Consider the following 40,415-nt stretch of genomic DNA (forward strand, 5'->3'; position numbering starts at 1 on the left):
GAGTTTGAATTCAGCAGTAAATGAGCGACGTAATCTTGTCATTGAACACCTCAAGTCATGGTGGCGACTGTACCACCTAAAATGGTGTCCGGGATGATTAGACCACTACAGGTGAATATCATCTCCATACAGAGCCTCAACTTTTATATACATGAGATAGGTGAATATAAGATGCAGATAAGAACAGCCTGCAGACATGAACTGGATATCATCTATCTTATGGGCTTCGATGTTTGGGGTGAGGGTCTGTCCCGAGATGAATATCTTGCTGGTTGTCAAAGCAGCAAGAAATACCAGTCCGGTGTTTGGTATGTATTGGTTGTCGATGAAAAGCCGGTCTCTTCCCTTATCGTCTATAGCGACCTATTTGGCCTCGGCCAGGGTTGTTTTGGTATCGGCTCCCTGGCAACGGATCCCGCGATGAGAGGAAAGGGGTTTGGCTCCCAGCTGCTGCGCGGCGTGACAGAAATGCTCCTGAACGCTCCAAATACTGTCGCTACTTTTCTGCATGCGGATATCGGTCATCACTACTACGAGAGGCTGGGGTATAGGCGCATTCCGGGGGGTGATTGCATGTATTTCTCTCATAGGCGGCCGCGCTATGTTGGTGAACCGCCGACCTACTTTTAATCCACCTCCAGCCACCATCCATAATGGCTGCCACCCGATGGCTAACGACTTTTCTCCACCTTTCCCCTCGCTTGCTTCTCCTCTCAACCTCCCCATGACCGCCATTTACGTGCGTTGGCTCACATCTAGAAGCCTCTTCGTACCTCACAAATTTACAGGAATGCAGCTCCCCTCGCTCAGGTGAGGACTAGCTCAATGGATGATAAATATCGGCAGAAATATCTTTAATCGATTGATTTTTAACTATAAAAATTCATTCATCGATTCAGTTTAGACCTATTTAATCAGCTGGTCTGCTGTGAGATCGGGGTCACACTCAAGTCTATAGCGCACAAAAATCCAGTATTTCGCAGTTTTGTCCCATAGGGGGAATGGCGTGCCCCCACCATAATAGGAGGGTCAAATTTGTCTGCATGTCCCGGGGTAGAACCTATCGTGGTCAACTAAACCCGGGAAGCGATGCCAACAGGCTCCATCAAGGGAGTAGGGAGAACGCCATGATCACCACCCTTATCAACGAGCAGCTGATCGCGCTCGATTTAAAGGCCACGGGCAAGGAGGAGGTCTTCACCGAGATGACCCGCCTGCTCGCGGCGCAAGGCAAGGTCAGCGACGAGCAGCAGTTCATCAAGGACCTGTGGGCCCGCGAAGAGCTGGACAATACCGGCTTTGAAGAGGGCGTCGCCCTGCCCCACGCCAAGAGTGCGGCAGTGAGCACCCCGGCGGTGGCCATCGGCATCAGCCGCGCCGGTATCGAGTACGGCGCCGAGGATGGCAAGCCCTCCCGGCTGTTTTTTATGATTGCCTCCCCGGCCGGTGGCGCCAACCACCATATCGAGGTGCTGGCCGAGCTCTCCGCGAAGCTGATTGAAGAGGGCTTTATCGATGCCCTGCTGGCCGCCAAGACGCCTACCGATGCGCTGGCCCTGCTGCTCGAGAAGAAAGAAGAGCAAGCCGCCCCTGTTGCCGACAAAGGCTTCATCATCGGCGTCACCGGCTGCCCGGCCGGTATAGCCCACACCTATCTGGCGGCGGAATCCCTGGAGCGCGCCGCCAAGGAGCTGGGCTTTGAGGTGAAGGTAGAGACCAACGGCTCCATCGGCGTCAAGAACAGCCCGACTGCGGCCGAGATCGCTCGTGCCAGCGCCATCGTGGTAGCCTGCGACAAGCAGGTGGACATGGCCCGCTTCAATGGCAAGCCGCTCATCAAGACCGGTGTCAAGGCCCCCATCAAGGATGGCAAGGGCCTCATCGAGCAGGCGCTGAAGGCCCCCGCCTATGTGGCGGACAAGGATGAGCGCAAGAGCGAGGAAAAGAGCTCAGGCGGCAGCTCGGATCTCTACCGTTATCTGATGAACGGCGTCTCCCACATGATCCCGTTTGTGGTCACGGGGGGCCTCTTGATCGCCCTGGCTCTGGCCATCGGCGGCGATCCGACCCCGAGCGGCATGCAGATCCCGGCAGGGAGCATGTGGAACCAGATCCTCAACGTGGGCGTGGCCGCTTTCACCCTGATGATCCCCATACTCGCCGGCTACATCGCCTACGCCATAGGTGATCGCCCCGCGCTGGCACCGGGCTTTATCGGCGGCTGGATCGCCAACAACGGCAGCTTCTACGGCGCCGATGCCGGGACCGGCTTTATCGGTGCCATCATTGCAGGCCTGCTGGTCGGTTATCTGGTGCGCTGGATTGCGACCCGCCACTACCACAAGATGGTGCAGCCGCTGGTGCCTATCCTGATCGCGCCTATCGTTGGCTCGCTCTTTATCGCCGCCGTCTTCATCTTCATCATCGGCGCCCCCATCGCCGACATGATGACGGGTCTGAACGCCATGCTGCTCTCCATGAGCGGCGGCAGCCTGGTGCTGCTGGGCATAGTGCTCGGGGGCATGGCCGGCTTTGACATGGGCGGCCCGGTCAACAAGGTGGCCTTCCTGTTCTCGGTGGGCATGATTGCCTCCGGCCAGACCCAGTTCATGGGCGCCATGGCCTGCGCCATCCCGGCGGCGCCCCTTGGCATGTCGCTGGCCACCGTGCTCGGTCGCAAGCTCGGCATCTTCGACGCCTCCGAAATCGAGGCGGGCAAGGCCGCCGGTGCCATGGGTCTGGTGGGGATCTCCGAGGGGGCGATTCCGTTCGCCGCCCGGGATCCGCTGGCGGTCATCCCCGCCAACGTGCTGGGCAGCATGACCGCCGCCGTGATGGCCTTCCTGTTTGGCATCACCAACAGCGTCGCCCACGGCGGCCCCATCGTGGCCCTGCTGGGTGCGGTCAACAAGCCGCTGCTGGCGCTGCTCTGCATGATTTGCGGCGCCATCGTCACCGGCGTGGTGGCGGTCGCCCTGAAAAAGCTGCGAGTCAAGAAGAGTGACGAGGTGACGCTGGCCAAGGCCGCCTGATCCCTTGTTTACCCCACGCACTTGAGATGACAGCAGGCCACCCCCGGGTGGCCTGCTTGTTTGTGCGCGCCCCCTTGCCACCGGTTTGCGAGCCTGATGGCTCCCCCCCCCTGCGGCGCCGCGCCACTCCGGGCGCGCGGGCCCGTGAGCCGACTCTGTGATCCCCTTCACGCTTCAGGGCCACAAGCCGCCAAACTAGGAAATTTTCCTACGTGTCCTAGGGATGGCTCTCACGCCATCTACAGCACGCCTCTTTACAGTCGACCTACCTGATGTAGTTACCCGACCCCAGCGCAGGTGCCAGGGCCGGGCATGGGTTCAATCGACAGGGGAGCGCTCTGCAGTTCGCCCTCTTCCTGTCGCCCTTCCCGTGGCGTGACCTCCCATAACAGATTGAACGAGTTCAATACACAAATGAGGAACGCGGCGGGAATAGCGTCTATCTCGCAGAGGATGAACGAAGATGTTTAAACTGCTCGAACAGGTCCGGATCCCCACCCTGGACCTGCCGGTCGAAGCCCGGCGCAAGCTCTGGTTCAAGCCATTCATGCAATCTTATCTGGTTGTATTCATTGGCTATCTGACCATGTATCTGATCCGCAAGAACTTCAACATCGCCCAGAACGACATGATCCAGGAGTACGGTCTCTCCATGACCGAGCTCGGCATGATAGGCCTTGGCTTCTCCATCACCTACGGGGTGGGCAAGACGGTCGTCTCCTACTATGCCGACGGCAAGAACACCAAGCAGTTCCTGCCGCTGATGCTGATCCTCTCCGCCCTCTGCATGCTGGGCTTCAGTGCCAGCATGGGGGGTACGGGGTTCAGCCTCTACTTCATGATCTTCTTCTATGCCCTGAGCGGCTTCTTCCAGAGCTGCGGCGGCTCCTGCAGCTACTCCACCATCACCAAGTGGACCCCCCGCAACAAGCGCGGCACCTACCTCGGCATGTGGAACCTCTCCCACAACGTGGGCGGCGCCGGTGCGGCCGGTGTGGCGCTGTTTGGTGCCAACTACCTGTTCGATGGCAACGTGCTCGGCATGTTCATCTTCCCCTCCATCATTGCGCTCATTGTCGGCTTTATCGGCCTGCGTTTTGGCAGCGACTCGCCGGAGGCCTATGGTCTGGGCAAGGTGGAAGAGCTGTTTGACGAAGTCGCCAGCGAAGAGGACATCGCCACCGAAGAGCAGAAACTGACCAAGTGGCAGATCTTCGTGAAGTACGTGCTGATGAACAAGGTGATCTGGCTGCTCTGCTTCGCCAACATCTTCCTCTACGTGGTGCGCATCGGCATCGACCAGTGGTCCACCGTCTACGCCCACCAGGAGCTCGGCTTCTCCAAGGAAGTCGCCATCCAGGGCTTTACCTTCTTCGAAGTGGGCGCCCTGGTCGGCACCCTGATGTGGGGCTACCTCTCGGATCTGGCGAACGGTCGCCGCGGTCTGGTGGCCTGCGTGGCACTGGCGCTCATCATCGCCACCCTGGGGCTCTACCAGCATGCCACCACCCAGTTCATGTTCCTGGGCTCCCTGTTCCTGCTGGGCTTCCTGGTGTTCGGTCCGCAATTGCTGATCGGCGTGGCCGCCGTGGGGTTCGTGCCCAAGCAGGGCATCAGCGTGGCTGATGGCGTCAAGGGCACCTTTGCCTACCTCATCGGTGACAGCTTCGCCAAGCTGGGTCTGGGCATGATAGCCGACGGCACCCCCATCTTCGGCCTGACCGGCTGGACCGGCACCTTCGCGGCGCTGGACATGGCCGCCGCCGCCTGTCTGGTGCTGATGGCCTGCGTGGCCGTGGCCGAGGAGCGCAAGATCCGCCGCATCAAACGGGAACTGCGCGCCGCCGAGCTGGCTACCCAGTCCGCCTGATGGCCATCATCCGCTTTATATCCTGATATGCATTCGGCTCGCCCTCTGGCGGGCCGTTTTTTTACCCGCACAACCCCACACTCAAACGGGGCCATGCCTTGTGCAAAGCGGCACCAGAGCGCCGCCAAGATCCCACTTTCACCCCGCACCTTTGGCAAAGGTCCGCGCTTGGCGCTATCTTGTGGCCCCATCCCCACTTGTCTCGAGAACCCATGAAGATCCTCGCCGTCACCGCCTGCCCTACCGGCATCGCCACACCTACATGGCCGCCGAGGCGCTGCAAAGTGCCGCCGACAAGCTGGGACTGAAGATCAAGGTGGAGACCCAGGGCGCCATGGGGCTGGAGAACGTGCTGACCGCCCGGGACATCGCCGGCGCGGATCTGGTGCTGATCGCCTCCGACATCGAGATAGAGCAGAAGGAGCGCTTCCTCGGCTGCAATGTGCGCCAGGTATCCCTGGAGTCCGTGCTGCTGGACGCCGCCGCCGTGCTCAAAGCCATCACCCCCGGCGCCTGAATGCTCCGCCGCGAGCTCACCTTCTGTTGCCACTTGGGCTTGACCATCACCCAGGCCAAGCAGCTCTGTCGACTGGCCGGGCTGTTCAAGTCCCAGATCCTCTTCATCAACATCAGCCGTCGCCAGCGGGCGGAGGCGACCAGCCAGCTTGCTCTGCTTACCCTGGCCACCCGGCCCGGGGATCTCTGCCAGTTGCTGATCGAAGGGCTGGATGCCGAGCTCGCCCACATGGCCTTCACCTGCTGGTGCGTGGAGCTGGGTCAGCCACTGGGGCGTCCCGCTACCTCGGCCCGGGCCGAGCAACGTCTGGCCACCGCCCTGCCCGACTATGGGTTTTCCCTCGCCCAGCTCGGCCACAGCTCGGCGCCCCTCGACAAGGCGCTGGCGTTGCAGGTGCTGGTGGATCTGCTGCCAGCGGAGCGGGTGCGCGACAGAGCCTCGCTGGAGCAAGCCATAGCGGATCGGGAGCGACTCGCCGCCACCATCATACGGCCGGGCCTCGCCATGCCCCATGTGATCTGCCCCGCCATCGCCAGGCCAAGCCTCTCGCTGCTTAGCTGCGATGATCCCCTCCCCTGGGGATCGGCGCTCGGGCCTGTGCAGACCATCATCTTGCTGGCCATCCCGGCCGGGCTCGCCCCCGAGCAGCTGCGCCCCCTCACCCGACTGGCTCGCGCCCTGATGGACGAGGTGGTCAGCACGGCGCTCTTGCACGCAAGCTCGGCCCCCGCCCGCCAGGCCATCGTCATCGACAGCCTGCTGAGCTGAATCTCCCAACCCCTCTCCCTGCGAAGGGGGAGGCAGGGAGGGGATCTGCCGCACTCTTTCCCTCTATGCCCCGATGCCCCATGGCGAGCGCCTCCGTGATACACTCCTGCATCCCCTGTTTTTGGTATGCACGCGATGAAACCTGCCCGTCCCCGCCTCTCCCTTTCCGGCCGCACCAGTGCCGCTGGCCGCCCCGCACAGGATGAGGCTCACAAGCCCGGCCTTGCACGCTCACGGGCCGGCACCCGGCAGGCGGGCGACGCCAGAGTGGCGGGGCAAAAACCAGAGGTGGCACCGGCAGATCGCAGACTCTTGCTGCTGAACAAGCCCTACATGGTGCTGTGCCAGTTCACCGACGAGGCGGGGCGCGAGACCCTCAAGGACTACATCAGGGAGCCCGGCATCTATGCCACGGGCAGGCTGGATCGCGACAGCGAGGGGCTCTTGCTGCTCACCAACGACGGCAAGCTGCAGGCGCGCCTCACCCAACCGGGGGAGAAGACCCCCAAGACCTACTGGGTACAGGTGGAGGGCATTCCAAGCGAGGAGAAGCTGGCGAGTCTGCGCGCCGGGGTGGAACTCAACGACGGCATGACGCTGCCCGCCGGGGCGCGGATTATGGCTGAGCCCGATGTGTGGCCGCGCAATCCGCCCATACGGATGCGCAAGGAGATCCCCACCAGCTGGCTGGAGATCAAAATTGTGGAGGGGCGCAACCGTCAGGTGCGGCGCATGACGGCCCATATCGGCCATCCCACATTGCGCCTCATTCGCTACGCCATCGGCGACTGGACGCTCGATGGGCTCGCCCCCGGGCAGAGCCAAAGCCTGCCCGCCCCCGAGCTGGCACAGGCCAGGCGCCAGTCGTCATCACACCGAACCAGTGGCAACGCAGCCAAACCGGCAAGCAAGGCGCCGAGCCTGGGGAACCAGTCCCAGCGAAACGATAAACCGCGCGGCACGGGCAAGCCCGAATCACCCACGGCGGGGGAGAACAAGCCCCGCAGCAGCGGCCGGGGCACGGCCCGCAGACCCGCCCGTCACCCCAGCGACAAGGAGTCATCATGATCGATCACCCGCCCCTGCCCGCCCGTTTGACGGTGGCCGCCCTGGTGCACTGGCAGGGCCGTTTCCTGCTGGTGGAAGAGGAGATCAAGGGGCAGCGCCGCTTCAACCAGCCCGCCGGCCACGTGGAGCCAGGGGAGAACCTGATTGAGGCGGCCTGCCGCGAGCTCAAAGAGGAGACGGGGCTGACCGCAACCCCCAGCGCCTGGCTCGGGGTCTATCTGTTCAAACCGGCGGACAGCGAGGCCACCTTCGTGCGCACCGCCGTCATCTTCGACCTTGAAAAGGCGCCCGGTCAGCACCATCCAGAGGATCCCGACGGCGATGTGCTGGCCTGCCACTGGCTCACCCTGGAAGAGATAGCCGAGTGCAAGCCCGCCCTGCGCAGCCCATTGGTGTGGCAGTGCATCCAGGACTACCTGGCCGGCACCCGCCTGCCGCTGTCGGCGCTCAAGGCCTTTATCTGAGGCCATTTGAAGCCGTTTTTTGCCCATCTTGGCAAACAACGGAAAAACGATTTCCCGCCGCCGGGCTCCCGAGGGGAACGACAGCAGGGAGATGTGACCGGGGGCGCAAAACTCTGGTAGAATACGCCCCGTTTAAACGAACTGGTAACTTCGACTAATGACAGACAACAGCCAAATCAAGGTGATCGTCGGCATGTCCGGCGGCGTGGATTCTTCCGTCTCGGCCTACCTGCTCCAGCAGCAGGGTTATCAGGTCGAAGGCTTGTTCATGAAGAACTGGGAAGAAGACGACACGGACGAGTATTGCTCCGCCTCCCAGGATTTGGCTGATGCCAAGGCCGTCTGTGACAAGCTGGGCATGAAGCTGCACACCATCAACTTCGCCGCCGAGTACTGGGACAACGTGTTCGAGCACTTCCTGGAAGAGTACAAGGCTGGGCGCACGCCGAACCCGGATATCCTGTGCAACAAGGAGATCAAGTTCAAGGCGTTCCTCGAATTTGCCGCCGAGGAGCTGGGTGCCACCTACATCGCCACCGGCCACTATGTGCGCCGTGACGACAGCACAGGCCGCCCGCGCCTGCTGCGCGGTCTGGACACCAACAAGGATCAGAGCTACTTCCTCTACACCCTGAGCGAAGCCCAGGTGGGTCAGAGCCTGTTCCCGGTCGGGGATCTGGAAAAACCCGAGGTGCGCCGCATCGCCGAGCAGCTCGACCTCATCACCGCCAAGAAGAAGGACTCCACCGGTATCTGCTTCATCGGCGAGCGCAAGTTCAAGGACTTCCTGGCCAAGTTCCTGCCCGCCCAGCCCGGCCCCATCGAAACCGTGGATGGCAAGGTGATAGGCGAGCACCAGGGGCTGATGTATCACACCCTGGGCCAACGCAAGGGGCTCGGCATCGGCGGCATGAAGGATGCGACCGAAGAAGCCTGGTACGTGGTGGACAAGGAGGTGGAGCGCAATACCCTGGTGGTGGCGCAAGGGGAACATCCCCGCCTCTACTCCGATGGCCTGATCGCGAGCCAGCTGCACTGGGTGGATCGCACCCCGATCCGGGCGCCGCGTCGCTGCACCGTCAAGACCCGCTACCGCCAGCAGGACATCCCCTGTCTCATCCAGCCCATCGACGATGAGACCATACGGGTCATCTTCGACGAGAAACAGGCTGCGGTGACCCCGGGCCAGTCCGCCGTCTTCTATGACGGGGAAGTGTGTCTGGGCGGCGGCATCATAGAACAGCGTTTCAGCCATCCGGTTTGAATCCTTAACAGAAGGCAGCAGACGTGAGCGACAAATTCCAAGACAGAACAATGGCTTTCGCCGGCATCTGCCAGGCGGCCTATCTGGTGCAGAAAGTGGCCCGTGACGGCAACTGCGACGAGGCCTCCCTGCGCGAGAGCCTGCAAAGCGTCCTGGTGACCAATCCCAAGCAGCCGCTGGAAGTGTTCGGCAGCCACCTCGCCATCCGCGACGGTTACCGCGCCCTAGTGGAGCAGCTGGGGGCCGACGGCAGCCAGAAGAACGCCGAGCTGACCCGCTACGTGGTGAGCCTGATTGCGCTGGAGCGCAAGCTGGCCAAGCGCAAGGACATTCTCAACATGCTGGGGGAGCGGATCGGACAGATCGGCCGCCAGCAACAGCATTTCGATCTGCTCGACGAGCAGATCCTGGCCAACATGGCGAGCATCTACAGCGATCTCATCAGCCCCATCGGGCCGCGCATCCAGGTGGCGGGCACCCCGCTGTTCCTGCAGCAGCCCCTGGTGCAGCACAAGGTGCGCGCCCTGCTGCTGGCCGGCATCCGCGCCGCCGTGCTGTGGCGCCAGCTTGGCGGCAGCCGTACCCAGATCATCTTCGCCCGCAAGAAGATGGTGGAACTGGCCAAACGTTTCTAAGAATCGGCTCGAGCTTCGTAGTGAGAGGTCGGAAGCAAGGTGAAGAGCAGCACAGGTACCGGAGTTTATGTCGATAAATGAGGATGCCGAGCAGCACATGAGCCTTGATAACGGCCTCGCAACAGGAGCGCGAGTTGATGAGAATCCCCCACACCAATCATCAGGAGTTCACCCCATGGAGCTGTCCGCGCTGACTGCTGTTTCCCCGATTGACGGTCGTTATGGCGACAAGGCCGATGCCCTGCGTCCCATCTTCTCCGAATTCGGTCTGCTGCGTTTTCGCGTCGAAGTCGAGGTGCGCTGGTTGCAAAAACTGGCCAGCCACGCCGGGATCCCGGAAGTCCCTGCCCTGAGTGCGGCCGCCAACGCCGTGCTGGACGGCATAGTCCTGAACTTCAACGAAGCGGACGCCGCGCGCATCAAGCAGATCGAGCGCACCACCAACCATGATGTGAAAGCGGTGGAGTACTTCCTGAAAGAGAAAGTGGAAGTGAACCCCGAGCTGGCTGCCGTCAGCGAGTTCATCCACTTCGCCTGCACCTCGGAAGACATCAACAACAACTCCCACGGTCTGATGCTGAAAACCGCCCGCGACGAGGTCATCAAGCCTTATTGCGAGAAGCTGATTTCCGAGCTCAAGCGCCTGGCCCATGAGTACCGCGACATGCCGCTGCTGTCACGCACCCACGGCCAGCCGGCGACCCCGAGTACCATGGGCAAGGAGATGGCCAACGTCGCCTATCGCCTGGAGCGCCAGTACAAACAGATCATGGCGGTGGAGATCCTCGGCAAAATCAACGGCGCCGTGGGCAACTACAACGCCCACGTGAGCGCTTACCCTGAAGTGGACTGGCACCAGTTCTCCGAGGAGTTCGTCACTTCGCTGGGCCTTTCCTGGAACCCCTACACCACCCAGATTGAACCCCACGACTACATCGCCGAGCTGTTCGACGCCATGGCCCGCTTCAACACCATCCTGATCGACTTCGACCGCGACGTGTGGGGCTACATCTCCCTGGGTCACTTCAAGCAGCGCACCGTGGCCGGTGAAATCGGCTCCTCCACCATGCCGCACAAGGTCAACCCCATCGACTTCGAGAACTCCGAAGGCAATCTGGGTCTGGCCAACGCCGTGTTCCAGCACCTGGCGAGCAAGCTGCCCATCTCCCGCTGGCAGCGTGATCTGACCGACTCGACCGTGCTGCGCAACCTGGGTGTGGCCGTGGGTTACTCCCTGATTGCCTATCAGGCGACCCTCAAGGGCATCTCCAAGCTGGAGGCGAACGCGGACGCCATGGCCGCCGATCTGGACGCCAACTGGGAAGTGCTGGCCGAGCCCATCCAGACCGTGATGCGCCGCTACGGCATCGAGAAGCCCTACGAGAAGCTCAAAGAGCTGACCCGTGGCCGCCGCGTGGATGCCGAAGGGATGCGTACCTTTATCGACACTCTGGAACTGCCCGAGGCCGTCAAGGTCGAACTGAAGAAGCTGACCCCGGCCAACTACCTCGGTCAGGCCCAGCGTCTGGTCGATCTGCTGAAGTAAGCCGGCAGGATGAATGCGGGGCCCTGGGCACGACAGCCACAGGGCCCCTGTTATTTTTGACCGCCACCTGTTTTGCCATAGAGGCCTTGCCCAAGGCCGGCGCCCCCCTTGGGCAAGACCTCTCTAACTTTGTCTGACCTTTTGACGAGAAGACCTATGTACGAACTCAATCTGGATATCGCTCACTTCCTCGAGCATTACTGGCAGAAACGCCCCCTCCTCATCAAGGGCGGCTTCACCGACTTTCAGGATCCCATCAGCCCGGACGAGCTGGCTGGGCTGGCCATGGAGGACGTCATCGAATCCCGCCTGGTGACCCGCTTCGACGGCAAATGGGAAGCCGCTCACGGCCCCTTCGAGTCTTACGATCACCTGGGGGAAGAGAACTGGACCGTGCTGGTGCAGGCCTGCAACCACTGGGCCCCCGAGGTGCACGAGCTGGCGTTGCCGTTCCAGTTCATCCCGGGCTGGCGCTTTGACGATGTGATGGTGAGCTTCTCCACCCCCCATGGCGGGGTCGGCCCCCACATCGACAACTACGACGTCTTCATCACCCAGGGCCAGGGCAAGCGTCACTGGCGTGTCGGCGATGCCAAGCCCTTGAACGAATTTGCCGCCCACGCCGCCCTGCTGCACTGCGAGCCGTTCGAGGCGATCATCGACGCCATCATGGAGCCGGGCGACATCCTCTACATCCCGCCCGGATTCCCCCACGAGGGCTACGCCATCGAGCCTTCCCTGAACTTCTCCGTGGGCTTCCGCGCGCCGGATGCAAAAGCGCTTATCTCTTCGTTTGCCGATCACCTGATCGACAACGATCTGCGCACCGAGCGTTATGGCGACCCGGATCTCAAGCCCCGCGCCCGTCACGGCGAGATCCAGCCCCATGAGCTGCACCGCCTACGCGAGCTGATGCAGCAGGCCCTCGATGACGAGACCCTGTTCAAGGAGTGGTTCGGCACTATGATTTCCGAGGCCAAGCACGACCTGGACGTGAGCCCCATGGAGCCAGACTACAGCGCCGAAGAGATTGCCGATCTGCTGACCCAGGGCGAGCCCGCCATCAAGGTGCCGGGTCTGCGCTCGGTCTGGTTCAGCGGCGAGAGCCGTACCTGCTACATCGATGGCGAGGCCTGGACCCTGCCAAGCGAGGATGCGGCCGCCATTTCGCTCTTGTGCGACAAGGACATCATCACCCAGGCTGACATGGTGGAACTCGCCGATCAGGCCGGCTTCCTGCAACTGCTGACCCGTCTGGTCAACCGCGGTTACTGGTTCTTCGGCTAAGCCTGTGCAACAGGCGCGTCGCCTGCCCGGGCGACGCGCCTGGTCGCGACCCGATGCCAGCCCCGCGCAGTGGCCGCCCAGTGACTACACTGGGTGACGGCCAGAGGGGAAAGGGGCCCTGCCCCCCTCGCCGGAGGCCTCCCTCTTGTTTGTCATTTAACAACATGGGATGGCAACGACGAGCAGGCCAGGAATGGGAACCAAATGGCCTCACTCGCGGAAAATCAATTATTTTAGCCCCTAAAATCAGCTGTGAGCGAAAACGTTATCTTGTGAATTGAGGCGCTTTTAGCTCAAAACGTTGTTTCTGGATCATAAAAAGTATCCAAAAACTGGTGTATATTGCACGGCGGAAACTCCTTAACCATGAAGACTGACATGAAAAAGACCAAAATCGTCTGCACCATCGGTCCCAAGACCGAATCCAAAGAAATGCTCGGCAAGATGCTCGACGCCGGCATGAACGTCATGCGCCTGAACTTCTCTCACGGTGATTACGAAGAGCACGGCACCCGTATCCGCAACCTGCGTGAAGTGATGGCCGAGACCGGCAAGCACGCAGCCATCCTGCTGGATACCAAGGGTCCGGAAATCCGTACCATGAAGCTGGAAGGTGGCAACGATGTCTCTCTGGTTGCCGGCCAGACCTTCACCTTCACCACCGACCAGACCGTGGTTGGCAACAAAGACAAGGTCGCCGTGACCTACGCCGGCTTTGCCAACGACCTGCGCGTCGGCAACCGCATCCTGGTGGATGACGGCCTGATCGGTCTGGACGTCATCGAAATCACCGAACGTGAAGTCATCTGCAAGGTGCTGAACAACGGTGATCTGGGCGAGAACAAGGGCGTCAACCTGCCGGGCGTCTCCATCAAGCTGCCGGCCCTGGCCGAGAAAGACAAGCGTGACCTGATCTTCGGTTGCGAGCAGGGCGTGGACTTCGTTGCCGCCTCCTTCATCCGCAAGAAAGAAGACGTGCTGGAAATCCGTGAGCACCTGAAGGCCCACGGTGGCGAGGCCATCCAGATCATCTCCAAGATCGAAAACCAGGAAGGCCTGGACAACTTCGACGACATCCTGGCTGTCTCCGACGGCATCATGGTTGCTCGTGGCGACATGGGTGTGGAAATTCCGGTTGAAGAAGTGATCTTCGCCCAGAAGATGATCATCACCAAGTGCAACAAGGCACGTAAAGTGGTCATCACCGCCACCCAGATGCTGGATTCCATGATCAAGAACCCACGTCCGACCCGCGCCGAAGCCGGTGACGTGGCGAACGCCATCCTGGATGGTACCGACGCCGTCATGCTGTCTGGCGAATCCGCCAAGGGCAAGTACCCGCTGGAAGCCGTGACCATCATGGCCACCATCTGCGAGCGTACCGACGCCGTGATGCCGTCCAACCTGTCTGCTGCCAACGACAGCAACAAGCTGCGCATCACCGAAGCCGTATGTAAAGGCGCGGTCGAGACCTCCGAGAAGCTGGACGCTCCGCTGATCGTGGTTGCCACCGAAGGCGGCAAGTCTGCCAAGGCCATTCGCAAGTACTTCCCGAAAGCCTGGATCCTGGCCATCACCACCAACAAGAAAACCGCTGCCCAGCTGGTCCTGACCAAGGGTGTGGTTGCTCACGTGGTTGACAGCATCGCCTCTACCGACGATTTCTATCGCATCGGCAAAGACGCTGCGCTGCAAAGCGGCATGGGTCTGAAGGGTGACGTGGTCGTCATGGTTTCCGGTGCCCTGGTACCGAGCGGTACCACCAACACCGCCTCCGTTCACGTACTGTAATCAGTCTTGAACCATTGAAAGCGGCGCCTTTGGGCGCCGTTTTTTTTATCTCTCCCCCCTGCTTCGCCTCTCAAGCCGGTGCTAGAATCCACGCGGATTTTCCCCCAGTGGAAAACCACCCGAATCTCGCATAATCACCCGGACGTTTTATGCCCTCAATACAGTTCAGAAGAGCCTCGGCCACCCTGTTGCCGCTGCTCTGTTTACTCATCAGCCTCTGTGCCCCGCAAGCCGTGGCGCAAGACCTGCCCCAGCGCACCACAGTACAGCGGTCGCTCGATGCCCTCGGCAAGTCCGAGACCCTCACCGTCAGCCAGCAGGCGGACCAGAGATTTCTGACCGACACCCTGGCCCTGCTCGACAACATCGAAAAAGAGCAAGCCAAGGCCAAGACGCTGGCACAGCGGGTACGCACCCTGCCCGGTGAATTGAAAGAGATCAGTGCCAAGCTCGATGCCCTGGCCCTGGACAAGGGTCCGGAGCAACTCAAGAGCGAATACGCCACCATGAGCCTGGCAGAGCTGGACAACCGCCAGCCCGAGATCATGGCCAACATGCAGGAGGCCCAGGAGGCCCTCGGCACCATCGGCAGCCAGATCACCAACCTGCAGACCCTGCCGGAGCGGGCCCAGGCCAACATGAGCCGCGCCTATCAACGCAGTCAGGAGATCCGCACTCGCCTGAACTCGGGGGACGGGGTGAGCAGCGCCGAGAAGATGAAGCTCAATACCGAGCTGGCCTTGCTGGACCTGCAACTGGCCAACCTGCAAAAGGAGCTGGACAACCGCACCAGCATGCAGGATCTGGCGGTCAAGCAACGGGACTACCAGAGCGCGCGCCTCGCCCACGAGGAACAGAAGCTGCAGGCCCTGCAGGAGCAGAGCAGTGCCAAGCGCCTCGGCGATACCGAGAAGACCGCCGAGCAGACCGGCGAACTGGTGGCCACCGAAGACAACCCGCTGGTGCAAAAAGAGCAGGAGATCAACCACCAGCTCAGCCAACAGCTCATCAGCGCCACCACCAACCTCAACTCCCTCGCCCAGAAGAACCTGCAGGCCAAGAGCTGGCTGGAGCGTGGCACCCAGACCGAGCGCAACCTCAATGAACAGGTGCAGATGCTCAAGGGCAACCTGCTGCTGTCACGCATCCTCTACCAGCTCTACCAGCAACTGGAGGCCGCCCCCTCCACCCTGGTGAAAAACCTGGAGGAGCAGATCGCAGACCTGCACCTGGCCCAGTTCGAACTGAGCCAGCAGCGGGATCAGCTGTTCCAGAAGACCCAGTACCTTGACAACCTGATCGCCAGCAGCAGAGAGACGGTCAGCGAGGAGGACAAGGCGAGCCTGGCCAAGCTGATCGACACCCGTATCAGCCTGCTCGACCAGCTCAACCGCCAGATGGATGCCCAGCTGACCAACGCCATCAGCCTGCAGCTGACCCAGCAGCAGCTGACGCGCATCTATGCCTCCATCGAATTCACCCTGCAACAGCACATCTTCTGGGTCAGCAGCAACAAGCCCATCGATGGCAAGTGGTTCATCAACTGGCCGAGCCATGCCTACAAACAGGTCTCCGATCTGGTGCTCAAGCCGGACTGGCAAGGTTGGGGCGACATGCTGCTGGCGGTCTCTCTGCTCGCCTTGCCGCTGCTGCTGGTCGGCGGTCTGCTGCTGTGGAAGCGCCCGACCCTGGTCAAGCGCCAGCAGAAGATCACCAAGGATCTCGGCCGTTTCCGCCAGGACAGTCAGTGGCACACCCCGCGCGCCCTGCTCTACACCGTATTGCAGCGCCTGCCGGGTACCCTCTTCATCCTGGCCGCCGGCCTGCTGCTCGCCTATTGCGGCCTGCTCAGTCCCAAGCTCATCTTCCAGATCACCCTGAACCTGGCACTCGGCTACCTGGTGTTCAGCGTCTACCTATCGGTGATGCGACCCGGTGGCATCGGCGAGAGCCACTTCCGCATCCCGCGGGACGAGCTGCAAGCCAAGCGCAACAGCATGCGTTACCTCTGGCTGCCCCTGCTGCCCCTCATCATGCTGTCGACCAAGGCGGTGGTTGAACCCTCATCGCTGGGTAACGATGTAATTGGCCAGGCGCTGACCATGCTGCTGCTGGGTCTGACCGCCTACCTGGTGTTGCCCATCTCCCGCGCCCGCATCAAGGGCGAGGCCAGCATGCTGCAGACCCTGACGGCGGTCGCCCTGGCACTGGCGCCGGTGGCCCTGATGGTGCTGGCGGCGCTCGGTTATTACTACACGGCCCTGAAGCTGACCGGCCGCCTCATCGAGTCCTTCTACCTCATCATCATCTGGAGCCTGGTCTATCGCACCGCCCTGCGAGGTCTGGAGCTGGCGGCCCGCCGTCTGGCCTATCGCCGCGCCGTCGCCAAGCGCGAGCACAAGTCCTCGGAAGATGCGGAAGGGGGCGAGGCCATCGAAGAGCAGCCCATGGATCTGGAGGAAGTCAGCCAGCAGTCCCTGCGCCTGACCCGGATCATGCTGTTGGTGGTGTTCGGCGTCGCCTTCTACTGGCTCTGGTCCGATCTGGTGGCGGTCTTCACCTACCTCGACAGCGTGGTGCTGTGGCACAAGAGCGAGGGGACAGGGGCCAATGCCGTGCTCTATCCCATCAGCCTGAGCGACGTGCTGACCGGCCTGTTCCTGTTCGGGGCGGCCCTGTCACTGGCCCGCAACCTGCCCGGTCTGCTGGAGGTGCTGGTGCTCTCCAAGCTGCGTCTGGCCCAGGGTACCGCCTACGCCTTCACCACCATGCTCAACTATGTGCTGATCGGGATGGGCTCGCTCACGGCGTTGGCCATGCTGGGAGTCCAATGGGAGAAGCTGCAGTGGCTGGCCGCAGGCCTCTCGGTCGGTATCGGCTTCGGCATGCAACAGATCGTCTCCAACTTCATCTCGGGCATCATCATCCTGTTCGAGCGCCCGGTACGGATCGGGGATACGGTCACCATCGGCACCATCTCGGGCACGGTCAACAAGATCCGGATCCGCTCGACCACCCTCACCGACTTCGACCGCAAGGAGGTGATCATCCCGAACCAGCAGTTGATGATAGAGCGACTGATCAACTGGTCCCTGAGCGATACCGTCACCCGGGTCATCGCCCGGGTCGGGGTGGCCTATGGTTCCGATCTGGAGCTGACCCGCACCCTGCTGATGCAGGCGGCCATGGAGAACAGCCGGGTGTTGAAGGAGCCGGCGCCCATCGTCTACTTCCTCACCTTCGGCCCCAGCACCCTGGATCACGAGCTGCGCTTCTTCGTGAGTGAACTCGGGGATCGCAACCCGGCCATCGACGAGCTGAACCGCCGCATCGACGTACTGTTCCGCGAGCATGGCATCGAGATCGCGTTCAACCAGATGGATGTCTACATCAAGAACATGCAGGGGGACGAGCAGAAGGTGGAATCCCGCCCGGCCCTGCCGCCAGCGGGGAACCACCCCGTCTGATCCCGCCCGCTTGCACAGGCCCCGTCATGGGGCCTGATTTTTTTCTACCCTTCCCACACCTTGAAAGCGGGGTCAGTCCCCCAATATAGGGAAGACAACGGACTGTCAGCCACGAGGAACTCAATGGACTATCTCTACGCCGTGGTGCTCTTTGCCATCTCGGCCTCGGTCACCCCGGGGCCGAACAACATCATGGTGATGAGCGCCGGTGCCAACTTCGGGATACGCAAGAGCCTGCCGCTGCTCATGGGGATCTGCGTCGGCTTCACCCTGATGCTGTTGCTGGTCGGGCTGGGTTTCGGCCAGCTGTTTACCCTCTTTCCCGGTTTGCATTTCGCCATCAAGTGCATTGGCACCCTCTATCTGCTCTACCTAGCCTGGCTGATTGCCCGCTCTGCGGGCGAGGTGACGGGAGACGCCTCTGCCCGCCCCCTGGGGTTTCTCAAGGGCGCCCTGTTCCAGTGGGTCAATGCCAAGGCCTGGGTGGTCGCCACCGGCGCCATCGCCGCCTTCACCAGCGCGGGAGCCGACTTCCACCAGCAGAACCTGACCATAGCCCTGACCTTCTTCATCGTCTCTTTCCCCTGCGTCGGGCTCTGGCTCCTGTGCGGCACCCTGCTGAAACGCTGGCTGACCAACGCCCTCGCCCGCCGCCGATTCAATTACGCCATGGCGACCCTGCTGGCCCTCTCCGTGGTGCCCGTCATCCAGGAGATCCTGAGCAGGCCCTGACGCCGCGTACATGAGTCCATCAAGAAACACAGGCCCCGAAGTGGGGCCTGTGTTGTTAGGTGACAGCTATCACCCAGCGCGCATAAAGGGCGTTTAGCTGCAGGCACCGATCAGCTTCCAGGGGTCCCCTGCGCTCGGCACATTGCCACTGTTCCACCACTTGGCCTCATAGATGTTGCCGTTGTAGGTCACCTTGTTGCCCGTGGTGTACACAGACCCGGTGGCCCAGCTTGCCGGGCAACTGCTGCCCTGCTCGAAGCTGGCCGACAGGCTATGGGCACCATTCACGGCGGTGAAGGTGTAGCTACCAGCCACAGCCTGCGCCACACCATCGACGGTGAGGGATTTCACCTTGTAACCGGTATCGGGCAACAGGGTGACGGTGAAGCTGGTTCCCCCCTTGGCCTTCAACACACCGTTCACCGGCACCGGTGACAGAGTGCCGCCGACCCCAACGTTCACGCTGATGTCGAAGAAGACGGGAATGTCGATGGTAGCTTCGCTGTAGCTGCCGCTAAAACCGGCGAAGTTGGTCGCACTGAGGGTATTCACCGCCGTGTTCTTCAGCACTATCTGCTTGGCATCCCCCTTGGCATAGGGTTCAACCAGGCTGATGACCACGTCGCTCCCCTCCTGGCTCAGCTTGATGCCAGAGAAAGGTACCGGCTGGTTGCTCGGGGTGGTGATGACCGTCTTGGCCGGATCGAAGTGACTGACGACCAGCGTCATGTTCCAGCCCCAGTTCAGCGAGCTAAGCGGCACTATATAGCCGAGGCGATCGTAGCTGCCGGTGACATTGGTGAACATCTCGGGCCTGATATCCTGGAGGGTCAACCCCACCAGCTCATAGGAGGAGTAGATGCCGCCATCCTCCGCCTGCGGGCCTATCACCACCGAGGTGGCCGTCTCATAAGCCTTCAGGTGTTTGAAGCCGATGCCAGCACTGCCCGCAATCTTGTCGACCGCAGGATCGAAGCCCTGGACCACCTGCTTGCCCGAGTTCCAGGCCAGGGTGTAGATATCGGATTTGGTGATGACGGCAGCCGGATTGGCCTGCACCGACGCCGCGCTGACCCCCTTGAGCAGGACGCGCTGACCGGCAAACTGCAACTCGGCGCCATCGGCAACATCACCAATCACCAGATCCGCCAGGGGATCCGCCATGCTCCAGCCACGCAACACGATGAGATCATTGCCCAGGGTGAAGTCATTGACCGTGGTCAGGCCGTTCGCCTGCTCGTTGAGCAGGATCTGATCCTTGCCACCACCTGTGATGACAATGTCATTGCCCCAACCGGCCGTCAGCACCTCATCATAAGGTGAGCCCTGGGTGATGCTGTCACCCGGGGTGTCAAACAGGCTGTTGTAGTCACCAAACTTGTAGACGTACTTGGTGATGCAGGTCCCGAGCTCATCACAGGTGATCTGATCCTTGGTCAGCAGGGCGCCGACCCCCCAGGCGCCACGCAGGTGTGCCGCCGCCAGTATGCCTGACATGGTGGCACGGACCTGAATTGGCTGACCGTTGTCATCCTTATCGGGCCAGCTCTTGGCCAGGGCCTGTGCCCAGGTCATGTTCGCGCCCTTGAGCAGCTTGCTTATCACCTGATAGTTGAAATGCATGGCGTCGCGCATCACCAGCTCCTGCTTCTCCGGCAGGCGCAAGTCCGCCAGGGAGTTGACCCCATTCTTGCCGACAAAGGTGCCCTGCCAGCGGTTGACATCGGTCACATAGACCTTGTTGCCGCCCGAGCCCTCAATCTCGGCAAGGGCCTCGGTCTTGCAACCCGCCCAGGTGGAGTCCGGCACGAACATGTAGAAGCTGTCGTACTCCTTGCCATCGACAGTCACCTGTTTCGGGCTGTAGTAACCGGCGTCGATCAGCACCGCCTCTCCCAGCTGATAACCGATAAAACCCCAAGCGTTCAAGGAGTTGTATTGCATCTTCCGGAACATGGCCGCATCGGTCGGGGTGGCGGAATTATAGATGTTCCCCACCCCCAGCTTGTTGAAGAAGCCACTGATGGTGGTCGGCTCGGACAACATGCTGCCGGTCGAACAGTCCCGTACCAGACGACCCGGCGCCGTCACCTGGGCATAGGTGTAGACAGGGTTGTCGAGGTTTTGCAGATAAAAATCTGCCAGTGCCGGATTGATACCGGATTCAAAGTTGCGCAGCGCATCCAGGAAGTCCTGAGTGCCCCCCTTGGCCGCCAGAGCGGGGACAGCCAACGCGAGCAACACGGTTGCCGACACTATTTTCATGGTGCTTTTCAAAGCCTGAACCCTCTAATTAGTCCATTAATCACCGGGCAATTGCCCATGCAGGCTCCCAACAACAGACTCCTAGGAGAAATCCCCCGCCATCCGGGATGGCGGGAAAAACAAAAGTTAACTGACCAGACTCACCGCACGGCTGTGCTGGGTCGCCAGGGTGCCATTCAACACTTTTGCGGCGGCGCGAGCGCTCTCGGGGCGGGCCGAGTGGCTGCACAGGTAGTAGCGCACATCCGGATAACCGAGCAGGTCATAAGGGCTGCGCAGTGCCACCACTATCAGCTTCTCGACCTCGCGGCTGAGCCAGCGGACCAAGGCCTGGGCCTCCCCTTGGGCGAAGTCTTCTCCGGGCAGAGGATGGTGCTCGGTCACCACCAGCAGCCAGTCGTCGCCAACGGTTGTCAGCTGCTCGGGCGTCACGGACAGCACCCGTCGAGCGCCCTGGGCCAGAGCCGCAAGGAAGTGATCGAAGGCAGGTTCACGCTGGTTGGGGCCTATGCCACGGGGATTGGTGAGGTTGTGATAGCTGGTCGCCGGTGTGGCGTTGAGCACATAGAAGGGCCCCTCGCCCAACTCGGGCACCTGGCGTAGCCAGGTGAGCGCCTGGTTGGCACAGCGGTTGGCCACCTGCTGGTTTGCCGCCATGTCGGTGGGTTGATAGAGCGCCATGGGCACCAGCTTGGCGAGCTTGAAGGCAAGGATGCGAGCCAGGGCGGCATCGATCACTGCCTCGTCCAGATCCCCCGCCGCCACCGCGGCCATGATGCCGTGGATCATGGCGAACTGCTTGTCGAGGTAAGAGTCGCTGTGATCGTAGTGCTCCTCGGAGAGCATGATCATGTTGATGCCCGCCTTGAGCGCCAGCACTGCCGCCGTGGCGGGGGAGTAGTGGTGGACGATAGCCCCCATGTTCATGCTGTCGGAGATGATGACACCCTCGAAGCCCATCTCGGTACGCAGCAGATCCTGCAAGATAAGCGATGAGAGCGTGGCCGGGTGCTGACTGTCGAGCTGCGGATAGAGGATATGGCTGGTCATGATGAGATCCACCCCGGCATCGATGGCGGACTGGAAGGGCCGCAGATCCTGCTCGCGCAACTCGCTGAGGGATTTGTCGACCCTGGGGATCTCCCTGTGGGTGTCACCCTGGGTGTCGCCGTGCCCGGGGAAGTGCTTGCCGCTGCCACAGATGCCCCCCTGGTGCAGACCGCGCACCGCCGCCGCCGCGTGCAACGCCACCTTGGCGGGCCTGTCCCCGAAGGAGCGGCTGTCGATGATGGGGGAGCTTGGATTGAAGTTCACATCGCAGCAGGGCCCCAGAATGCAGTTGAAACCGGCAAGGCGCATCTCCTCGGCCATGGCCTTGTACATGGCTTCGGTACCCTGCCCGGTCTCGGCCACACCGAGAGCCAGATTGCCGGGCCCAGTGGTGGACTCCCCCACCAGCACGCCCCAGGCCCCCTCCTGATCCACTCCGAGCAGCAGCGGCAGGCGACCCTGCTCGGCACCTATGCTGGCCAGCTCCCGAGTCAATTGCTGGGCCTCGGCGAAGGTATCGCCGTTGTCCTGGCTCAGATAACAGCCTCCCAGGTTGTACTCGACTATCATGGTGCGCGCCTGCTCGGCGGACTTGCCCGGGAAGGCCAGGATGAACAACTGACCCACCTTCTCTTTCAGGCTCCAGCTGGAGATGATGCTTGCCACCTTGGGATCCATCTTCATGATCTCTTCCTTAAGTATCTGATAATAAATTTATTTTTTTCGCAGCTGCTTGAGCTGCCCCATGGTGAAGGTGACGGCGACGATGACGATGATGCCGCGCAGGATCAGTTGCTGATCCACGTTCAGCCCCATCAGGATCAGGCCATTGTTGACCATGCCCATGATGAGGGCGCCGATGACGGATCCCACCACCATGCCCTTGCCACCAAACAGATTGGTCCCCCCTATGATGACGGCGGCAATCACCAACATGAGATCGCTCTCCCCCAGGGTGTAGCGGGCGCTTTGCAGCCGCCCCGAGTAGAGGATGCCCGCGAGAGCGGCGAGAAAACCGTTGAGCATCAGCACGTAGAGCTTGATGCGGTTGATGTTGATGCCCGAATACATGGCGGAGATCTTGTTGCCCCCGGTAGCCAGCACCTGCTTGCCGAAGCGGGTATTGCGCAGCACGAAGGCGCCTACCACAGTCACCAGAATGGTCCAGATGAAGAGCACCGAGATGGGCCCTATGTCACCCGAGCCGAAGATGAACACATAGAGGTCGTTGTCGATGGGAATGGATTGCAGCGAGGTGGACCAGCGAGCGATGCCGGTGATGATGCCGGTGGTACCCAGGGTCACAAGGAAGGAGGGAATGCCGACCTGGGTCACGAACAGGCCGTTGATGGCCCCTATCATGGTGCCCACCAGGAGCGACGCCGAGACCGCCAGCAGAATGCTGTCCGTCTCCTGCAGGGTCAGCGCCGCGACTATGGCACTGAGTGCGACCGTGGCACCGAACGAGAGATCTATCTCGGCGGCACTCAGCACGAAGGTCATGCCCACCGCCATGATGGCGATGGTGGCGGTCTGACGCGCGATGTTCATCAGATTGACGGCGCTTAGGAAGCCCTTGTCATGCAATACCACGGAAAAGAACACGAAGATGCCCACGAACACCATGTAGATGATGTAGTCGCGCCAGTTGATACCGCGGCCCTTGGGCGCCGGCAGAGTTAAATCTTTCATCCTTGACTCCTTGCTTGTGATTGAACCGCCGCCAGCAGCGTTTCTTCATTCATCCGTCGCCCTTCCAGGCAGGCGACGATCCGCCCCTTGTTCACCACATAGATGAGGTCACAGAAGCTGGCGACCTCGGCATATTCACTCGACACGAAAATGGCCCCGTTACCGGCGGCGACATAGCTGTCCACTATCTTCATGATTTCGTACTTGGCATGGATATCGATGCCGAAGGTGGGATCGTCGAGCAGCAGCACCTTGGCCTTGGTGGAGAGGCACTTGCCGATCACCACCTTCTGCTGGTTGCCGCCGGAGAGAAAACGCACCGATTGCTCGGGACCGCTGGTCTTGACCCCCAGGCTCTTGATCTGGGCCCGCACCATGGCGTCTCCCTTGAGCTTGTCCAGACCCAGTCCCTGGGTGAGCCGGTCATAGGCGGCCATCAACATGTTGTCGGCCACCGAGAAATCGAGCACCAAGCCCTGGCTGCGCCGCTCCTCCGGTACCATGTTGATGCCAAGCGAGATGGCCTGCCTGGGTGAGCGGATCCGCACCGGCTCGCCATCGATGCGGATCTCGCCAGCCTGGATGGGTGTCAGGCCATAGATGGCCTCAAGGATCTCGGTACGGCCACTGCCCAGCAGACCCGCCAATCCCACGACTTGGCCCGGCATCACCCTGAGGGAGATGTCGTGCAGCTGTGCATTCGAGACGCCTTCCAGCTCGAGCAGAGGTACGGCATCCACGGCAGACCCCGGGCGTGACCAGCTCAGGCTGGTGTCACCCTTGCTGCCGAGCATGGCCTCGACCAGTGCCTCGACGCTGGTGTTGGCCGTGTGGGTGGCAAGCACCGTATGGCCGTCACGCAGCACGGTCACGGCGTCGCAGACCCGCATGATGTCGCTGAGATAGTGGGTGATGTAGATGATCGACATCCCCTGGCCCTTGAGGGTGGCGATCACCTTGAACAGTTCGTTGATCTCATTGTTGGAGAGCGAGGCTGTCGGCTCGTCAAGTACCAGGATGCGGGCATTCTGGGCCAGGGCCTTGGCTATCTCGACGAACTGCTGCTGACCAACGCTCAGCCGCCCCACCTCGCAGTCCGGATCCAGATCGACACCCAGCATGGCGAGCAGGGGGGCGGCACGCCTGACCCTGTCCCGGTTGGAAATGATCGAGCCACTCTCGCCGCCGCCAGCCAGGAAGATGTTGTCGGCCACCGACAGGGTCGGCACCAGGCTGAGATCCTGATACACCATGGCGATCCCCTCGGCCTGCGCCTCTTTGGGGGTGGTGAAGCTGCAGGGCTTGCCAAACAACAGCACCTCGCCACCGTCCCGACCATGAAAGCCGTTGAGCAGCTTGACCAGGGTGGACTTGCCCGCCCCGTTCTGACCGACGATGGCATGCACCTCGCCACGCTTGAGACGAAACGACACATCCTTGAGCACGGGGATGCCGTCAAACCCCTTCTTGATACCACTCGCCTCTATGGCGTACAGCTCCATGTGATAACTCCTTCCGTGAGATGGAACGGGTAGCCGCCTGCGAGGCGGCTACCCGTACGCTTATTGACTGAGTGCCTTGGTAACGGCGGCCGGAGGATCTCGACGCAGCGCCTGTTGCCAGGCATCGGCCAGGTTGTCGCGGGTCACCGCATCGGCGGAGACGGTGACGAAGGGAGGGGTCTGTTCTCCCAGCTTGGCCAGGGCCCCCATGGTGGCCAGAGTCTGGCCGAGGTCATAAGGTAAATCCGTCACTATGCCGGCCACGTTGCGGCCCTTGGCCATGTCCAGGGCATTGGCGGCGCCCAGGTCCATGGTGATCACCTTGATGTCACTGCGTCCGGCGGCCCGCGTCGCGGCAACCACCCCTTCGGCGATGGAATCCCAGGGGGCATAGATGGCCTGGATGTCCGGGTGCTGGGTGATGAGAGCCGAGGCAACCACTTCACCATCATTGGCGTTGGCAATGCCCTGCTTGGCGAGGATCTGGACGCCCGGGTGATGCTTGGCCAAGTTGGTCAGCACCGCCTGATCCCGCTGATTGGTGACGTAGTAATTGGCCTCGTGGTAGATGAAGCCTATCTTTCCCTGCTCACCCACCGTCTTGGCCAGCATGTCGGCAGCCAGACCACCCATCTCGAACAGGTCGTCGGTGACGATACCGGCGTAATCCTTGCCATATTCAAATCCCGTTGGCAGGTTGCTGATCAGCACCAGCTTGCTGCCTTGCTGGACCGCGGGGCGAAAGGCCGCGGCGCCGGAGACAGGGTCGACCACCAGGGTAAGAATGATGTCGGGAGCCATGGCCATCACGGTTTCCACGTCCGTCCTCTGCTTGTTGGCATTGAATTCGGCATCGGTCACCGCCACCACTTTGACGTTCAAGTCATGGAATCTGTCTTTGGCACCCTTGATGAGGGCACTCGACCAGTCGGAGGTGGTGTGCATCAGGATGGCGGCCGTGTAATGCTGGGTCTTGACCCTGTCTTGCTGGGCAGTAGTGAGTGTTACCTGGGTATAAGGGGTTGGTTGTTCGCCATTGGGCCCCAGAGTCGTGGTCGCCTCGGCGGCCTGGGCCCCGTTGCCGAGCAGCATGGCGGCGGTCAATGCCGCCAGTAAAAAGTGTGAGCGTTTTGCCAACATGGTATTCTCCCTATATCCATTGAGTGGTTGATAGGTATTATCTAGGTGTTTTATAGCCTGTAATGAGATGTACCTCACTAAAGAGCGCGATGTTTTTGCGACTCAGCTCACAGGATGTTCAATTTTTGTTAATTAATGACAGGAAAAATCTGAGCGTCTGGGTATTCACTGGGTGAGCCGAACACAACAACAGGGATGAATGAAGGCGAGATACGGGGACTTATCACGAGATGCAGAACTGGAAGGAACATGAGTAACAAGCTGATCCCTATCGTCGAGCAGGGGCTCTGCCATCAACTGCTGGCGCGCAATGACATCTATTTCATCAGCTTCGATGAGCAGGAGCAGGTGGTGGCATCCAGCTATCCGGTGGATACCCTGACCCTCAATCGGCTAGACGATCTGGTGTTCCTGGTAGGTCCCGACTACCTGAAGGCCATACGCCAGCGGATCCGGGGCAACCTGCCCACCTTGCATTTCGAGATCCTCAATCTTGCCTTCGAGCTCTTCGCCCATGACGGACCGGACGGCACCCGCATCTGGTGCCTGCAGATCAAGCCGAGTGAGAGCCAGGACGCCTCAGGCATAGAGCAGGATCACCGGCTCATCAACGAACTCGGTCACTCCCTGGCCGCACTCAGCGACAGCCAGGGAGCGGCGCCCGGTGAGCAGCATCAGCAGCTGATCGCCCGCCACCTGCCCGAAGTGGAGCAAAAACTTACCCAAATTCAAGATCCGGCCCTCAAGATGTGTCTGGAGCTGATCCGCGCCAGCATGGAGAAGAGCCTGCAGGCCGACGGCAACCAACGCCTGCTGGAGGTGCTGACCCCCTCGGAGATGCAGGTGGCCGAGTTCATTCGCAGCGGCATGTCCAGCCAGGAGATCGCCAGTGCCCTCAATGTGGCGCGCAAAACGGTGGAGAATCATCGCAACAGCGTGCGCATCAAGCTAGGGCTGGCCAATCGCGGCGTCAATCTGCGCAACTACCTGCTGAGCCTGGAAAAATAACCCGTCCCACAACAAAGACAGGGCCGGCCAATGACGACGATACCCTGCACAACTACTTGCCTGGCCTGGAACAATCATCCAATGATGAGCGCCAGAGCATGAAGGAGATCACAATGCAGCAAGTCGTTTATGTCGCCAACCCGGTGAGCGGGTTGATCCATGTGTTTCGACTCGAGGACGGCGAGCTGGTCCCGCTGCAGGAAGTCCAGACTGGCGGCGAGGTGCAGCCCCTGGTCATCAGCCCGGACCAGCGCTGGCTCTATGCCGGAGTACGCCCCGACTTTCGGGTGCTGAGCTACCCCATCACCGCGGATGGCAGGCTCGGGACGCCCTCCTCGGCCCCGCTCGCGGGCAGCGCCTCCCACACCTGCACGGATGGGACGGGGCGCCTCTTCTTTGCCGCCTCCTACGCCTTCGACCACGTCAGCGTGTCGCCCATGGATGACGGGGGCCGGGTGCTGGCACCCCACCAGCGCATCGACCGGCTGATGGCCGCCCACTCGGTGACCTGGCTGGCGGGGCAAAACGGGGAGCAGGAGCTGCTGGTCGCCTGCCTCAAGGAGGACGTCATCCGCCGCTTCACCCTGGGAGAGGATGGCCACCTGAGCCCCCATCCCCTGGGTGACATCCACACCGCCCCCGGCGCCGGGCCCCGTCACTTGGCCCTGCACCCGACCAACGGGGATCTCTACTGTCTCAATGAGCTCGACTGTACCCTCAACCGCTACCACAGGGAGTCGGACGGTCGCATCAGCGCGCGGGAGAGCCTGGACATGCTACCCGAGGGTTATCAGGGAAAGCGTTGGGGAGCAGATCTGCACCTGACCCCGGACGGCCGTTTCCTCTTTACCAGCGAGCGGACCAGCAGCCTGCTGACCCTGTTTGGTGTTGATCAGGAGGACGGTGCCCTGACCCCGCTTGACCACTTCCCGACCGAATCCTGCCCCCGTGGCTTTGCCATCGACCACAGCGGCCACTATCTGATCGCCACCGGGCAGCGCTCCCGCAGCGTGGCCGTACACCGCATCGCGGCGCAGACGGGCGAGCTCAGCCTCTCCTCCCGCCACCCCGTGGGGGAAGGGGCCATGTGGGTGAGGGTGCTGAGGCTGGACAAGCCCGCCTAGCAGGCCTCAAGGCTGCAGAAATGCGCGCGGCGCTCTGATGAGCGCCGCGCAGTGACAAGCTGTGGTTGGAGGTTATCTGGTGCCGTTGAGTTCATCATCCGGCCAGTACTTGTAACCCTGCATGGTGGCCTGCGCCGCGAGCCCCTGCTCGGTGAGCTGGTACATCTTCACCTTCTGGAAGTCGGCGTTGGCCGCCTCGCTGACCACCACCTTGCCATCCTCCGCCGATTTGGCGGCCAGATCCGCCTGAGCACTGGCATCGAAGCCCGTGGTGATGAAGCGATCCAGCGCGGCGGCATCGTTGAAGATGATCACGGCCTGGAACTTCTTGATCCCCATGCCGATCCCCATCCCGGCGGTCGCCATCTTCATGTAGGTGTCACGACCGGTGCGGTTGTCACGAAGCACCCCATAGCCACTGCCAGCGCTCAGTACCAGCAGGTTGTTGTTCACATTGGTGAAGACGGCATACCCCTTGGATCTTGCCACCTCCTGTCTGGTGCCCCCATCCTGCCCATACAGGGTGGAGAGGGTCTGCTGGCGCATCTGTTGAATGTGGCTGCGCTGCTCGGCGGGGGTATCGCCCTTGGCACAGCCAACCAACAGCAGAACGGCCAGAATATGAGTCCATAGACGCATGTCATTACTCCTTCGTATCTCATGTGTGGGGGCTGACGGGCCCTCTGCCGATCCAGAATCGAGTCAGGACTATCCCGGTGACCCGTTATTTGCGTTCAACATCCGGAGCATGGCTCTGGCCAGATGCAAGTCCCTCATCGCGTCAGTATAACCAGCGCCACTGAACTTCTGCTGACCCGGCCAGCAAGGAGTGGGGCCCCGCAACAGATGAATGGCATGACCCCTTGCCCGCCGCCGCTCACCGCCCTACCCCTTGGTCACCTCGCCGAGAAACTCGGTGAAGCGCCGCCAGGACTTGGCATCAGCATCGCTGCGGTAATTGTCCGAGCCAAAGACGCTGAAGGCATGGGGGGCGCCGCTATAGCTGGTCGCCTCATGCCTGATGCCGGCGCTCTCCAGCTCGGTGATGAGCGCCGCGAGCTGACCCAGCGACACCGCCTGATCCGCGCTGCCATGCTGGATCAGCAAGCTGGCCCGGGTCTGCTTGTAGTCCTGTCCGGCCGGGGTCTCCAGCCCCCCATGCACGCTGACGACCCCCTTGAGGCTGGCGCCGCTGCGGGCCAGCTCCAGCACGGCGGCGCCGCCAAAGCAGTAGCCGAGCGCCACCGCATTGTCGAGCCGCCCTCCCTGTTTTCCCGCCTCGGCGAGCCCTGCCTGCAACAGCTTGCGCATCTTGGCCCTGTCCTGATAAAGCGCCCCGGTCAGCTTCTTCTTCTCCTCCATGGCGGTCGGCCTGATCCCTGCACCGAACAAGTCCACCGCGAACACGCTGTAACCGAGCGCCACCAGCATCTCGGCCCGCTTGATCTCGTAGTCGTTGAGCCCGTCCCAGTCATGAACCAGCACCACCAGGGGCGCCTGTTTGTCGGCGGCGGCCAGGTAATAGCCCTCGAAGGGTTGACCATCGACCTGGTAGCGCACCGCACCGGCCTGGGCCGCGCCCCCCCAGATGAGCCCAATCAGGGCCAGGATCCATCTCGTCTTCATCTTCGTCTCCTTGACTGTGAACAACGCCCCTGATTGTAGTCGCCAGGCCGAGCCACGATGAGGCAAGGCCCTCCGACCGGGAGCGACAAAAGCAAGAGGCCACCCTGGGGTGGCCTCTTGGCATGGTAGTGGCTGACGGGTCGTCACTCAGTCCTTGGCCGACTCCATCGCACCCTCTTCGGAGTGCTGGGGCAGAATGAGGTTCAGCAGGATCGCGGCCACCGAGGCCAGGCCGACACCGGCCAGGGCGAAGTCACCTATCTTCATCTCCAGCGCACCGACCCCTACTGTCAGGGTCACGGCCACGATGGCGATGTTGCGGGACAGCCCCAGATCCACCTTGGACTCCACCAGGGTCTTGAGACCGATGGCGGCGATGGATCCGAACAGCAGCAGCATGATGCCACCCATCACCGGCATGGGGATGGAGGTGAGCAGGGCGTTGAACTTGCCAAAGAAGGCCAGAATGATGGCGAACACCGCAGCCCAGGTCATGGTGACCGGGTTGAAGTTGCGGGTGATCATCACGGCGCCGGTCACTTCTGCATAGGTGGTGACGGGAGGGCCACCGATGAAACCGGCGAAGCAGACGCCGATGCCGTCACCGGCCAGGGTGCGGTGCAGGCCCGGGTTCTTGGTGTAGTCCTGCCCGGTCACACCGCCGATGGCCAGTACGCCACCGATGTGCTCGATGCAGGGGGCGATGGCCACCGGCAGCATGAAGAGGGCGGCAGCCCAGTTGATCTCGGGGGTTTCGAAGTGGGGCAGCGCCAGCCAGGGGGCATTGACCATGCCCTCGAAACTCACCTGACCCATCAGCACCGCGGCCACATAACCGGCGATGACGCCGGAGAGGATGGGGATGAGCTTGATCCACCCCTTGCAGAACACGGCCGCAATCAGCGTGACAGCGAGCGAGATCCCCGCCAGAGTCAGCGCGGTGGCAGGGGCCACCACCTGCTCGGCCCCGGCACGGCCCATGGCCATGTTGCAGGCCACCTGGGCCACCGACAGGCCGATCACCATGATTACCGGACCAATCACCACGGGGGGCAGCAGCTTGTGCACAAAACCCATGCCCCGCACGCGAATGAGGGCCGCCAGGATGAAGTACATGAAGCCGGCGGCAAACAGACCGAACATGGTGGAGGGCAGGCCCCAGGTCTGGGTGGCATAGATGATGGGGGCGATGAAGGCGAAGCTGGAGCCGAGGAAGATCGGCACCTGGCGACGGGTGCAGAGCTGGAACAACAGGGTGCCTACACCGGCGCCAAGCAGGGCCATGGAGGGGTTCAATCCGGTGAGCAGGGGCACCAGAACCATGGCACCGAAGGCGACAAACAGAATTTGCAGCCCGGCGACACTTTGCTTGACCAAGGAAAACATGGGTATCCTTAATTTTTTGATAACTGACAGGGATAATTGACACTTTTCAGTTATCACAAGACTTTTTCAAGGCATGAAATGAGCCTGTTGGCGTCATTTGTTACCTTTTACTGCTTGGGGAGGGCATGAAACTGGCTTTTTAGGCGGGATTCGTTGCTACAAGCATCGAGTATGCGATTTTACGCACTTTTGTGGCCGACGCCAATCGTTTTTCTGGCCGGGTGTGATGACAAGGTTTTCAGCCCGGGCCATCACCCAGCGCCTGCGTCGGGAGCTGGGCTCAAAAAAGTGCAGCATCCACCGACCATGGTCCCGCTGTGGTCGGTGGACACAAAAAAACGGGGTGGCTGGCGCCACCCCGTCGAGTTTTTCGACACCCCGTCAGACCCGGCGGTAGGGCAGATAGACAGGCTCCCACATGTGGCTCAGGAGGTGCTGCTGCAGATCCTGGCCGATGAGCGGGTGGGAAGGATCCTTGCGCACTATGTCTTTGAGCACCGCGGTCGCCACGTGCACCGAGATGCTGCGCAGCTCGCTGATCCTCGGGTAGACGGTGCCCCGGGCGAGATCCGCCTCATCCACGCACTCCGCCAGCGCGAAGGCCGCGGTGGTGAAGATGTCCGGGCTTATCTCGCGGATCTGGCTGACGATGGCGGCCAGCCCCACACCGGGGAAGATGAAGACGTTGTTGCCCTGCCCGATGCGGTAGCGCTGCCCCTCGAACTCCACGTCCTTGAACGGGCTGCCGGTGGCGACGATGGCGCGGCCCTGGCTCCAGCGATAGATGTCTTCCGGCAGCGCCTCGCAGTTGGCGGTGGGATTGGAGAGGGGGAACACCATGGGGCGCTCGCAGTGGGCCAGCATCAGCTGGATGTGCTCTTCCTGGAAGGCGCCACCGGCCCCGCTGGTGCCAAGCAGCACGCTGATGGGCACGTGGCGCAGCACCTCGGTCAGCCCGGCCTTGCCCTGCAGATCCCACTGGGCCAGCAGCAGGCCCGGCTTGGCGTAGCGGCGCTTGTATTCGTCCAGCCCCTCGCGGTTGTCGCACACCAGTCCCTGGGTATCCAGGATGTAGATGCGATCCCGGGCCGCCTGCGGGTCAAGCCCCTCGCGGATCATGCCGGCGCAGATCTGATCCGCCACCCCGACCCCGCCGGCCCCGGCGCCATAGACCAGGTAGTTCTGCTGGCCCAGGGTCTCACCCTTGGACTTGACGGCGCCGATGATGCCCGCCAGCACCACGGCCCCGGTGCCTTGGATGTCGTCGTTGAACGAGGGCAGCGTCTGCTGGTAGCGCGACAGATTATTGAAGGCGTTGGACTTGCTGAAGTCCTCCCACTGCAGCACGGCGTTGGGGAAGTGGCGCTTGACCCCGGCCACGAACTTGTCGATGAAGTCGTCGTACTCCTTGCCACGAATGCGCTTGTGGGGCTGACCCAGGTACATGGGGTCATCCAGCAGCGCCTGATTGTCGGTACCCACATCCAGCGCGATGGGCAGGCAGCAGGCCGGATGGATGCCGGCCCCCAGGGTATAGAGGGAGAGCTTGCCGATGGGAATGCCCATGCCCCCCACCCCCTGATCGCCGATGCCGAGGATCCCTTGGCTGTCGGTCACCACTATGATGCGTACCGCCTTGGCGTCCATGTGGCGCGCCAGCGAACCCATGTCATCGACGTTCTTCGGGGTGATGTAGAGGCCGCGCGGCTTCTGGAAGCGGTGGCTGAACTCCTGGCACGCCTTGCCCACGGTCGGGGTATAGATGTAGGGGGTCATCTCCTCCACGTGACGCGACAGCAGGGCGTAGAACAGGGTCTCGTTGCGATCCTGCAATGCCCGCAGGTTCTGGTACTTCTCGATGTCGCTGCAGGCGCTCAGGAAGCCCTGATAGACCCGATCCAGCTGGGCTTCGAAGGTCTGTACCTGGGGCGGCAACAGGCCGTCGAGCTCGAAATCGGCGCGCTCCTGTTCGGTGAAGGCGGTGCCCTTGTTGAGATTGCGATCGTTGAGCAGATCGGTGCCTGTCAGTGCAACGGGGCGAAAGTCCTCTCCCTGTGCGTCTTTCCACAGCAGATATTGTCCGGTAGCCATAGTCATTCTCTTTGATTTACATGAAGTTGCCATTCGGCAGGAGAGCAAGACTCAGATTGCAGGGGATCATATGACGTTTGGGGATTCGGTTTTGTGAGCTTGGGCATACCCTGCGGCCAAAGCCCCCTCTCCTGCCTGGCTCATGGCCGCCGGGCTTGCCCTGGCGAGGCGCTTGGCGCAAGATCGGCGGACATTCGATGCCGCGAGCCCCTTTGCAACAGCGGACCCCTGCTGCGCGGCATGCCACCCCTATCGATCTCTGGAGCCCCATGAGCCGCAGCGACCCCACCTTCCCCGTCTCCGCCGTGATCCTGGCCGGCGGCCGTGCCACCCGCATGGGGGGCGACGACAAGGGCTGGGTGCCCCTGGCGGGCCAGCCCCTGGTAGCCCATGTGCTGGAGCGCCTGCGCCCCCAGGTGGACGAGGTGCTGATCAACGCCAACCGCAGCGAGGATCGCTACCGGCAACTGGCCCCCGTCATCGGCGACGAGCAGGCCGACTTTCAGGGGCCGCTGGCGGGCATGCAGGCCGGCCTGGCCGCAGCCCGCCACGACTGGGTGCTGTTTGTCCCCTGTGACGGGCCCGCCCTGCCACGGGATCTGATGACCCGCTTTCGCGCTGCCCTGACGCCGCAGACCGAACTGGTGGTGGCCCACGACGGGGAGCACCTGCAACCCGTGATCGCCCTGCTGCACCGCAGCCTGCTGCCCTCCCTGCAACGGGCGCTGGCAGAGGGAGAGCGCAAGACCGGGGCCTGGTTTGCCCGCCACCGGATGACGGTGGTGCCCTTTGCCGATGCGCCGGATGCCTTCATCAATCTCAACAGCCCGGCCGAGCTCGCCGCCTACGAGGCGAGTCTGCTGGCGGGCGGAGACACACCATGAGTGCCCTCCCCCTGCTCGGCTTCGTCGCCTGGAGCGGTACCGGCAAGACCACCTTGCTGGAGCGACTCATCCCCCTGCTCGGCCAGCGTGGCCTGCGGCTTGGGGTGCTCAAGCATACCCATCACGACTTCGACATGGACAAACCCGGCAAGGACAGCCATCGCCTGCGCCAGGCGGGAGCCCGGCAGGTGATGGCGGCCTCCGACCGGCGCCACGCCCTGATCTGCGAGACCCCGGAGGGCGAGCCCACTCTGGAGGCGCTGCTGGCCCGTTTCGACCGGGACCAGCTCGATCTGCTGCTGATCGAGGGGTTCAAGCATCGCCATTTTCCCAAGATTGAGCTGCACCGCGGCGCCATCGGCCGGCCGCTGCTGTTCCCGGATGACCCGGACATCGTCGCCCTCATCAGCGATCGGCCTCAGGCCACGACGCTGCCCCAGTTTCGTTTCGAGGATCTGGATGCCATCGCCGACTTCATCTGCGCCCGGCTGCCCATCCGGGACGCCCAGCCCCCTCTCCCGCCGCTGCGCCTGCTCGCCCGCGCCCAGGAGGCTATCCCCAATCCGGCGGGGGAGACCTGCCTGCCCGGCTACCTCACCCAGGATGCCGACGGCTGCTTGCTGGTCCGTCCGGCAAGTGCTGTCATGCCCTCTGCCCTGCCTGCGGCCAACTGCCTGATCGAATGCTCCACCAACTCGGCCATTGCCCCCGGCGAGCGGGTCCGGATCCGCCTCTTGTCGGGGGAGTAGCAGTCGCGGCGACCTCCCACACGAGAAGTTCGACCCGACATGAGATGGTGCCGCCCGAACACAGCGCTCGCCCGCGTCACTCTGCCGAGCTAAAGCCATCAGTAGCGGCTCGCCAACCTGTCCCCTGCTTGGGCTGGAATACTCCCCCCGCAGCCAGCGCCCCAAAACAACACACCCCGCAATGCGGGGTGTGTGTCTGTCTTTGCATCTGGCCGCTTGGCCATGACGGCGCTAAAGGCCTTAACCGGCCTGCGCCAGCGGCTGCTCGGGACTGAGGTAGATGGAAAAATCCCGGATCCCCGCCTGCAGGGCGGCGAAACAGTCGGGATCGATGGCGGTGCCCAGATGCTCGGCCATCATCTCCAGCGCCTGGGGCACCGGGATGGCCCCGCGATAGGGACGCTTGGCGGTAATGGCATCGAAGATGTCGGCAGTGGTGATGATGCGCGTCTCGAGCGCGATGTCCGCAGCGCTGAGCCCCTTTGGATACCCCTTGCCATCCAGGCGTTCATGATGGGCCCCCGCCACTTGCGCCAGCTCCTCGAAGGCGCCAATCCGGCTCAGGATCTCCTCGGTATAGGCGGCATGCATCTGCACCGCGGCCCACTCCTGCGCATTGAGCTTGTCCGGTTTGTCGAGAATGGCGTTGCTCACCCCAAGCTTGCCCACGTCATGGAGCAGGGCACCCCGTTTGAGCCATCGCCGCCTCGATTCAGACAGCCCCATCTGAGCGGCAATGATGTCGGTATAGAGCGCGACCCTGCCGCTGTGGCCCGCGGTGTATGGACTCTTGGAGTCCACCACCTGACCGAAGGCCGCCGCTATCTCGTCCAGATAATCCTCATCCAGCGCTACCTCCCCCTGACCGGCCGGGTGGTCGAAGACCCACTCGGTCAGCCTGGGGTCGGTCAGCCCTTGCCAGAAATCGTCGTCGGCAAGCGCTTCAAATTCGCTGACCAGGGCGGGATCAAACCAGCTGCCGCTGCGCTCGCGCAGCTCCCTGAGCGCAGCATCCGGCCCTGCGGCGGCGTGAAACACATCGACCACCTGGCAGAGCAGGGCAATGCGGGAGAAGAGAGGGATCCTCTCGCCAGCCAGTTGCAGTGGCCGCCCCTTGCCGTTCCAGTGTTCATCGAGGGAGAGAATGCCTGCGGCCACCTCGTCACTGAAGCGCAGCTGGCGAGCGATGTCCGCCCCCCGATGACAGCGGGTCTGGATAAGTTCGTTGGCTATCTGATCGCCGTTGCGAAAGATATGGAACAGGCTGCGAAAGCGCCCCAGCAGGTCCGTCTGCAAGCCGGTGTGACCCAACACGAAGTTGACCACCTCGGAGAGGGAGCCATCCACCAGCTTGAAGTCGCGCTTGAAGTGAAGATCGTCGGTGAGGTAGAGCTCGCAGATACGGGCGGCATTGCTGCTGCAACCCAGATCCTTGAGCAGGAGCGTGTAGTAGAGATCGTGGCGTTGCCGGGCATCCAGTCCCAGCCGCTCCCCCAGACGAGAACCTATCCAGCAACAGCGGATGCAGTGCCCTCTGGGTTGACCCTCCGTCATGTCCAGAGCATGACTAAGGGAACCAATCAACTCTGCCAATCGCAAACCCCTCACCGTCATAACCTGCTTCCTTGGACGTCATGGCGATCTTGCCAGCAGCTTATGTATACCCTTTCCAGAGAAGAAAAGATCAGGATCCTGAGGAACTTAAACGTCAGCCTTACCTGAGCTTGCCGTTTCGTCCAACTGCTGGCGGGTCAGGGTCGAGACCAGCTTGTCGTCCAGATAGATCTCCAGCAGTTCGCCGCGCATCTCCCCCCGCATCATGTCGCGATGGCCGTCGATGTAGTGGATCTCCATCTGGGCCGTGCGCTCGTCGGGGTAGCTCACCTTCACCTCGCGCACCCCTTGCGGCAGCATGGCGAGCGGCACCTTGTTGAGGGCCGGATCCAGATGCTGGTTGACCTTGATCACCGCATCGGCCTTGTGATCCACCAGCGCCGGGGACTTGCCGGTGATCGGGTTCTTGCCAGACCAGAATTCGATGGTGTTGAACACGAACAGATCCGCCGTCGCCGCCAAACCATAGACGGGGGAGAGCAGGACGAAGACACCGGCACGACCGTAGCGATTGTCCACCACGCTGAGGTTGCCCTTGGTCACCATGGAGGAGAGGCCCATCTGCCCCATGCAACCGCCGAGCCCCATGCTCGCCACCGTCCCCAGCAGCAGGGCCAGGGCCCTGCCTTTCTGTCGTACTGCCATTGTTCTCTACCTGCTCATTGAAAAAAGAGGCGGCAGCCTAAACAAGGCGGCGGGGCGCCACAATTCACAAGGGCGGGGTCGTACAGCCAGGGTTCAGCTTGAGTGCTCGTTCGCTCACTCTTTTGGCGATCTCGCCAGACGGTGTCGTCAGGGACGACGACTCAGATGGAGAGTGCCGAGACCGTCTGCGAGACCCGGCTCGCCTCCCGGTGGATGTCGCTCATCAGCTTGTCCACCTCGCTGATTTGCTGCTTGCCGAGTTCGGCGCTGCCCGCCACCCCGGCCATGTCGTCGGTCACCCTGGCGGTCAGCTCGCGGTTCTTCTGCACCACCTTGGCTATCTCGCCGGTGGAGAGGGAGGTGCGGGCCGCCAGTTGGCGCACTTCGTCGGCCACCACCGCAAAGCCCCGTCCCTGCTCCCCCGCCCGCGCCGCCTCGATGGCCGCGTTGAGGGCCAGCAGGTTGGTCTGATCGGCAATGGCACTGATGGTCGAGACGATGGCCTCGATGCTCCTGGACTGCTCGTTGAGCTGAGTTATGAGGGCGATGGCCTGATCCACCTGGGCGGCGATCAGAGAAGAGGTATCGACCACGGCGCGCAGCAGCTCGGCACCGGCCTCGGCGCTGCTCAAGGTCTCCTGCGCCGTGCTGTGGGCGAGGCGGGCCGCTTCCCGGGTGGCGTGGTTCTGCTCAATGCGGGCCGTGATGTCGCTGGCGAACTTGACGACCTTCACCACCTTGCCGTTCTGATCGCGAATAGGGTTATAGGTGGCCTCCAGCCAGACGGAATCCCCCCGGCTGTTGTGGCGCATGAAGAGGCCGGACTTGAACTGGCCACGGGCCAGCTCCTCCCAGAATGTGGGCTGCTCGCTCAGGAATACCTCGTCACAGAAGATCCTGTGATGCTTGCCCGCAATCTCGTTCAGGCGATAGCCCATGGCGTCGAGGAAGTTGGCGTTGGCACTGATGATCTCGCCGCTCGGGGTGAACTCTATCATGGCCCGGGAACGGTCCAGCGCCTGGGACAGCGCCTCCAGGTGTTGCAGCCGCTGATGCCGGGCCGTCACATCGCTGGCCATCTTCACTACCCGGGTCACCCTGCCCTGTGTCTTTACCGGGAAATAGCTCGCCTCGAGCCAGCGCGTCTCCCCCTGCCGGTTGACCCGCTCGAAGATGCCGGACTGCACCTCCCCCTGGGCGAGGCGGCGCCAGAACTGCTGATAGTCGGTGGAGCCGGTCCAGCCTTCGGGGCAGAGCAGGCGGTGGTGGTGCCCCAGCAGCTCGCTCGCGCCATACCCCATCAGGCTCAGGAAGGGCTCGCTGACCTCCAGGATCTCCCCGTCCGGGCTGAAGATGATGGTCGCGGCGCCGTCCTTGATCGCCTCGACGACACTCTGCTGCTCATCGAGCCGGGTCTGACAGGCCAGCAACTGCGCCTTGAGTTTGTGATTGAACATGACACTCCTACCTCGTTGACGATCCGGAGCGGCACCACAGCCTGACCCCAATGACTGTATCGGCACCGCCAGTCCCAATATGAGTATTTAGATGACTTTGGGCCATGGGGCGCGCAGTGCATAGAGGCACTTGGGGTATCTAGGAAAGTAGGGGCGATTCATGCTCCATGTCCACCTCTTCCACCCTCAAACTCGCCCTAGAGCTGGCGGCCAAGGTCACCGGCCGTGAGGACTTGGCCGCGCTGGCGGGGCAGGTACAGGAGCTGGGGCCTCTCTCGACCGAGACCGCAGCCGAGACCGAGCGACTGGCGCAAACCCTGGAAACCCTGACTCAGCAGCAGGAGCTGATCGCTCAGTTCGAGGCCAGCGGCCGCGCCCTGACCCAGCTCGAACTGGCCACCATACTCTCCCGGGATAAGTTGGCCGAACTGCGCCGCGAGCAGCAGGGGGCGGCGGGTAGCGCTCGCCAGCTCACCGACCAGGAGCGACTGCTGGCTTCCGAGGTCAAGCAACTGGAGCGCCAGCTGATTGCCCAGCACAGCGAAGTTGGCCGCCTGCGTGGGGGCCTATCCCAAGCTGGGATCGATACCCGCAACCTTGCCCAAGAACAGAACAGACTGCAGCGGGAGCTGCGCGAGAGCGCGGCCCAGACCGAGCGGCTGGGGCGCTCGCTGGTTCAGGGGGCGCAAGGCGCTGGCGGCTTCCAGGGGGCCATCGGTAGCCTGACCGGCCGCCTGGTGGCCATGGCCGGTACCTGGTTCGGTATCCAGACCCTCACCACCCAACTGATGGCCATGTTCCAAACCGGCGATCAGGCCGAGCGGCTCAATGTACAGCTCAAGGCGGTGATGGGGTCGATTGCCGGTGGCAAAGAGGCCTCTGCCTGGATCCAGGACTTCGCCAAGAACACCCCGCTGCAGCTCGACGAGGTGACCCAGGTCTTCGTGCGCCTGAAAGCCTTTGGTATCGACCCCATGAATGGCGCCATGCAGGGCATCGTCGATCAGGCCTACAAGCTCGGCGGTGGCTTTGAGGAGGTGCAGGGCATCTCCCTGGCCCTTGGCCAGGCCTGGGCCAAGCAGAAGCTGCAGGGGGAGGAGATCCTGCAGCTTATCGAGCGCGGTGTGCCGGTGTGGCAACTGCTGGAGCAAGTCACCGGCAAGAACACCGCCGAGCTGCAGAAGCTCTCGGAAGCCGGCAAGCTTGGCCGTGACACCATCCAGGCGTTGATGAACGAGATCGCCGCCCAGTCGAGCGGGGCGTCGGCCAACAACATGAGCCTGCTCTCGGGGCTTATCTCCAACGCCCAGGACAACCTGGCCAAGTTCTACCGCATGGTGGCAGAGAACGGGGCGCTGACCTGGCTCAAGAACCAGCTGGCCCAGCTCAACGCCGAGTTCGACGCGATGGCCAAGGATGGTCGCCTGCAGGCGTGGGCGCAGCGCCTCTACGATGGCTTGATCGCCATGGGGGTGACCCTCAAGTCGCTGATCCAGACCCTCTAGAGTGGCGTACCGCACTGACCATCATGGCGCAAGCCTGGGTGGGTCTGAAAATCGCGGCCTGATAGCCGATCTGCGCGGTCTCTATGGTCAGTTTATTGCCCTGCCTGCCGCGACCGCCACGGCGTCGGCGTCGGCCGGGGCGGCCATCGGGAGCAGGCTGCAGGAGGCGGCGGTCAAGGAACTGGTGACCGATGAACACGCAATGGTGAAAGGCGATTTATCTTTCTTCTGGGGCA

At 62.2% G+C, this 40,415-nt stretch carries 30 protein-coding genes and 2 pseudogenes; 20 read left to right on the forward strand and 12 right to left on the reverse strand.

Translation table 11 applies throughout. From position 1 onward, the window contains the following. Window positions 1-171 precede the first annotated feature (171 nt). The 14 genes and pseudogenes from ACB039_RS19085 to ACB039_RS19150 all read left to right on the forward strand — a co-directional run bounded on the left by ACB039_RS19085 (window position 172) and on the right by ACB039_RS19150 (window position 18,441). Window positions 172-630, forward strand: a complete 459-nt coding sequence (locus ACB039_RS19085; protein ID WP_171269451.1) for a GNAT family N-acetyltransferase — start codon at window positions 172-174, stop codon at window positions 628-630. Window positions 631-1,127: 497 nt separating this feature from the next. Continuing rightward, the gene (locus ACB039_RS19090; protein ID WP_005328732.1) at window positions 1,128-3,032 is read left to right on the forward strand and encodes a fructose-specific PTS transporter subunit EIIC; all 1,905 of its coding nucleotides are present in this window, start codon (window positions 1,128-1,130) and stop codon (window positions 3,030-3,032) included. Between the two features lie 463 nt (window positions 3,033-3,495). Further along, window positions 3,496-4,902, forward strand: a complete 1,407-nt coding sequence (uhpT, locus tag ACB039_RS19095; RefSeq protein WP_005328717.1) for a hexose-6-phosphate:phosphate antiporter — start codon at window positions 3,496-3,498, stop codon at window positions 4,900-4,902. Between the two features lie 212 nt (window positions 4,903-5,114). Further along, window positions 5,115-5,419: pseudogene (locus ACB039_RS19100) on the forward strand (PTS fructose transporter subunit IIB). Further along, window positions 5,420-6,187 carry a PTS sugar transporter subunit IIA gene (locus ACB039_RS19105; protein WP_005328714.1) on the forward strand — a complete coding sequence of 256 codons (768 nt, stop codon included), beginning with the start codon at window positions 5,420-5,422 and terminating at the stop codon, window positions 6,185-6,187. 135 nt (window positions 6,188-6,322) lie between these two features. Continuing rightward, the gene (locus ACB039_RS19110; protein WP_232092362.1) at window positions 6,323-7,255 is read left to right on the forward strand and encodes a pseudouridine synthase; all 933 of its coding nucleotides are present in this window, start codon (window positions 6,323-6,325) and stop codon (window positions 7,253-7,255) included. Next, window positions 7,252-7,719 (forward strand): NUDIX hydrolase, encoded by a 468-nt coding sequence (locus ACB039_RS19115; protein ID WP_182788265.1) that lies wholly within the window; start codon window positions 7,252-7,254, stop codon window positions 7,717-7,719. Before ACB039_RS19110 ends, ACB039_RS19115 begins: the two co-directional genes overlap by 4 nt. A gap of 157 nt (window positions 7,720-7,876) precedes the next feature. Then, window positions 7,877-8,983 carry a tRNA 2-thiouridine(34) synthase MnmA gene (mnmA, locus tag ACB039_RS19120; RefSeq protein WP_042649669.1) on the forward strand — a complete coding sequence of 369 codons (1,107 nt, stop codon included), beginning with the start codon at window positions 7,877-7,879 and terminating at the stop codon, window positions 8,981-8,983. A gap of 23 nt (window positions 8,984-9,006) precedes the next feature. Continuing rightward, window positions 9,007-9,618, forward strand: a complete 612-nt coding sequence (gene hflD / locus ACB039_RS19125) for a high frequency lysogenization protein HflD (RefSeq protein ID WP_041205352.1) — start codon at window positions 9,007-9,009, stop codon at window positions 9,616-9,618. Window positions 9,619-9,793: 175 nt separating this feature from the next. Continuing rightward, a complete protein-coding gene (purB, locus tag ACB039_RS19130; RefSeq protein WP_005328706.1) occupies window positions 9,794-11,164 on the forward strand; it encodes an adenylosuccinate lyase in 1,371 nt (456 codons plus the stop codon). 156 nt (window positions 11,165-11,320) lie between these two features. After that, the gene (locus tag ACB039_RS19135) at window positions 11,321-12,451 is read left to right on the forward strand and encodes a JmjC domain-containing protein (RefSeq protein ID WP_371166229.1); all 1,131 of its coding nucleotides are present in this window, start codon (window positions 11,321-11,323) and stop codon (window positions 12,449-12,451) included. Between the two features lie 378 nt (window positions 12,452-12,829). Then, the gene (gene pykF / locus ACB039_RS19140; protein WP_041205351.1) at window positions 12,830-14,242 is read left to right on the forward strand and encodes a pyruvate kinase PykF; all 1,413 of its coding nucleotides are present in this window, start codon (window positions 12,830-12,832) and stop codon (window positions 14,240-14,242) included. A 149-nt stretch (window positions 14,243-14,391) separates the two neighbouring features. After that, window positions 14,392-17,709: a mechanosensitive channel MscK gene (mscK, locus tag ACB039_RS19145; RefSeq protein WP_042649665.1), complete on the forward strand. Its 3,318-nt coding sequence runs from the start codon at window positions 14,392-14,394 to the stop codon at window positions 17,707-17,709. A gap of 123 nt (window positions 17,710-17,832) precedes the next feature. Further along, window positions 17,833-18,441: a LysE family translocator gene (locus ACB039_RS19150; RefSeq protein WP_042649664.1), complete on the forward strand. Its 609-nt coding sequence runs from the start codon at window positions 17,833-17,835 to the stop codon at window positions 18,439-18,441. A gap of 93 nt (window positions 18,442-18,534) precedes the next feature. Here ACB039_RS19150 and ACB039_RS19155 read toward each other — a convergent pair whose 3' ends face one another. From ACB039_RS19155 to ACB039_RS19175, 5 genes are all read right to left on the reverse strand, one after another. Beyond that, window positions 18,535-20,706: a carbohydrate-binding protein gene (locus ACB039_RS19155; RefSeq protein WP_371166230.1), complete on the reverse strand. Its 2,172-nt coding sequence runs from the start codon at window positions 20,704-20,706 to the stop codon at window positions 18,535-18,537. 126 nt (window positions 20,707-20,832) lie between these two features. Then, complete coding sequence (locus tag ACB039_RS19160; protein WP_371166231.1) at window positions 20,833-22,440, reverse strand: glycoside hydrolase family 3 N-terminal domain-containing protein; 1,608 nt, start codon at window positions 22,438-22,440, stop codon at window positions 20,833-20,835. A 30-nt stretch (window positions 22,441-22,470) separates the two neighbouring features. Continuing rightward, window positions 22,471-23,448 carry an ABC transporter permease gene (locus ACB039_RS19165; protein WP_218409359.1) on the reverse strand — a complete coding sequence of 326 codons (978 nt, stop codon included), beginning with the start codon at window positions 23,446-23,448 and terminating at the stop codon, window positions 22,471-22,473. Next, the gene (locus tag ACB039_RS19170) at window positions 23,445-24,950 is read right to left on the reverse strand and encodes a sugar ABC transporter ATP-binding protein (RefSeq protein WP_371166232.1); all 1,506 of its coding nucleotides are present in this window, start codon (window positions 24,948-24,950) and stop codon (window positions 23,445-23,447) included. Before ACB039_RS19170 ends, ACB039_RS19165 begins: the two co-directional genes overlap by 4 nt. A 60-nt stretch (window positions 24,951-25,010) precedes the next feature. After that, entirely contained in the window at window positions 25,011-26,090 is a 1,080-nt protein-coding gene (locus tag ACB039_RS19175) for a substrate-binding domain-containing protein (protein ID WP_371166233.1), read from the reverse strand. A gap of 249 nt (window positions 26,091-26,339) precedes the next feature. On the opposite strand from ACB039_RS19175, the gene ACB039_RS19180 reads away from it, so the two are divergent. Beyond that, complete coding sequence (locus ACB039_RS19180; protein WP_218409360.1) at window positions 26,340-27,098, forward strand: helix-turn-helix transcriptional regulator; 759 nt, start codon at window positions 26,340-26,342, stop codon at window positions 27,096-27,098. Between the two features lie 113 nt (window positions 27,099-27,211). After that, window positions 27,212-28,222, forward strand: coding sequence for a beta-propeller fold lactonase family protein (locus tag ACB039_RS19185; RefSeq protein ID WP_371166234.1), 1,011 nt, complete (start codon window positions 27,212-27,214; stop codon window positions 28,220-28,222). Between the two features lie 72 nt (window positions 28,223-28,294). On the opposite strand, the gene ACB039_RS19190 is transcribed toward ACB039_RS19185, so the two are convergent. The 4 genes from ACB039_RS19190 to ACB039_RS19205 form a co-directional block, all read right to left on the reverse strand. Further along, window positions 28,295-28,861, reverse strand: a complete 567-nt coding sequence (locus ACB039_RS19190; RefSeq protein WP_042650687.1) for a YSC84-related protein — start codon at window positions 28,859-28,861, stop codon at window positions 28,295-28,297. A gap of 246 nt (window positions 28,862-29,107) precedes the next feature. Further along, window positions 29,108-29,848 (reverse strand): dienelactone hydrolase family protein, encoded by a 741-nt coding sequence (locus ACB039_RS19195; protein WP_371166235.1) that lies wholly within the window; start codon window positions 29,846-29,848, stop codon window positions 29,108-29,110. Window positions 29,849-29,995: 147 nt separating this feature from the next. Continuing rightward, window positions 29,996-31,234 carry a uracil-xanthine permease family protein gene (locus tag ACB039_RS19200; protein ID WP_041205344.1) on the reverse strand — a complete coding sequence of 413 codons (1,239 nt, stop codon included), beginning with the start codon at window positions 31,232-31,234 and terminating at the stop codon, window positions 29,996-29,998. Window positions 31,235-31,615: 381 nt separating this feature from the next. Next, entirely contained in the window at window positions 31,616-33,325 is a 1,710-nt protein-coding gene (locus ACB039_RS19205; protein ID WP_005328846.1) for an NAD-dependent malic enzyme, read from the reverse strand. A 269-nt stretch (window positions 33,326-33,594) separates the two neighbouring features. Between ACB039_RS19205 and mobA the strand changes: the two genes are divergently transcribed. Further along, a complete protein-coding gene (gene mobA / locus ACB039_RS19210) occupies window positions 33,595-34,209 on the forward strand; it encodes a molybdenum cofactor guanylyltransferase MobA (RefSeq protein WP_371166236.1) in 615 nt (204 codons plus the stop codon). Next, window positions 34,206-34,691 (forward strand): annotated as a pseudogene (gene mobB / locus ACB039_RS19215) (molybdopterin-guanine dinucleotide biosynthesis protein B); the annotation flags it as partial. The gene mobA and the pseudogene mobB, both read left to right, overlap by 4 nt. Before the next feature lie 507 nt (window positions 34,692-35,198). Here mobB and ACB039_RS19220 read toward each other — a convergent pair. From ACB039_RS19220 to ACB039_RS19230, 3 genes are all read right to left on the reverse strand, one after another. Further along, entirely contained in the window at window positions 35,199-36,572 is a 1,374-nt protein-coding gene (locus ACB039_RS19220) for an HD-GYP domain-containing protein (protein ID WP_182788244.1), read from the reverse strand. Between the two features lie 87 nt (window positions 36,573-36,659). Beyond that, complete coding sequence (locus ACB039_RS19225; protein ID WP_226172031.1) at window positions 36,660-37,217, reverse strand: DUF3332 domain-containing protein; 558 nt, start codon at window positions 37,215-37,217, stop codon at window positions 36,660-36,662. 161 nt (window positions 37,218-37,378) lie between these two features. Beyond that, a complete protein-coding gene (locus tag ACB039_RS19230) occupies window positions 37,379-38,674 on the reverse strand; it encodes a methyl-accepting chemotaxis protein (protein ID WP_371166237.1) in 1,296 nt (431 codons plus the stop codon). A 167-nt stretch (window positions 38,675-38,841) separates the two neighbouring features. Here ACB039_RS19230 and ACB039_RS19235 point away from each other — a divergent pair, with 167 nt between their 5' ends. Both ACB039_RS19235 and ACB039_RS19240 read left to right on the forward strand, forming a co-directional pair. Beyond that, window positions 38,842-40,179 carry a tape measure protein gene (locus tag ACB039_RS19235; protein WP_371166238.1) on the forward strand — a complete coding sequence of 446 codons (1,338 nt, stop codon included), beginning with the start codon at window positions 38,842-38,844 and terminating at the stop codon, window positions 40,177-40,179. A gap of 1 nt (window position 40,180) precedes the next feature. Then, window positions 40,181-40,415, forward strand: a 235-nt coding sequence (locus ACB039_RS19240) for a hypothetical protein (RefSeq protein WP_371166239.1), incomplete at its 3' end; no start/stop codon positions are given.

Origin of the sequence: Aeromonas sp. S2(2024), assembly GCF_041402505.1 — a bacterium.
Classification (GTDB): domain Bacteria; phylum Pseudomonadota; class Gammaproteobacteria; order Enterobacterales; family Aeromonadaceae; genus Aeromonas; species Aeromonas media.

Coding starts and splice junctions, on each gene's coding strand:
- uhpT (WP_005328717.1), top strand. CDS start 3,496: ATGTTTAAACTGCTCGAACAGGTCCGGATCCCCACCCTGGACCTGCCG.
- ACB039_RS19200 (WP_041205344.1), bottom strand. CDS start 31,234: ATGTTTTCCTTGGTCAAGCAAAGTGTCGCCGGGCTGCAAATTCTGTTT.
- ACB039_RS19090 (WP_005328732.1), top strand. CDS start 1,128: ATGATCACCACCCTTATCAACGAGCAGCTGATCGCGCTCGATTTAAAG.
- ACB039_RS19180 (WP_218409360.1), top strand. CDS start 26,340: ATGAGTAACAAGCTGATCCCTATCGTCGAGCAGGGGCTCTGCCATCAA.
- ACB039_RS19135 (WP_371166229.1), top strand. CDS start 11,321: ATGTACGAACTCAATCTGGATATCGCTCACTTCCTCGAGCATTACTGG.
- ACB039_RS19150 (WP_042649664.1), top strand. CDS start 17,833: ATGGACTATCTCTACGCCGTGGTGCTCTTTGCCATCTCGGCCTCGGTC.
- ACB039_RS19115 (WP_182788265.1), top strand. CDS start 7,252: ATGATCGATCACCCGCCCCTGCCCGCCCGTTTGACGGTGGCCGCCCTG.
- ACB039_RS19175 (WP_371166233.1), bottom strand. CDS start 26,090: ATGTTGGCAAAACGCTCACACTTTTTACTGGCGGCATTGACCGCCGCC.
- mobA (WP_371166236.1), top strand. CDS start 33,595: ATGAGCCGCAGCGACCCCACCTTCCCCGTCTCCGCCGTGATCCTGGCC.
- purB (WP_005328706.1), top strand. CDS start 9,794: ATGGAGCTGTCCGCGCTGACTGCTGTTTCCCCGATTGACGGTCGTTAT.
- ACB039_RS19170 (WP_371166232.1), bottom strand. CDS start 24,950: ATGGAGCTGTACGCCATAGAGGCGAGTGGTATCAAGAAGGGGTTTGAC.
- ACB039_RS19235 (WP_371166238.1), top strand. CDS start 38,842: ATGTCCACCTCTTCCACCCTCAAACTCGCCCTAGAGCTGGCGGCCAAG.
- ACB039_RS19185 (WP_371166234.1), top strand. CDS start 27,212: ATGCAGCAAGTCGTTTATGTCGCCAACCCGGTGAGCGGGTTGATCCAT.
- ACB039_RS19105 (WP_005328714.1), top strand. CDS start 5,420: ATGCTCCGCCGCGAGCTCACCTTCTGTTGCCACTTGGGCTTGACCATC.
- mscK (WP_042649665.1), top strand. CDS start 14,392: ATGCCCTCAATACAGTTCAGAAGAGCCTCGGCCACCCTGTTGCCGCTG.
- ACB039_RS19205 (WP_005328846.1), bottom strand. CDS start 33,325: ATGGCTACCGGACAATATCTGCTGTGGAAAGACGCACAGGGAGAGGAC.
- ACB039_RS19160 (WP_371166231.1), bottom strand. CDS start 22,440: ATGAAGATGGATCCCAAGGTGGCAAGCATCATCTCCAGCTGGAGCCTG.
- ACB039_RS19195 (WP_371166235.1), bottom strand. CDS start 29,848: ATGAAGACGAGATGGATCCTGGCCCTGATTGGGCTCATCTGGGGGGGC.
- ACB039_RS19110 (WP_232092362.1), top strand. CDS start 6,323: ATGAAACCTGCCCGTCCCCGCCTCTCCCTTTCCGGCCGCACCAGTGCC.
- ACB039_RS19230 (WP_371166237.1), bottom strand. CDS start 38,674: ATGTTCAATCACAAACTCAAGGCGCAGTTGCTGGCCTGTCAGACCCGG.
- pykF (WP_041205351.1), top strand. CDS start 12,830: ATGAAAAAGACCAAAATCGTCTGCACCATCGGTCCCAAGACCGAATCC.
- ACB039_RS19155 (WP_371166230.1), bottom strand. CDS start 20,706: ATGAAAATAGTGTCGGCAACCGTGTTGCTCGCGTTGGCTGTCCCCGCT.
- ACB039_RS19085 (WP_171269451.1), top strand. CDS start 172: ATGCAGATAAGAACAGCCTGCAGACATGAACTGGATATCATCTATCTT.
- ACB039_RS19225 (WP_226172031.1), bottom strand. CDS start 37,217: ATGGCAGTACGACAGAAAGGCAGGGCCCTGGCCCTGCTGCTGGGGACG.
- mnmA (WP_042649669.1), top strand. CDS start 7,877: ATGACAGACAACAGCCAAATCAAGGTGATCGTCGGCATGTCCGGCGGC.
- ACB039_RS19165 (WP_218409359.1), bottom strand. CDS start 23,448: ATGAAAGATTTAACTCTGCCGGCGCCCAAGGGCCGCGGTATCAACTGG.
- ACB039_RS19220 (WP_182788244.1), bottom strand. CDS start 36,572: ATGACGGTGAGGGGTTTGCGATTGGCAGAGTTGATTGGTTCCCTTAGT.
- ACB039_RS19190 (WP_042650687.1), bottom strand. CDS start 28,861: ATGCGTCTATGGACTCATATTCTGGCCGTTCTGCTGTTGGTTGGCTGT.